Genomic DNA, 56855 nt, shown 5'->3' with positions numbered 1-56855 from the left:
TCAGCTCCGCGACCTATGGACGGCGCTCGACCTCGTCGAGAATGTGCCGGCCTGCTACCCACGGTTCGTCAAGTCGCTCCTCCTGACGACCACCCGGCGCACCGAAGCCGCGCTGATGCATTCCAGCGAGCTCGACGGCGACGACTGGACGATTCCGGCCGACCGCTACAAGACCGGCATTGACCACATCATCCCGCTCAGCGCGGCCGCGCGCGAGTTGATCGGGGAGAAGCCCGCGGGCGCAAACGGCAATTCCTGGTTCATCTTCACAACGACCCAGGGCGCCAAGGGCTTCAGCGGTTTCAGCAAGGCCAAGCGCGAGCTCGACAAGGCAATCGCGAAGGTCCGCGCTGAGGCCGGTCGCGAGCCTATGCCGCATTGGGTGCTGCATGACCTCCGTCGGACGGGGCGTTCGCTCATGTCGCGTGCCGGTGTCTCGGCCGATCATGCCGAGCGCTGCCTTGGGCACGTCATTGGCGGCGTTCGCGGCGTCTATGACCGCTATGCCTACCTCGACGAGAAGCGTGCGGCATTCGAGGCGCTGGCATCGCTTGTCGATAAAATTCTGAGCCCAACCGCCAACGTTGAAGAACTCGCAGCGCGACGGGTGCAGGCATGACCGAACGATGGTTGACGACTGGGCAGGCGGTTGCGCTTGTCCGCCAGCGCCTCGGCGGCAGTGAGGGCCATTCACAAAAGATCCTTCGGGATGCACGCGCCTCGGGGGAAGTGCGCGCACGGCCGGCGGATCCTGATGCGGTGCTGCTGATCGCTGATGATGGCTTAATAGGAACAGACTTCCGGCCACCCGCGCGCAGCATTCACGGGATAGACGCCGACGGCAAGTTGATCGTTCACAATCTGGCGCAGGAGCCTCGCAACGGCGAAACGATCAGCGAGCACGATCTAATCGATTGGCTTGACCGCAAACACGCGGACAACAAGGTGGTGCGCGGCGAAGGTAAGACCACGAAGCAGCGCGCGCAGGGCCGCGCGGCAGAGGAGGCCATCAAAGCCTGCTTCCCGATGGGGGTGCCCGACGTCCTCGAAATGCCAAACGGTGCCGTTGCGGCAAAGCTGTCGGCATGGCTGAAGGCGCATCGTCCCGCCGCCGCGAAGATGAGCGACAAGACAATCCTGAGAGCGGCCGGCCGGGCCAAATAGCGTCAAGACATTCGCGACATCGGCGACATGTCTTCGTTGTCTCGTGCACTGGCCGCGAAGCATCGCCATTCTCGCCATCGTCAACCAGACGAGGCGAGACGCACATGGCAACCACCGAAATTGCAACGAACTACATTCCTCGCAAGCAGCTTGCGAAAGAGTTGGGTACGCGCTTGCGCGGCCGGCCCTATAGCGAATTCACACTGATCGCTTGGGAGAAAGATGGCAAGGGGCCGCCGGCGACGCGGATTGGCCGTGACGTGGTCTACCGCGCGTCGAGCGTCGAGAAGTGGCTGCTCTCTCAAGAGAGCGCGGCTTGATCATGGCAAAATCCAGCACGATCATCGAGCCGATCCCTTTCCGCTTCTTCAAAAACCGTCGCAAGGACGTTGTCGCGGTGACGCTTCAGGCTTTCACGCCTGCCGGCAAGGACCCGATCAATGTGGTCGACGTGCGGTTGTTCGCCATGAACAAGGCAGGAGCGAACGTCGCCACAGTGAAGGGCGTCACAATGGCGGTGAACAGGCTTCCCGACCTCGCCAAGGCGATCAACAAGGCGCTGGCCAAGGCCCAGGAACTCGGCTTGCTCGACGGGGGCGAAACCGAATGAGCGCGGCCGAGGAATTTGGCGAATGCTGCGCCTCGCAACGCTGGTTTGTCGACGAGGGATGGGTCGACAAGCACATCGCGGTAGACAACCTGAAACAGATCGCCGAGCTTGCCGGCTACGTCGATGAACTCGGGCAGGACGAGGTGCAGCGCCTTATGAGCGAGGCTTTCGCGCCGGCTGAGGAGTTGCCATCCGACTACGCGCCGCAATTGGTGATGCAGTGGGAATTGGCCGATCTGCGAGACGCATGGCGCTGGACGGGCGAACTGCCGCCGGTGCAGCAGACCGCGCGGATCGAGAAGCCATCGTATCGCACAGCTCAGGCGACCGTCGACGCATTTCACTTTGTGCTGAGCCTCGGCGATCCCGAGCGGCTTGCAGCTTGGCTGCGCAATCACCCGGACGACGCGTCATCGCTCATCGGGACGCTGGAGGAGGCCGCTTGATGTTGAGCCCCGCCAATAGAGCTATGGCACTCCAAGTGTTCGAAGACCTCGGCTATACGCGCGGTATGGCTCCGTCGGAGGAGCCGACGCCGGTCGCATTGTTTGATGCATACGGTGCCGTGCCGCCGTACGACAGAATTCCGGACGGCGCGAACGAAGAGCGGATCGAGGAACCGTCGGCGACGCCCGCGAGTTTGGCGCTGGTAACACCGCCGGCCTGGCGCGGCGTGCCGCTCGAGCCGATGCGCTGGCTGGCAACGAACCGGATCCCCGCCGGCGATGTCACGATCCTGTCCGGCGATGGTGGCGGCGGCAAAACCACCGTGGCGCTGCAGCTTGCCCTCGCGGTAGAGCGTAGCCTCGGCGACTGGCTGGGGACGGTGGCGGAATCTGGCCCGGTGATCTTTTTCAGCGGTGAGGAGCCGCAGGCCGAGATGCGCCGGCGCCTGCATCGCGTCGCGCGCAAACGTGGCCTCGAGCCCGGGGACCTTGATCGGCTGCATTTTCACTTCGCCGATCCGGACGCGTGCCTGCTCGGCATTGCACAGCGCGACGGTACCATGGCGCCGACGCCGTTGTTTGCATCGCTGGCGGCCGCGGCGCGCGATATCCGGCCCGCGTTAATGGTTGTCGACAGCGTCGCGGCCACGTTCGGCGGCAACCAGAATGACCGCGTGCACGCCCGCACGTTCGTTGGCCTGTTCCGGACGCTAGCCCGGCAGGTCGACTGCGCCATCCTGCTGCTCGATCACCCCAGCCTGTCCGGGATCACCAGCGGAACAGGCCGTGGTGGCAGCATGGATTGGCAGAACGCCACCCGGGCGAGGCTGCACCTCGAAAGCGTCGACGGTGAGGACGGCAGCACCGGCCGCGTGCTCGAGGTGAAGAAGCTGAACTATGGCCCCGCCGGCGAGAAGGTCAGGCTGCAATGGGAAGATGGCTCTTTCGTGATCGAGGGCACCGCCAGCGCGCCGCACCAGGCCGCGGCCAACACCAGCGCCGAACAGCGCTACCTCGAATGTCTCGACGCCATAACGGGGCAGGGCCGTCACGTCTGTCACGCCCCAGGACGCGGCTACGCACCCAAGACTTTCGCCGCCATGCCGCAAGCCGGCGGCCTCACCTGGCGAGCATTCCAAGCCGCCCAAGAGCGCCTGTTCGCCGCCGGCACCATCGAAAACATTCCCTATGGTCCAAAGTCGAAGGGTACCAAATGCATCGCCCGGAAAGCCTGACCATGCCTTCTATCCGCCTGCGATCCGCTCAGAACACCCTGCGATCCGCCTGCGATCACCCTATCGATCACCCTTCTATCGGCCTTCTATCCGTTGCGATCACCCTGCACGTTTGCCCCCATACCCCCAGCGGATCGCAGGCTCCGCTTTCGGCCTTGGGCGGCCGAGCGTTGCCGCGACCCGGAAGAGAGGAAGGGAAGAGGACGGCAGATGGACCTCGTTCGCACCATGCATGTGGTAACGCCGTGGGCGGTGCAGATCGGCCCTGTATTATCCGCCGTCATGGTCGAACGCGTTACGCGTTACTTTCGCACCGATCGCAGCTTCTTTCGCAGACACCGTGCAGACACACCAGCGTAGAGAACACAAAAGCACAGCGAACACAGGCAAATAGGCCGTCCGACTCCGTGACTGAAAATCATGGAAAGGGGTTTTCGCGCGCGCTCTCTCATGAACTTCAACACTCTTGGAAGCTGACGCCTGCACGCGCGAGGCGGTCGACCGCTGGCGAAACGGCTGAACGTACCAAAATGGCCAAGATCGGCCTGGGTCCCCTTTGGGATCGAGGGGGGTGGGGGGAAAAACCAGCACCGTGCTGGATATCGACGTCCCATCCCGATTTCGCGGCGGCCTCCAAAAAAAATGGCGGCTTCGTCTCCGAAAACCTTGTCGAACATTGCTGAACATGAAGCCGCGTTTAATCGGATCACGTGAGCAGCTGCTCCAAGTCGTGCGGGAGCGGCGGGACGAACTCGACTTATCCCATGACCTGCTCGACTGCATCACAGGCCTCCAGAACGGCTATGTTTCTAAATTGCTTTCGGACCCACCGGTGAGGGGCTTTGGCGAAATGTCGCTCAAGGCCGTTCTGGACGCCCTGGGGCTGCGTATCGGGTTTGCCGTGATCATGGAGGACCAGGAGCAAGCCGAGCGCGTGCGCGCGCGCTGGCGGCCTCGCAAGCGACGTCCGACGAAGCAGAAGCCAGCGGCTCCGGCGGCACCAGCGGAAACATTGTGGTGCGTTGCTAGCGATCCGCAAATCATGCCGGATGGTGCCAGCACGAACCTGACAGAGGCCAACGATGGCAAACACGAAGATGATTGGCGCACGGATCGGACCTGATCTTGAGCAGCGCATGAAGGATCTGGCTGCGCGCGAACGGCGCACGGTCTCCGACTGGATCCGGTGCCGGCTAGAGGACGCTGTCGCTGCGGCCTCTCAGCCGGAGCAGCACCGCAGCAGCGAAGCAGCGTGAGGATTTTGACGATGTTCCGCGGGAAGCCCGGCCAGCAGGCTGAAGAAGTTCATGAATTGCCGCAACCCGAGCAGCCGGCGCAGCGCGCGCCCGCCGTCCGGGAAAAGCTGGAGTGCGCGCTCGGCGCGTTGGTCGAGCTCGAGGAGCAAGTCGCGGAATATGCGCTGGACGCGGCCGAGCGGAAGCCCGGCGCGGCCGACAAGCTGTCGGGCCATCGCGCCAAGATCGCTGCCGCGCAGACCGCTGCAGATGAGCTTCGTTCTGCTCTTCGCCTTGCCGAGAAGCTAGACCGGAAAAACCAGGTTGCCGCCGCGACGCGGATGCGCAGTGAGCAGCTAGAGGTCTTCACGAAGGAGATGACCGAGCGCGAGAAAGCGATGGACGTCGTGCTCAAGGCCGGGGCCGAGATGGCGGCAGCCTACGGCCGATATTCCGAGGCGACGTTGCGGGTGCTGGCCGCTGTCCCGGTAGGCACGGCCGTCCCGATGATGTCGATCGGCAGCGAAGGTTTTGGCGGACCTGCCTTCGGCACACTGGAACGGCTGATCCTCGCGGAATTCTATCGATTGGCGCCCGAACGCTCTGACGGGGTCGGTAGATTTGTGGTGCCTTTTGCCAAGCCCTCTTCGGAGCAGTTCCGCGGCAATGCTGGCGCCATCAGGCCGGGTATCGAGGAGTTGCGCGATGCAGACGCTGCGATCGTGGCCGATATCAGCAAGCAGATCGACAAGCTTAACGATGAGGCGATGCGCGCCGCCGGTATTTCCACCGATGACCGAAAGCATGCCGCATGACGAAATTCACAGGAATGACGCGGTCGTCCTGTCCGGCCGCATGTACCGCGCAACGCTGCATCATTTCTGACGTCGGTCACTGCAGCCATCCACTCTCCGGCGGCCTGCAGTTTGCGCTGAAGAACGAGGGCTCCCTCGCTCGTTATGCCGAGGCGTGCAAAGCGATTGGCGTCAGGGACGTAAACACCATGCCGGAAAGGCTCGCACCATGACCGACGCTTCACCGCCATCCACTGACCGCTCCCCGGTCCCCGCTACGCCTGCCGATGCGGCGGCCAAACTCACCGCGCTGAAGGCGGATCCCGCCTGGACGGCAGCGCTGTTGCAGGGCCAGCCGGCGCAGACCGCTGAATTTCATTCTCTCCACGCCCATGCCGCCACGGGTGACAGCACCGACATGGCAATCGCCGGTAAGCTGCAGCCGGGTGTCATCCAGAACGCCGAGCACCTGCAGAACATCGGCGCGGCGGAAATGCTGCGCGGTCTCGGCATGCCGGACGATGTGATCAAGGACACGCTCAACGGCACGGCGTCAACGCCGAAGGCCTTCTACGACAAGATCGTGTCATGGAAGCAGAACGCGATGACCGACGCCGAGTGGACAAAGAAGCTGATGTCCGGTGACCGAAAGGCGCGGTCTCAGCTCGCAATCGCCAACATCATCATCACCACAGGCCCAAAGGAGAATTCTTGATGCGTTTCAATTGCGAATTCAAACACCAGGACACCGGCGCGCGTAAAACGATTGTCGCGTCTCTCAGTCAAGCGGAATGCCAGTCAATCAAGAGCCTGCGCAAACACAAGGGTATCGAGACTGCTGAGGTCACCGCAGAAGCGTATGCGCTGCGGAAAGCCTATGCCGAAGTGCCAGATGGCTTTCGACATATCCAACCGCCAACTGTCATTCGCCTTTCCTAGGGAGGATCAGATATGACGTCACCGTCGCAGGAGAACGCTCACAAGGCCAACATTGTTGCCGCGGAAGGTTCGCGGCAGACGGCAGGTGGTGCGGCTAAGGCTGCCTACAACAACACGCCGGCTGCATGGCCGACGTATGATGCCGCGATCAAGGCAGCAGATGCAGCGTATCTGCGCGCGCTCATTGCGAGCGCCGCTGCCAACGGCCTGGAGGGTCCGCGGCAGACGCTCCACGATCTCGTCGGGGCCTGGACTTAGTTGTGCGGAAAGCAATGGACAGCAGAAAGCCGCAGGCATTTTCGCTCTGCGGCTGCCGGGCTCAAAATTGCTAGGTTCTGAAACCGCCGCCGCAGCCCCGGCCCTTGAACAGTGACCCTGGTTGCGATGCATGTGGAGTCTAAAATGCTGTTCCTTCAAGCGGAACACCTCGAGTGTTGCTGAACTGAGACAAAATGAGCGATCGAGAGACAGCAATCATCGGATTGAAGCGCGAGATCAAGATGGTCCGCGCAACGGCGCGCGACTTGAAGGATCAGAACGAGCGGTGGCGTAAGGTGTGCTCAATGCTGCGCGGCGTGGCCGGTCTTGATGACGCGCAGTTTCGCAACTTGCTTAGGGCCGAGTCACTTCCTGTCGAGTAGGTAGCGCGCACCGCAAGCGCGCTTCAGATCGGGCTTTCTGTACAAAGCCCCGCCATTGGACGACGGCGGAAAACGTCTTTCGGAGCTTCGCCGATTGGAGCGCCTTTCGAAAGACCGCTCCAATGCTCGCACGTTACGCGCTTCGAACCGCGGCTCTCGCCGTCGCCGGGTTGATTCCCACAATCGCTGTCGCCGAGACCTCAAACTATCAGATCCCGTGGAAAGACGTCGCCGCGCGCGATTGCGCAATCGTGCTTGAAAAAGCCGCCGATTTCACAACCGTCATCGCACAGTGCAAGGGGCATATTGGTGTTGTGCTGACCGTGGTGCGGCCATGAGACATGTCCGCGCCGCACTTCTCGTCCTGATCGCATGGACGGCCCCGGCCGTCGCGCAGCAATACAGCAATGTCCCGGGCCTGACGGTGATCGGGCGCCTCGGCTACCCCGGCGATACCGGCCCATCGCAGCCGATCCCGTTTGCCACCCTGCAGACCTATCTCGGGTCGGTTTTCGGGCCAGGCTCGGCGACCATCGGCAACCTCGTGCTCTGGAACAACGTCACGGGCACCCTGCTCAAGGACGGCGGATCGATCACCGCGTTCGGGATTACGCTGGTCGGCGCGGCTAATGCCGCCGCGGCCTATGGCGTGCTGGGCGTCATTCCCTGCGCGCAGACTGCAGCGCTGACCGGCGACATCACCAAGCCATCCGGCTCCTGCGTCACGACGTTGGCCTATAACTACACGACCAGCCTGACCGGCGGCTCGGCGCGCGCCATCCGCTCTAAACTCGGCGACGTGATCGAGGCGGCCGACTGGGGCGTCGTTTGCGACGGATCGACGGATACGCGAGTGGCGCTGCAGTCCGCAATCGACAATACCCCGGAGGGCGGCACCCTTCGCATCTCCAAGCAGAGCACCACCGGCGCCTGCGTGGTGTCAAAGTCGGCGGGTCCCTTCGCGCTCTCGGTGTCCAAGCCGATCCATCTGCTTTGCGATTCCAGCGTCGCCATCAAACCGAACTCGACTCTCGGCACAACGTCGTCCGTCAACGATGTGATCCACCTGTTCGGCCATATCGACGGGATCAACTGGCAGACCATCATTGAAGGTTGTCTCATCGGAGATCCTTCTGCTGCAAGTCGCTATGGTCGCCATGGCCTTGTGTTCGATACCACCACTGCCTCAACCTACTTCCGCGCGCCCGTCATCAAAAACGTTTACATCCAAGCTGGAACGAGCGGCAGCGGGTACGGCATCGCGCTTCTCAACAGTGTCGTCAACAACCCGAACGGCGGCATCTACCAGGCCGACATTGGTGCCGGCTCCATCATCCAGGGCGGCATCTTGCTGTCCGGCACAGGCGATAGCATCAACATCCATGATGCGATCATTCCCTATAACGCCACAGCCAGCGCGGACAACAATGGCATCTTCATCGACGTCGCGAACGGCGGTAGTGGTATGGCAGGAAACACCACGCTCCGGAATCTGAATTTTTCCCAGCCCAAGGGCGTCAACGTCTCCTGCGCGTACAATCTCCTGATTGATGGCGGCGAATACGAGGGCCAGGCCACCCTGACCGGGAACGCCTTGATCGATGTCTCCGGCGCAACATGCACGGTCGTTGGCACCAAGATCCGCAACGCGCAGATCCAATACACCGCTGGGTTCGGCACGCCGCTGCTGTGCCGCATCACCGCTAACGTCGGCCACATCGTTTTTGATGGCAACACCCTTGCCACTCCAACGAGCTATACGCCTTGCTCGAACGCTTCGACCGCGCTGCAGGTTGGTCCCAACTCTTGGAACACCGGAGCGACGCACTTCTCCGGAACCGCAGCGGCAAATACTTTTGGAGGTGGCTAATGTTGCGCTCAAAAATGCTGCGCTCAATCCTCGCACTGGCGTTTGCCGCGTTTGCAACGGTCGCAAGCGCCCAGCAGTACATGCCGCTCCCGCCAAATAGCGTGATAGGCAACGTCTTCGGTCAAAGCAATCCAGCCAACGCCATCACCTTCCCCCAGCTGGCCTCGCAGCTCATGCTGCATGGCGGGTTGGTTCAAGGGCCGACATCGTCAACGGCGGGACATCCGGCGGTTTTTGGTTCGACCCCTAATGTCCTCGTAGATGGGGGTGCCATCGCCGGGACTGGTACCGTGACCGCAGTAACTTGCGGGGCCGGGCTCAGCGGCGGCACGTTCAACGTGACCGGCACGTGCGCGCTCAATGCCACGATCACACCGCAAGGACGCTTGACGCTGGCCAGTGCAGCACCGGTGATGACGACGAGTGTTGCGGGGGCGACAAGCGTTGTCTATACGAACTACGTCGGGAATTTGGTTCCGATTTACGACGGCACCAACTTCGTTCCGACCGCATTTTCCGAAGTCTCGCAAGCCACGTCAGACGCGACGAAAAGCCCGACCGCGGTCGCACCAAATTCCGTCTATGATCTATTCGTCTGGAACGACGGCGGGACCATTCGATGCACGCGAGGCCCGGCATGGACAAACAGCACCACGCGAAGCGCTGGCACTGCCCTGACTTCCGTGAACGGCATGTTGGTGAACAATGCCTCGATCACGAACGGCCCGGCTGCTAATCGCGGCACCTATGTGGGGACGATCGCTTCGAACGGCTCGTCCACCATTGACTACGTATTTGGTTCAGGTGCGTCCGGAGGGTCGGCTGCATTTCTTGGCGTGTGGAATGCCTACAATCGCGTCTCAACGCAGACTGCAGTGAATGACACGGGCACGACGTACAACTATGGCAGCGCGACCATCCGCCTACAGCGAGCTTCTGCGGGCATGGAAATTTCGTTCGTGCGGGGACTCAACGAAGATGCGATTCAAGTGAACTACGGCACTCTCGCTGCCCCCGGCACGGCTGCACAAGTGTTCCTGGGAATTGGTCTAGATACGACGTCCTCGTTCACCAGCCAGACCGCGACGAGCAACCTTGTTGGTTCGGCCGTAAGCACATCGACCGGCTATTCGACGCTCCCGGGGATCGGCCTGCATTTCGTGGCAGCGCTTGAGCAGGCGTCGACGGGGACCGTGTCGTTCTTCCCGAACAGTTCTAATGTATTCAGCTTCGTCAGCCGCAACTAGGATTGCCGGCTAAATCCATCACCGCGAATGAATACAACGGCGCGTTTTGACCTCGGTTTTTTTTAGTGCCTTGATCAACGTCAACATCACCTATCCGGCGCCGCGGCAAAACTCCGCCTGAAAGGTCGCGTGATGACAGCGATCGATCTCGCGAAGACTTGCGCCCTATTTCTTTTGCGGCTTGACGTTCCGGGAAGTGATCAGCGATCCCCGTTCATTCGAAAGGCGCTTTACGTCACCTTTGAGCTGTGTTGCATCCACAAATTTACCTGTCACAATCTCGCGGAAAGCGCCTCGCAGCTGGCGGTCCAAATTGGCAGTGCGATCTGGTCTTAGATCGATTTGCTTTGCCATGATTGTCTCTTCTAAGCTTGCCTAGGGCTGAGGATTACACCGAGGGACTGAGCCAAATCTCGTAATGGCTGCACATTGTCTTGGCTATAGCGACCGACTTTGCTGCTGGTCGCGACCAATACTCCTATGGCGCGGCCGTCGTTAACATCAGGTATGCATATCGAGGCTATCCCACGATAGCGGACGCGGTCGTAATCTCGCAATAGGTCTCCTTTGCCTTGGAACACATCTTGCGACGCTGCATCGTCCGTAAGTAACTCGCCGTCGCGCTGACAGGTCAATCCTACGTGTCCAGATCCAACTGGCCAATTGCGCGGAATGTCGCCTGGTAGGCCATAGTTCCGCCGGTGGTGAAGGCAGAATAATTCGTCCACCGGGTTTCGGAGATAAATTGCGAAGTTCCATTGCTCATCATCACCGGTTCCGAAGAGCTGATTGCGCTGGTCCACCAAGTTTTCGAGGAGCTGTTTGGCCGTTGCCTGGAGGCCGTCCGGAGTAGAAGCCGACAAAAGCACTGCTTCAACAGCCCGGGCCGCGACGCTCAGACAGTTGATATGGGCTGAGAGCTGCGTCAACTCTGTGCGCTGCTTGTCTATGTCGCCCTGGAGAACAGCAGAGTGCATCGTCTCATGAGCGAATTTTTGAAATACAAGAGCAGCGCTTTCGTCGAACCAAAATAGACCGACACCTAAGAGTAAGCCGAAGCCTAGTGTGGTGATCTGCGCGGGCACCATGACCGCACGAACCTCAGGGCTTATCCCGCCCGCAGCGCCCAAAATGCCCAGAAGCGCAGGCACCAAGATTGAGGAAATCAACAGCGCATATCGGCGAAATCTTGCCAGCGCTCCAAACCATTTCCGGATCTCGCGGTAAAATTTCCGATCAAACACGGCAGGCCCCCACTAAATTATAACAGATTCGACAGCTGTGGCTGAGCGAAAAGGGAGGCGGCGCCAGCGGCCCGCGTGCTTCGAGCAATCTTAAGTAGCGCACACGCATACCGCGAGTCGGTATGAAAGGGGATGGATTTTTAACCAACGGTGGGAGTCGAGGGCCGCTCTAAACTGGAAACCTGGTCGAGATCGCCACGACCATCAACATCGCCAACAGCGCCGCCCCAAACCAAAGCCACTGCGAACGCCAGGAATCCGGCTCTAATTCGTTCATTTCCCCTTCGCCTTCAGCCCTAACTCGACCAGCCGGCGGATGGCTTCGGGGCGCGTCAACCCCGTTTCGTTCTGCTTGGCAATCCATCCATCGAGGACAGCGAGCGGCTCGTCCAGGAGCCGGACACCGATCAACATCCCCTTGCCGGTGGTAACCGGCCGGCCGCGCTTCTTTTTTGTGATAACACCAATTGACTTGCCCATGAATTAGAGTTATCACAAAATCAGGCCGAAGGGAAGCTGTCACTTCCGCCTCGGCCCTAACCTCGATCACAGAAGGGTATTCAAGATGACCAAGGCTGACGGCGTGCATAGCACGCCACGGATAAACTCGCCCATAGAGCGCCCGGTGGAGTCCATGGATTCGTTTTCCGCTCAACCCGCCACTGGACAGTCTGAAACGGGAGAACGCACCAGCGAGTCCCGCAAGCCCGCTAAGGGCCTGTCCCGCCGAATGGCGCTGGCTGGGCTTGCCGCTCTGCCGCTCGCCTTGCCGGCCGCCGCAGCGGTGCCCGATCCCGTTTTCGCGGCCATCCGGCGCTACAACGTGCTTTCCGCCGAATACACCGCCGCCGTCGACAGGTGGGCGCCGTTAGAGCACGAGCACCCGGACCGTCCGGATGCGGAGGACGAGACAAGCCGTCGGTCGTCCGCGCTGTTCGAGCAAATGGACGTCATCTTCACGTTCGAGCCATCCACCGTTGCCGGCGTGACGGCCCTGCTGAACTACATCTCGACGCTGGAAGAATGGCAGATGCCCCCAGGGCTGGAGGACGGTAATGGTAAGGAGGCCGTGCAGACGCTTTGCAGCCGCCTTGCCGCGGCGATCGAACAGAGCGGGGTGGCAGTATGAGCAACGTCATCGTACTGGCCACCCGTACAGCGTCGCGTGCCGCCGCCGCGCTGCCCCCTGACAACATCGCCGAACTCGAGCCGACCCCGCGGCGGCGTGCACAAGAGCCTCAAACCGAGACCGCCAAAAACAAGCAGCTTCGAGAGCAGCGCCGGACCGCATGGAATGCGGCCAACGCGCGAACAGAATACTGGAAAGCCCGGCTAAAGATGCAAGACGCAATCTACATCGTGCGAGACCGAGGTTTGCCCGAAGGTCAGTTGCACGCGGAGGTCAATTTCGAAGATTGGACTCCGCTATCGGCAAGTGTTTGGGAAGCGACGGCAAAGCAATTTTTGACGCCGGCTCCAACACTTGATGCAGTCGAATGGAAGCGAAAGAAATTTGCCGCCGGAGAGCACAAGCACTCCGGCCTCACATCCGAGCACATTGAGTTGGTGATCGCTCAGGATCTAGCGTTTCTTGCCTCGCATCCGATGCGCCGCGTGCGCGAGGAGCGCGAAGTATGAAGCGCCGTCGCAAGATCCACCGAAAGCGCGACCGGCAGCGGCTGATGACGCATCGCCGGCGGCTGTGCCGCTAGTCCCTAAAAGATACGCCGCCGGGCTCGAAATGCATTGTCCCGGCGGCGCCCTGTCTCAAACTGGGTCCTACAATCCCAGTCACCTAGATGTCAGCAACGCCCGTGCCATAGAGATGCGACAGGCCCGCCGGTTCACGCTGGCGGGCCCACGGGTTAGGCCTAAGGGCGCGGTGCCGATCGTGCGGAACGTCGCGGCCACCTAAGGTCCCGGTCAAGCGGCGCCCCTTTTTATTTGGGAGAATGGCGCAAGTTTATGGGGGACCAAAGCCATCGACCTGGCAGAGGCGATAGACGCCCAGCGCGAGAATTACTATAGGTTGGAAAAAACTGGTGGACAATCAACGCTGGCAAACCGAGCCAATTTTGGTTTCCTCCGCCATCAGGGGGGCAGGAACGGTGCACCAGAAAATATCCAGCGAATGGCGATCGCAGCCATCAGAGGAATGGTCGGGAAATAGCCGACCTTATAGGTCTGCCCTCCTGGGGGTCTTGGCGTGCTCCGGCACCATCATGATTTTGCTGCATGGTGTGGGGCTCGGCAACTCCTGGACGAGCGCGGGCCTGATCATCATTCCGATTGCGATCCTGATTGCGGCGGGCCGCTATGAATTAACTCTCTGGGACTATACCCTTTGGGACTCGGTCTTTATCCTGTTCGTGCTCTGGCTGGGCGTTTCCATCACCATCAACGGGCTCACGTCCCCGAAAGAAAACGCCCTTCTCGTCCTCACACTGGCCACATACCCGGCGGCCAGGTTCTCAGGAGTGGCGGGCAGGGCTTTTTTTATAGTGGTGGCCGTCGTTGGCTTGCTTGGGCTCGCTTGCGTTGGTGTAGAGCTCTGGCGCCAATGGGGAGATGCCCACGGGAAGCCTTTAGTTTTTGGGCTATATGACGCGGCGCCGGCTCAAGTATTTCTTTGCTTTGCGCTTCTGCTTATGGGAGCCGTTGCATCACACATGAGCCGAGGATGGCTCTTTGCCAGTTACGGGCTCGCTGCGATCGCCCTCACGATCTTGTCGGCTTCCCTTGTCCGCTTCTCGTTCTTGGCGCTCATGGGTGTAATGCTTTGTGAAGCGGTCCTATCCCCCAGAACAAGAACAAAAGCCCTCGCCGCTGCAATCTTGATCGCAGCCTCATGGGGCGCCGGATATTTTGCTCGGCTGGAGAGCGCCGAGAAAGTTGCCATTGCGATCAGCGCGGAGCCTGACCCGACCTACCTTCCTCCGCAATACCTCCCTTCGACGCCGTGCGACGGGGTGAACCCTTACAGCTCCATTTCGATTCGGAAGCGGCTTATTGCTGACATTGTAGCGGCGTTGCCACATGCAGGATTCTTTGGCCACGGTCTTTCGAGCTTTCGCACGATGACCTGCGTCGATCTTCCGAGCCACGTCACGGTAGCGCAGGCAATCATTGAATTTGGCTGGCCCGCCGGGCTCCTCCTGCTTTTGCTCCTGATCGGTCCCTTTTTGCGCGCGGCCCGCGAAAGAAGCGCCGAGGCCAGATTCGCGGTCATGGCGTTCCTGTTCGCCGCTTCGATTTCGCTTGTGCATGGCAACCTTGCGCGGGACGGCCTGCTCTTCCTCTTTGTGGGGTTTTTGGCCAAGTACTCGGCGAGGTTGGAATAAGGCCGCCGCCTAGCAGCCACTCAATACTCGGCGTCGACGTCGCGCGTGACGTGCCTGAACCAGAGTATGAGCAGGCCGAGCAGCGCCGCCACTGCCAACAGGATCCAGCCCATTTCACGCTCCCTCTGCCTGGAGCGTGAATCGTGCCGTCGCGGCGAGCGCCATGTCCCTGAGTCCAATTGACTCACTCCGCCCAGGGACGGCAATGCATTTGCAGACACGGTGCAGACACGAGGGATTTTGCGACTGACGCTGAATTGGCCTAAGTCTTTGATTTTGTTGGTGAGCGCGCTGGGGCTCGAACCCAGGACCCCGTGATTAAAAGTCACGTGCTCTACCGGCTGAGCTACGCGCTCCCATGGCCGCCGATGGCTTCAGAAATCAATCGCCATCGTCTTCGGACATTTGGAAAAGCATGTCTTGCCGCCGCGTTTGACTGAAGTGCTGCGGGGAAAACCGGCTGTTTCCGGATCATGCTTTCGGCCCGCGCTGTGTAGGGGGATGGGGCGCCGAGGTCAATAGCGCGCGCGGCTGCCGAAGATCGCGCCAGAGGCGGGGATATGCGCGACATTTCCATCGCTTAGCCCGGGATTTTCAACTCGATTGGCGGCCGGTCATCCACGCCGAAGTAAGTCAGTTCGCCTCCCGCCGCACCTCGCTCGGCACCGGCTGGGCGTTGCCGGGCGCCGGCAGGGCGACCGGGCGGAGGCCGATCAGCTCGGCTGTGCGGATCGAACTGTCGCGCCAGAACTGGAACGAGTTGATGCGGCTGAGCTCGAGGATCGCAATCGCGACCGCGGCCAGGAACGGCAGGCTCTGCAGCACCAGCACGCCGGCGAAGATGTAGATCTCGGTGATCTGCCTGAAACTGTTGGAGGCGATTAGCACGCCAGAGCCGATCAGGAGCAGGGCGCCGATCACGGCCTCCCAGAACGCCTGGAACTCGATCGACATCCTGGACAGGCCGCCCTTGGAGGTGCGCGCGAAGGCGATGTGCTCGGTGATCAGTCCTTGCGCGACCGCACGCGAGACCGTCCATTGCACGCTCATCGCGGCGATCATGGCGCCCAGCATCTGGCCGGGCTTGATCGCGACGCGCGCGCGGTACATCGACAGGAAGTGCGCGAGCGAGACGACGAAGGCGCCGATGATCGGCAGCGTCAGAATCTTGTCAGGGATCGCGATGTCGGCGAAGGCGACGATCGGCACCCAGATGAGGTTGAGCAGTGCCACGACCACGCCGAGACTTTCGGCCCCGAGCCAGTTCAGCCAGCCAAGACCATATTCGCGCTTCTGGTCGGGCGTGAGCCGGCTTCGGCCCGGCAGGAACTGCCGCCAGTGCTTCTTCACGATCTGGAGCCCGCCATAGGCCCAGCGGTGGCGCTGCTTCTTGAACGCCTCGTAGGTGTCGGGCAGCAGGCCCTGGCCGTAGCGGTGGTTGGTGTAATGCGTGGTCCAGCCAAGCTCCTGGATCGCAAGCCCGAGATCGCTGTCTTCGCAGATCGTGTCGGATGACCAGCCGCCGGCCATGTCCATCGCGGCGCGGCGGATCAGGCACATCGTGCCGTGCACGATGACGGCGTTGAGCTCGTTGCGCTGGACCATGCCGATGTCGAAGAAGCCGGCATATTCGCCGTTCATGATGTAGTGCATGATCGACAGATCGCCGTCGCGGTGCTCCTGCGGCGCCTGCACGAGGCCGACGCGCGGGTCGGCGAAGGCCGGCACGAGGTCCTTCAGCCAGTCGGGCTCGACGACATAGTCGGCATCGAGAATGCCGATGATTTCGGCATCGACGGCGGTGCGGTCCATGGCGATGCGCAACGCGCCGGCCTTGAAACCCTGCACCTTCTCGGCGTTGATGAACTTGAAGCGTTCACCGAGCGCGCGGCAGTGGTCCTGGATCGGCTGCCAGAAGGCGGGATCGGGCGTGTTGTTGATGATGACCACGCATTCGTAGTTCGGATAGTCGAGCCGCGACAGCGCATCGAGCGTCTGCTTGAGCATCTCGACCGGCTCGAAATAGGCGGGGATGTGGATCGAGACCTTCGGATAGTAACTCTCGGGCACGTTCTCGACCGGCTTGCCCTTGGCGAGCAGCCGCTGCGGCGGCCGGCCGAACGCGACGGCCGCGATCTCGTCGATCCGGGCCATCGCGATGAGGACAAGGGGAACAAGAAGTATCATGCCGAGCGTCAGCGCGAAGGCCGAGCCGAAGAGAAAATAATGCCCGTTCCAGAACGCGAATACGGTCGCGGCCCAGGCGCCGACGCCGTTGGCGGTGGCCGACAGCAGGAACGCCTGCCTGGCGGTCGGCTGCTCCAGCCGCAGGATCGGAAGCGACAAGAGGATGCCGACCAGCAGTGCGATCGTCATCAGCTTCCAATAGTCGGGATTCTCGACCGGGCCGGTCCAGGCGAATTTCGGCTCGCGGCTGGCGTTGAGGATGCCCCAGTACGGACCGACGCCGCCCTCAAAATACTTCCAGGGCTGATCGATCGCTTCGACGATGTTGTATTCCATGCCCAGCGCCTCGGCGCGGCTGACGAAATTGCGCAGCGTCAGCGCCTGCTGGAACGGACCTGGATCTGCATTGCGCAGATTATAGCCCGCGCTCGGCCAGCCGAATTCGGCGATGACGATGCGCTTGCCCGGGAACTGGTTGCGCAAGAGGTTGTAGCGGTCCACAGCCTGGTCGACGGCCTGGTCCGACCGGAAGTTTTCCCAATAGGGCAGGACGTGCGCGGCGATGAAATCGACGTTGGAGCCGAGGTCGGGGTTGTCGCGCCAGATGTTCCAGATCTCGCCGGTGGTGACGGGCACGCGCACCGCACTCTTCACCCGCTTGATCATCTCGATGAGGTCTTCGACCTTCTGCTCACCGCGGTAGATCACCTCGTTGCCGACGACGACGCCGTTCACGTTGCTGTTCTTGCGCGCGAGCGCGATAGCAGCCTTGATCTCCCGCTCGTTGCGCTCCGGATCCTTGCCGATCCAGGCTCCGACCGTGACTTTGAGCCCGAACTCGGCGGCGATCGGCGGCACCAATTCGTTGCCTTCTGTCGCCGAGTAAGACCGAATCGCACGCGTGAGGGTCGAGAGCTTTTTCAGATCGGCACGTATCTTGTCGGGGTCGAGGTTGTTGTCGACAATATGTCCCGGTTCGAACGGCGTATAAGACAGGCTGGGCAACAGGCCCTTGAAATCAGGCGCGGGTTCCTTGTCGCGCAGGACTCCCCAGAGGCCGGCGTGGAGCATGGACACGAGCAACAGAACGGCGGCGACAACGCGCATCGCGGCTAAACCAAAAGGGGCTGAGGGGGCAGGGAAGCGGATCCGACCCCGAGATCCGACCAAGTCCACGGCAAAGGGAGCATACCTCTGCCGCACGGTTTCTCAACTGTCATGGCCTCATGTCCTTATCAGGGCATGGCCTTGTTCGGTCCGGTCAACGCGCGGCAGTGCCGTCTGTTGCTATCGCCGATCGTTCCTGAACGGAGGCTGAAACGATCGCGGCTATTTCTGGGGTGCCGGCGACGGGCTTGCCGCAGGCGTGGGGCTCGCGGCCGGCTGGGGGGCTTGCGAATTGCCGGTGGTCGGCGCCGGCGGCTGCGATGCCGCGGCGGCCGCCTGCTGCGGCTGGGAAGCCGGGTTGATCCAGCAAGCGTGGACACGGCTGTCCAGGGTCTCGGCAATCTTGGGATCGATCTGGGCGCCGAAGCGGGTCAGGCAGCGGAACGCCGCCTGGATGTGGCCGCCGGGGCAGCCGAAGCGGTCATAGAGGTCGAGATGGCGGAATGCGGTATCGAGGTCATCCCGCCACATCAGCCGCACCACGCGCCGGCCGAGCCAGACGCATTCGGGGTTGCCGGCCGGGCCGTTGATGACTTGAGCAGCTTCCGCGAACTCGTCGGTGCGGCGCTGGTTCTGGGCCGCGTCCTTGGCGGCGTCGGCGGGTTGGGCGGCAGCCTTGCCCTGGTCAGGGGCGGGCGAGCCGCTCTGGGCCGAGGCGCCACCAAGATTGGCCAGGAGGACAAGGGAGGAGACGGCCAACGTGGCGGCGAACTGCCGCAGGACCGCATTTCGTAACTCGAACACCCGTCGCCGCATGAATTCCCCAATATCTCAGCCGCTCGTCCGCGCGGAAGGACCTCGCGGACGCCGAGACGTGATGGCGTCCAAATGGGTCTCCAATGCGGCGGAAAAGTCCCGCAAAATCCAATGACCTGTAATTGGATTTTTGTCCAGCAAAGTCACGATCCTAGGGCCCGGTCGAACGGCCGCAGCCCAATCCGTCGGGGAGAGCGCGCAGCCGACCCGGGTACCCCCTTGGCAGATGGCGCGCGAGCAGGTAATCGACGGACCCTCGCGGAGGACGGAACCGATTTCACTTCGTACGCCACTGGCGCTTCTGCTTGTCTCCTTCTGTGCGATTGCTTCCGTGTGGTGGTGGCTGGCCACGCCGATCACGCTCGCGCGCGCGCCCATCGATCCCAATGACAAGGTGCAATGCGTCTCCTACGCGCCGTTCCGCGGCGACCAGACGCCGCTGAACGAATGGACCCATATCGAGGCCGACCAGCTCGAGCAGGATTTGCGCCAGCTCAAGCAGATCACCGACTGCGTCCGCACCTACTCGATCGAGAACGGGCTCGACCAGGTGCCGGCGGTCGCGACCAGGATCGGCGGGCTGAAGATAATCCAGGGTATCTGGCTCGGCAGCAACCGCGCCAAGAATTTAGCGCAGGTTGCGACCGCTGTGCGCCTCACCAAGGAATTCCCCGACACCATCTCCTCGCTCGTCGTCGGCAACGAGGTGCTGCTGCGCGGAGAGATGACGACGTCGGATCTCACCGCGATTATCCGTTCGGTGAAGGCGCAGGTCAGCGTGCCCATTACCTATGCCGACGTCTGGGAGTACTGGCTGAAGAACCGCGACGTCTATGACGCCGTCGATTTCGTCACGATTCATATCCTGCCTTATTGGGAGGATATGCCGGTGAAGGCGAAGTTCGCGGCGAGCCATGTCGAGGCGATCCGCGAGCGCATGGCGGTGGCGTTCCCCGGCAAGGAGATCCTGATCGGCGAGACCGGCTGGCCGAGCGAAGGTCGCATGCGCGACGGCGCGCTGCCGTCACGCACCAACCAGGCGCGCGTCGTCTCGGAAATCCTGGGGCTCGCGAAGGCGCTGAAGTTTCGCGTCAACCTGATCGAGGCCTACGACCAGCCGTGGAAGCGGCAGCTCGAAGGCACCGTCGGCGGCTATTGGGGCCTGTTCGATTCCGTGCGGCGACAGCTGAAATATCCGCCGGGCGAGCCGATCAGCAATTTCCCGTTCTGGAAATGGTACATGGGCGCCGGCATGGTTCTCAGCGTGCTGGTGTTTGCGGTGGCCGGCATCACGCTGCGCCGCCGGCCCTGGACGCCGCGCTTCTCCGCCTGGCTCGGCGTCGGCATCTCCGCGACATCAGCGGGCATCCTGCTCGGGATTGCCACCGACAAGATGATTTACGAGAGCTACGGCTGGGGCGGCTGGCTGCAATGGGGCATGCTGCTGTTGGCCGGCATCCTGTCGCCGATCTTATGCGCGCAGGCGCTCGTCATCGGCCGCAATTTGCCGAGCTTCCTCGACCTGCTTGGCCCGCGCGAGGGACGGAAATGGTCGAAGCTCTCCGCCGTGCTCGGCCTGACCCTGGCGGTGACGGCGGTGATCGCGGCCGAGACCGCGCTCGGCTTCGTGTTCGACCCGCGCTACCGCGACTTCCCCTATGCCTCGCTGACGATGGCGGTGGTGCCGTTCGCGCTGTTGATGCTGAACCGCCCGCAGATCGGCGTTCGCCCGATCGCAGAAGCCGTGTTCGCAGGGCTGCTGGCGCTGTCGGCCGTCTACGTGATCCTGAACGAAGGCCGCGACAATTGGCAGGCGATGTGGACCTGCGCGATCTATCTCCTGTTCGCGCTCACGCTGTGGCGGGCGCGGGCCGAGCAAAGCCAAGGATGAGCAGGCCGATCGCCAGGCCCGACAGCACGATGTTGTAGAGCACGATGCCGAGGCCGGCTGCGACCACGCCGAGCGTGAGCAGCACGATCGAAGGCCGCATCAGGTTCAGCGTCGCGATCACCAGCGCGACGATGCCGAACACCGAATTCTTGAACAGCGACGTCGACACCGAGCGCGCCTTGCAGATCATGGTCTGCAAGCCGGCATCGCATGCGAGCGACACTTGCGAGAACTCGACGGCGAGATAGCGCACATAGAGCGCCCAGCCGACGGTGACGAAACCGACGACGATGAGAAACTGCACCTGATACGGCGTGAGGCGAAACGGCTTTTTTGTCATGGGGGCAATATGGTCGGGATGGCCGGAGGGAGCAACAGGGGCGGGGCATTTTTACACCAGGGGGCATCGCATTTGCAGCACCCCGAACGTATCGGAACCGTAGCCATACGGATTTGCGAGAGTTCAAACGTCGCCTAACGTCCGACCTGAAGCGTGGGCGTGATCGCAGATCCAGTCAGGAGCAGATCACATCCTTCAAGAACGCGACTGCGAGGATGCGAGCGAGGTTGGCAATGGTTGAAGCGTTGCAGGTCAATTTTGCGCTTTGGGGCATGATCATTTGCGCGGCTATCAAGATCAGCCAACTGGCGGCTGTTCTTTGAACGGCGCAGTCTCAGGGAGACGCGCCGCCGATTCAATCGGAAGTCCTGACAGTCCTACCGTCTGAAGAACGACGATATCGTCGAGCTCGCCGACGCCGTCTCCGGCTTGGCGGCGGCCGCTGCTGGCTGTGGCGCTGGCGCAGGTGCGGGCTCCTCACGCTTTGACGAGCGCTTGGATGAGTAGCTGCGGCGGTGCTTGTCAGGCTTGGCGGCGGGCGCGGGCGCCGGCGGGGCGGTCTCGGCTTGCGGCACTGAGTCCTGGCTCTTCTCTTGGCTCTTCTCCGAGCTCTTGTCCTGGTTCTTGTCTGAACCCTTGTCCTGGTTCTTGTCCTGGCCCTTCTCCGAGCTGCCGCGCATCGACAAGCGCTGGCCGTCGAACACGGTCGTCTCGCAGTGGCGGGCGTTCTCGGCAAGGCCTGCGCAGAGCTTTGCGGCGGCGGCGGCGTTGATCAGGGGGCCGGCACCCAGACGAAGCTGCATCCCGAGGCCGTTATTGCCTTCCTTGATCATGATGATCGGCCGAAGTGCTGCGACCTCCGGATTGGACTTGCTCAGGCCGCGCCAGAGTGCGCGCAGGCCGTCGACTGAGTTCGCACCGCCGAGATCGATGGCAAAGCGCGTCTGCTGGACTGCGATTGCGGGCGACTCGGCTTCGGTTGCCTCGGGCGGTTTGACTGGGGCCGCGGCGATTTCGGTGGGAGCGGGCGCCGCTTCGGGTTTCTTCTCTGAGGTGTCCGGCTGAATCAGTTTCGAGGCCGCCGGATCAGGCGGCGCCATGATCGACTTCGATGGCACCAGCGGGAGGATCGGAAGTGCCGACGTCGTCAGCGGCGACTGCGGAACGAGCGAAGCGGCGGCCGCGGTCTGCGGCGGCGGGCCCGGCAGATCCTTTGCAGCCTCTTTCGAACTGTCCTTTGAAGTTTCCTTCGATGTTTCCTTCGACGGCTCTTTGGGCTCCTTGCCGGCGCCTGCGCGCGGCTTGTCGACCAGCGAGGCCGCGGTCGAGGCGACTGGTGCGACATCCGGAGCCGGGGTCGAGGGCTGCGCGGCGGCGACGGGCGAGTCCTGCGGCTTCGATGCGGGGGGCTGCGGCGATGTCGCGCTCTGCTTGGCGATGGCGCCGGTGACGGAATCGAGCCCCTGCTCGAGCACCGTGACGCGCGAATAGAGCCGGTCGCGATCGGTGTTCAGCGTCTCGATGGCGGAGGCGAGGCGACGCGCTTCGAGCTGGCTTTCCTTGGTCAGCACCTGGAGACGGTCGGACTGGTGGGCGAGATCGGCGGAGGCGACCTGGTCGCGGCGCCAGCCGAGCTGGGCCTGGTTGGCCAAAACGGCGATCACGACGGCGCCGACAGCGGTCGCGCCCCATGAGCCCAGCCGCCACATCATACGGCGATCGAACGTGCTTTCTTCAGCCAAGAGTCCGGAGAACAGCCCGCCGGTCTCCTTGTCGCCGAAGGCATCCGCCAGTGGGTCGGAATCCTTTGCCATGAACGTTTAGTGCCCAGCCCCGCCTGGCTTCCCCGAATCAATCAGGGAACATTAACAGGAAAACCCCCTCGCACTTGAATTCCGGGTGTTTGCGGGGGTAGCAAGGCGGCAAGCTCTCGTCGCCCATCGTGTGATGATTGATTCGGCCGTATTTGACAGGATTGCGATGACCGTCCGCTCAAGCCTCACGATCGTGCTCGCCGCCGGCGAAGGCACGCGCATGCGATCCAGCCTGCCGAAGGTGCTGCATCCCGTAGCTTCCCAGACGCTGCTTGCCCATGTGCTCGGTGCCGCACCGCGCGGAACCGGCACTGCGCTTGCGGTCGTGATCGGCCCCGATCACCACGCGGTCGCGGACGAGGCGAAGCGGATCCGGTCCGATGCGCTCATCTTCGTGCAGGCCGAGCGGCTCGGCACCGCGCACGCGGTCCTGGCGGCGCGGGAGGCGATTGCGCGCGGCGTGGATGATGTTCTGATCGCGTTCGGCGATACGCCGCTGATCTCGGCCGAGACTTTTGCGCGGCTCCGCGCGCCGCTCGCGAAAGGTGCCGCGATTGCCGCGCTCGGCTTTCGCGCAGCGGACCCGACCGGGTATGGCCGCTTCATCGTCGAGGGCGACCGCCTGGTCGCGATCCGTGAGCACGCCGACGCCAGCGCGGACGAGCGCAAGATCGATCTGTGCAATGCCGGCGTGATGGCGATCGACGGCCGCCGCGCGCTCGCGATCCTCGACAAAATAGGCAATGCGAATTCCAAGGGCGAGTATTACCTGACCGATGCGGTCGGCGTCGCCTGCGACAATGGATGGGAGTCCGTGGTGATCGAAACCAGCGAGGACGAAGTGCGCGGCATCAACACCAAGGCCCAGCTTGCAGAAGCGGAAAGCGTGATGCAAGCGCGGTTGCGCAAGGCTGCGATGGAGGCCGGCGTCACGCTGATCGGCCCCGAAACCGTCTATCTCTCAGTCGATACCGTGTTCGGCAAGGACGTCACCATCGAGCCCTTCGTGGTGATCGGGCCGGGCGTTTCGATCGCCGACGGCACCGTGATCCATTCCTTCTCGCATATCGTGCAGACTACGCTCGGCAAGAACGTCTCGATCGGGCCTTATGCGCGGCTGCGCCCCGGCACCTCGCTCGGCGATGGCGCGCGGATCGGCAATTTCGTGGAGACCAAGGCCGCGACGCTGGAGGCCGGCGTCAAGGTCAACCATCTCTCCTACATTGGCGACGCCACCATCGGCGCCAACTCCAACATCGGCGCCGGCACCATCACCTGCAACTACGACGGCTTCAAGAAGCACAAGACGGTGATCGGGCAGGGCGCCTTCGTCGGTACCAACTCCTCGCTGGTCGCGCCGGTGAAGATCGGCAATGGCGCCTATATCGGCTCAGGCTCGGTGATCACGCGCGATGTGCCCGATGACGCCATGGCGCTGGAGCGCAGCCCGCAGACCATCCGCGAAGGTGGTGCTGCGCGTTACCGCGAGCTGAAGACAGAGGGCAAGAAAGTGGACAAGAAGCCCGAGAAGTGAGCGGCGTTACTCGTCGGCGAATTCTGAGAAGACCGCGCGCGTCAGGCGCCAGCCGCGCGGGTTTGCACGCTTCGCCGGCTTGCCCTCGGCATGCTTCGTGAAGACCAAGACGGGCTTGCCTTCCTTGCTGCGGTGGGGCGGCGGCCAATGCGCGAGGTGCGTGCCCGTGGTCTCGCTGGCGAGCAGATACGTGGGTGACTGACCTTTGCGGTCGGACGTGGCTTTCATGGCCGTGATCTCCCGTAGGGGAATCGTTGGCCAAACTTGTTGACAACAAGTTAATTCGCGCGGTTAAAGCCGGCCACATCGACGCAGGCGAAGGCATGCCGTCATCTGACGCTGTCGCAATCCGTCATAATTATTGAGTAACTGGTTCCTTAGGAACTTCGCTAGAAACCGAGCGCGTCGTTTAGGCGATTTTTCGACGATTTGGGGGATATTGATCCGCATGTGCGGGATTGTCGGCATTCTCGGGCGCGAGCCGGTTGCAGAGCAATTGGTGGATTCGCTCAAACGTCTCGAATATCGCGGCTACGATTCCGCGGGCGTCGCCACGCTTGAAGGCAAGCATCTGGAGCGCCGCCGCGCCGAGGGCAAGCTGAAGAATCTGGAGAAGCGGCTGGAAGCCGAGCCGCTGAAGGGCACCACCGGCATCGGTCACACCCGCTGGGCCACCCACGGCAAGCCGACCGTCAACAATGCCCATCCGCATGCGACCGAGCGCGTCGCGGTCGTCCACAACGGCATCATCGAGAATTTCCGCGAGCTGCGCGAGGAGCTCGAGAAGAAGGGCACGGTGTTCCACACCGAGACCGACACCGAGATCGTGCTGCATCTCGTCGACGATCTGTTGACGCGCGGCAACAAGCCGGTGGAAGCCGTGAAGCTGACCCTGGCGCGCTTGCGCGGCGCCTTCGCACTCGGCTTCATCTTCGCTGGCGACGACGATCTGTTGATCGGCGCCCGCAACGGTCCGCCGCTTGCGATCGGCTATGGCGACGGCGAGATGTATCTCGGCTCGGATGCCATCGCGCTGGGGCCGTTCACCGACACGATCAGCTATCTCGAAGACGGCGACTGGGTCGTGCTGACACACAAGAGTGCTGCGATCTTCGACAAGGACGGCCACGCCGTCCAGCGCGACAAGATCAAGCACGCCGCCTCGACCTCGCTGGTCGACAAGGCGAACTACCGCCACTTCATGGCGAAGGAGATCCACGAGCAGCCGGAAGTGGTCGGCCACACGCTGGCGCGCTATGTCGACATGGCGACCGAGCGCGTCTCGCTGCCGGTCAAGTTGCCGTTCGACTTCAAGGACATCCAGCGCATCAGCATCACGGCCTGCGGCACCGCAAGCTACGCCGGCATCGTTGCAAAATACTGGTTCGAGCGGTTTGCGCGCGTGCCGGTCGAGGTCGATGTCGCCTCCGAATTCCGCTACCGCGAAGCGCCGTTGCGCAAGGGCGATCTCGCCATCTTCATCTCGCAATCGGGCGAGACCGCCGACACACTGGCTGCGCTGCGCTACGCGAAGGCCGAGGGCGCGCACACGATTGCCGTCGTCAACGTCCCGACCTCGACCATCGCGCGCGAGAGCGAGACCGTGCTGCAGACGCTGGCCGGCCCCGAGATCGGCGTCGCCTCGACCAAGGCCTTCACCTGCCAGCTCATGGTGCTGGCGAACCTCGCCATTGCGGCCGGCAAGGCCCGCGGCGAATTGTCCGCCGAGGACGAGACCAAGCTCGTCCATGGCCTCGTCGAGATCCCGCGCCTGATGTCGGATGCGCTCACGGCCGAGATCCAGATCGAGAAGCTCGCGCATAGAATCGCAAAATCCCGCGACGTGCTCTATCTCGGCCGTGGCACCAGCTACCCGCTGGCGCTCGAAGGCGCGCTGAAGCTGAAGGAAATCTCCTACATCCACGCCGAGGGCTATGCCGCCGGCGAGCTCAAGCACGGCCCGATCGCGCTGATCGACGAGACCATGCCGGTCGTCGTGATCGCGCCCTACGACCGCGTGTTCGAGAAGACCGTCTCCAACATGCAGGAGGTCGCCGCCCGCGGCGGCAACATCATCCTGATGACCGACGCCAAGGGCGCGGCGGAGGCGACGGTGGATTCGCTCGTCACCATCGTCATGCCTGACATGGCCGCGGCCTTTACGCCGATGGTCTATGCGGTCCCCGTGCAGCTGCTCGCCTACCATACGGCAGTGGTGATGGGCACCGACGTGGACCAGCCGCGCAATCTCGCGAAATCCGTGACGGTGGAATAGGCAGAACGGACCAGGCCGCGCTCTTCCAAAACCTGCTAGAAGCCCCTAGCTTGAACGAAGCGACCGACCTGGAACCAGAATGACCACCCGCGACGACGTGCCTGCGCCTCTCGATCCCGCCCCGGAGCCGCATACCGGCCTGATGGGCCGTTTCCGCAATTATTTCCTGACCGGGCTGGTCGTCACCGGTCCGATTGCGATCACGCTGTATCTGGTCTGGTGGTTCGTCACCTGGGTCGACGGCGTGGTGCGCCCGTTTGTTCCGCTCGCATATCGACCCGAAACCTATCTGCCGTACGTCGTCCCGGGCTGGGGACTGGTTGTCGCATTCTTCACGCTGACGCTGGTCGGCTTCCTCGCAGCGAACCTGATTGGCCGCACGCTGGTCGATGTCGGCGAGACCTTCCTCGGCCGGATTCCGGCGGTGCGGGCGATCTATCGCGGCCTCAAGCAGGTGTTCGAGACGTTGTTCTCGGGCAAGGGCTCGAGCTTCCGCAAGGTCGGCCTCGTCGAGTTTCCGTCGCCCGGCATGTGGTCAATCGTGCTGATCTCGCAATCCCCGAACGAGGACGTCTCGCGCAGCCTGCCGGGGCAGGAAGAACATGTCTCGGTGTTTCTGCCGTGCTCGCCGAACCCGACCACCGGATTCTTCTTCTACGTGCCCAAGAGCAAGATCATCGAGGTCGACATGAGCACCGAGGATGCGGCGACGCTGATCATGTCGGCCGGCGTGGTGCAGCCGGGCTCGGCGCCGGATCCGAAGAAGGCGGCCGCGCTCGCCGGCATGGCGAACGCCGCGCGCATTGCCAGCGCCTCCACGCTCCAGCCCGAGCCTGCAAAGGCAGAGTAGGGCTATCCCGCAGCGGGATGGCCTGGGATCACGCAAGTGTTCGCATCCTCTGCTAATGTTCCGGTCGAACTGAGCGCCAATGCTCGGAGTTCGAACTGGAGTGCCCCGATGTCCAACTCGATGTCGAAAACCATTGCGATCCTCGCGCCCGGCGCCATGGGCAGCGCGGTGGCCCGCCGCCTCAGCGAAAACGGCGCACGCGTGCTGACGTCCTTGAAAGGGCGCAGCGAGGCGACGCTGAAACGGGCGGCGGATGCCGGCATGGTCGGCGCCGAGGACGAGGCGATCGCGGACGCCGACATCATCCTCTCGATAGTGCCGCCGGGCGAGGCGGTGGCGCTGGCCGAGCGGCTCGCCGCATTGATCGTGAAACGTAACAAGAAGCCGGTCGTGGTCGACTGCAACGCCGTCAATGTCGACACGGTGAAGCGGATCGAGGAGATCATAGGCTCGGCGCAGGCGCCTTTCGTCGATGGCGGCATCATCGGCTTTCCTCCGCAGCCGGGCGGCAAGAGCCCGGCGTTCTACATGTCAGGCGAACATGCCGGGGATGTCGCGGTGCTCAGGGAATTCGGGCTCGACCTGCGCATTGTCGAAGGCCCGGTGGGTGCGGCCTCCGCGCTCAAGATGTCCTACGCCGGCATCGTCAGGGGCTCGCCGGGATCGGCTCCGCCATGGTGGTCGCCGCGACGAAGGCGGGGGCCGCGGACGCGCTGCGCGACGAGCTCGCGCTCAGCCAGCCCGCGATCCTAGCGCGGCTCGAGGTCGCGCTGCCCGACATGATCCCGAAGGCCTATCGCTGGGTCGCTGAGATGCAGGAGATTGCCGGCTTCCTCGGGCCGGATCATCCGGCAAGCCAGATCTACCAGGGTTTTGCCAGATGGTTCGAGCATCTGGCCGGGGACGCAAAGGGCGAGGCGGTCGATGCGGAGCTGATGAAGGCGTTTGCCGCCAATATCGGGAAGAAGAAAGCCTAAATTGGCATTTCGCTACGCTCGCAATGACAAGGAGGCGGCGTTATCCCGCCCCGATCAGCGGGATCGCCTCGTCCCGCTCGTAGAGATACAGCAGGCAGCGCAGCGCTTCGCCGCGCTCGCCTTTCAGCTTCGGATCGTCCTTCATGATGCGCAGCGCCTCGTCTCTAGCCTGCGTGATGAGCTGGCCGTGGACCTCCGGGCGCGCGATGCGGTAGCCGGGCAGGCCGCTCTGGCGGACGCCGAGCACATCGCCTTCGCCGCGCAATTTCAGATCCTCTTCAGCGATACGAAACCCGTCGGTGGTCTCGCGGATCACTTTCAGCCGCGCCTTCGACATTTCGCCGAGCGGTTCGCTGTAGAGCAAAATGCAGGTCGAAGCCTCCGAGCCGCGCCCGATGCGGCCGCGCAGCTGGTGCAGCTGGGCGAGGCCGAAGCGTTCGGCATTCTCGATCACCATGATGGTGGCGGCCGGCACGTCGACGCCGACCTCGACCACGGTGGTTGCGACCAGAAGCCCGATCTCGTGCGCGGCGAACTGGCCCATCGCGCGGTCTTTTTCCGTGCCCTTCATCTGTCCATGGACGAGGCCGACGCGATCTCCAAAACGCTTCTGCAGGCTCTCGAAGCGCTTGGTCGCGTTGGTGAGATGCTCGGTCCCCTCCGCCTCGGATTCCTCGACCAATGGGCAGATCCAGTACACCAGCTTGCCGGACTCGAGCGCGCGGCCGACGCCGTCCATGACCTCGCCGAGCCGGCTCATGGCGACGGCGCGGGTGTCGATCGGCTGGCGGCCGGCGGGCTTTTCACGCAACTCGCTGATGTCCATGTCGCCAAAATAAGTCAGCACCAGGGTGCGCGGGATCGGGGTTGCGCTCAGCACGAGAACATCGACCGCTTCGCCCTTCGAGGTCAGCGCCAGGCGCTCGCGCACGCCGAAGCGGTGCTGCTCGTCGACGATGGCGAGCGCCAGATCGTGGAAGATCACGTCGTCCTGGATCAGCGCATGGGTGCCGACGAGGAGATCGATCTCGCCCTCGGCGAGCTCAGTGATGATCTCGCGCCGCTCCTTGCCCTTCTCGCGGCCGGTGAGGATCGCGACCCGCATGCCGGCGCGCTCGGCGAGCGGGGCGATCGTCTTGATGTGCTGGCGTGCCAGAATTTCGGTCGGGGCCATCAGGGCGGCCTGCTTGCCGACCTCGGCGACAGCGGCGGCCGCCAGCAGCGCGACCACGGTCTTGCCGGAGCCGACGTCGCCCTGGAGCAGGCGCAGCATGCGCACCGGCTGCTGCAGATCGTTCGCGATCGCCGCGGCTGCGTCGCGTTGGGAGGACGTGAGCGCATAGGGCAAGGCGTCGATGATCTTGTTGCGCAAATGTCCGTCACCGGCATTGCGCACCCCGGCCGGGCGGCGCAGCTGCGCGCGGATCAAGGCGAGCGCCAGCTGGCCGGCAAGCAGCTCGTCGAAGGCGAGGCGGGACCAGAACGGCTGGTCCGGCAGAATGTCCGTCAGCTCGACCGGCTGGTGCACGCGATTGAGCGCTTCCGCGATCGGCGGGAAATTGCAGCGGCGCAGCACCTCCGGGCTGATCCATTCGGGCAGGGCCGGCAGCTTCTGCAGCGCCTGCGCGATCGCGCGGCGGAGCGAGCCGAGCGCGAGGCCCTCGGTGAGCGGATAGACGGGGTCGATGCCCGAGAGCTTTGAGAACGCCTCCTCGTCGAGCACGCGGTCGGGATGAACGATCTGCGGCATGCCGTCGTACATCTGCAGCGTGCCGGAGACGAAGCGCTTCTCGCCGACAGGCAGCAGCTTCTCGACATGGCCGGGCTTGGCGCGGAAGAAGGTCAGCACGACGTCGCCGGTGTCGTCGCTGGCATAGACCAGATACGGCGCGCGGGGGTTGCGCGGTGGGGGCGGGCGGTGGCGGTCGACGGTGACCTCCAGCGTCACCATGGTTCCCTGGACCGCGTCGCGGATCTTTGGCCGCGCCCGGCGGTCGATAACCTGGCTCGGCAGATGCAGCAGCAAATCGACCAGCCGCGGCGGCTCGTTGCGGCTGAGCAGATATTGCAGCAGCTTGTCCTGCTTCGGACCGACGCCGGGCAGGCTGGTCACGGGAGCAAACAGCGGATTGAGCAGGCTGGGGCGCATGAGAGCGAATCTAGGATCGTTTCGGCTCGTCGTGCCCGGCTTTATGCCGGGCATCCACGGCTTTTTTCGCAGCCCTTCGCGGGCGTCAAGCCATGCCAAATCGAGGGCTGACACGGCAGGTTCGAGTGGCTATATCACCCCGGCCCGGCACGTCCGGGCTTTCTGCGTTTGACTGGATTGAGACATGACGGGAACGACACGATCGAGCAACGGGCTGGACCACCGCCGCAAGCGGTTGCTGTTCCGCTGCTGGCACCGCGGCACGCGCGAGATGGACCTGATCCTCGGCCGCTTTGCGGATGCCGAGATCGCCAATCTCTCCGACGCCGAGCTGATCGAGCTGGAGACCCTGCTCGAGGAGTCCGATCCCGACCTCTACGCCGCCATCACCGGTGACAAGGTGCTGCCAGCCGATGTCACCGGCGCGTTGTTTGCCCGGATCAAGGCCTATCCGATCGCGGACCGCGATTTATGAAACCGGGAATGAAATCTCCGGCCGAGCTGCTGACGCCCGGCCGCGCGCTGACGCTTGCCAATGTCGCCGAGGGCGCCGAGGGCCTCGTCGTCTCCGATCTCGCGCGCGCTATCGCGGCGCGGCCGAAGAAACCGGCCGTCAGCCTTGCCGTGGTCTGCCGCGACGGTGCCCGGATGCAGCAGCTCGAACGCGCGCTGCAATTCTTCGCGCCCGATCTGCCGGTGCTTCAGTTTCCGGCCTGGGACTGCCAGCCCTATGACCGTGTCTCGCCGCATGGCGGAGTCCTGGCGCAGCGCCTGACCACGCTGGCGCGGCTGGCCCCGCTCACCGGCAGCGACAAGCCGCTGATCGTGCTGACCACGGTGAACGCAATCGTGCAGCGCGTGCCCGCGCGCGAGCTCGTCGCGGCGCAGGCGCTGTCGGTTGCGCCGGGCAATGTCGTGCCGATGGACACCATCGTCGCCTGGCTCGAGCACAACGGCTACAATCGTTCCTCGACAGTGCGCGAGCCCGGCGAATATGCCGTGCGCGGCGGTATTCTCGACCTGTTTCCGGCCGGTCTCGAGCAGCCCGTCCGGTTCGACTTCTTCGGCGACAGCCTGGAATCGATCCGCACCTTCGACGCCGAGACCCAGCGCACGCTGCTCGACATGCGCGCACTCGACCTCGTCCCGATCTCGGAATTCCAGCTCGTCACCGACACCATCCGCCGCTTCCGCATGGGCTATGTCGCCGAGTTCGGCGCGCCCGAGCGTGACGACGCGCTGTACGAGGCCGTCAGCGAAGGCCGCCGCCATCCCGGCATGGAACACTGGCTGCCGCTGTTCCAGGACCGGATGGATACACTGTTCGACTATCTGCAGGGCGCGGCCGTCGCGATCGAGCCGCAGGCCGAAGACGCCGTCCGCGAGCGCTTCAAGCAGATCCAAGACTATTACGAGGCCCGCCGCGATGCGATGGAGCATCCGGGCGGCGGCGCGATCTACAAGCCGCTGCCGCCTGATCGGCTCTATCTGACCGAGGACGAATGGGGCAAGCGTCTCGGCGACATCCCGTTGGCGCGATTGACGCAGTTCTCCGTGCCGGCCGACGGCACTGGCGTCGTCGATGCCGGTGCCCGCAAGGGCCGCGACTTCGCGCCCGAGCGTAACGATGCTACCGTCAACGTGTTCGAGTCCGTCGTCGCGCATGTCATGGGCCTGCAGGCGAACCGCAAGAAGGTCGTGATCGCGCTCTGGAGCGAAGGCTCGCGCGACCGCATGACCTCGATGCTGCGCGACCACAAGCTGAGCCACACCACCAGCGTCAACGCCTGGCGGACGGTACAGGCGACGCCGCGCAACGAGACCATGCTCGCCGTGCTCGGCTTAGAGGCCGGTTTCGAGACCGACGAGATCGCGCTGATCAGCGAGCAGGACATCCTCGGTGACCGCCTGGTGCGCCCGCGCAAGGCAAGCCGCAAGCTCGACAATTTCATATCGGAGATCACGAGCCTCACCGCGGGCGACATCGTCGTCCACGCCGATCACGGCATCGGCCGTTTCGTCGGCCTGCAGACACTCGACGTCGCCGGCGCGCCGCATGATTGTCTCGAGCTGCATTATGCCGCCGAGGCGAAACTGTTCCTGCCGGTCGAGAACATCGAGTTGTTGTCGCGCTACGGCTCCGACCAGACCACGGTCGAGCTCGATCGTCTCGGCGGTTCCGGCTGGCAGACCCGCAAGGCCAAGCTCAAGAACCGCATCCGCGAGATCGCGGGCGAGCTGATCAAGATCGCCGCTGCGCGCCATTTGCACGAGGCACCCAAGCTGCCAGTACAGCAAGGCATCTATGACGAGTTCTGCGCACGCTTCCCCTACGATGAGACCGAGGACCAGTTAGGGGCGATCGAATCCACCCTGAAGGACCTCGAGCTCGGCCGTCCGATGGACCGCCTGATCTGCGGCGACGTCGGCTTCGGCAAGACCGAGGTGGCGCTTCGCGCGGCGTTTGCCGTTGCGCTCGAAGGCAAGCAGGTTGCGGTCGTGGTGCCGACCACGCTGCTCGCCCGCCAGCATCACAGGACCTTCACCGAGCGCTTCAAGGGCTTTCCGGTGAACGTGGCGCAGGCCTCGCGCCTGGTCCCGACCAAAGAGCTCAACCTGGTCAAGAAGGGTATTGCCGACGGTTCGGTCGATATCGTCGTCGGCACCCACGCGCTGCTCGGCAAGGCCATCAAGTTCCGCGATTTGGGCCTCGTGATCGTCGACGAGGAGCAGCACTTTGGCGTCACCCACAAGGAGCGGCTGAAGGCATTGCGCTCTGAGGTGCATGTGCTGACGCTGTCGGCAACGCCGATCCCGCGCACGCTGCAACTGGCGCTGACCGGCGTCCGCGAGCTGTCGATCATTGCTTCCCCTCCGGTCGACCGTCTCGCGGTCCGCACTTTCGTGGCCCCGCATGATCCGCTGATGATCCGCGAGGCGCTGCTGCGCGAGCGTTATCGCGGCGGTCAGGCGTTCTACGTGGTGCCGCGCATCGACGACCTCGCCGAGGTCAAGGACTTCCTCGTCAAGAACGTGCCGGAGATGAAGGTTGCGGTCGCGCACGGGCAGATGCCGCCTGCGGTGATTGAGGACATCATGACCGCGTTCTACGACGGCAAGTTCGACGTCCTGCTGTCGACCACCATCGTGGAATCCGGCCTCGACATTCCCAATGCTAACACGCTGATCGTGCACCGCGCCGACATGTTCGGTCTCGCCCAGCTCTATCAGCTCCGCGGCCGCGTCGGCCGTTCCAAGCTGCGGGCCTATGCGCTGTTCACACTGCCGGCGCAGCAGAAGATCACGGCGCAAGCCGAGCGCCGGCTCACCGTGCTGCAATCGCTGGAGACGCTGGGCGCCGGCTTCCAGCTCGCCTCGCACGACCTCGACATCCGCGGTGCCGGTAACCTCTTGGGCGAGGAGCAGTCCGGCCACATCAAGGAGGTCGGATTCGAGCTCTACCAGTCGATGCTGGAGGAGGCGATCGTCAACCTCAAGGCCGGTGTCTCCGAGCCGGCCGCCGACCGCTGGTCGCCGACCATCACCATCGGCATGCCCGTGCTCATTCCGGAAGATTACGTCGGCGACCTCTCGGTGCGGCTGTCGCTCTACCGGCGCCTGGCCGATCTCGACAGCGAGGAGGAGATCGAGAATTTTGGCGCCGAGATGCGCGACCGCTTCGGCGTGCTGCCGGACGAGGTGCGTTATCTCTTCAAGGTCGCCGCGATCAAGGCATTCTGCCGCCAGGCCAATGTCGGGAAGATCGATGCCGGTCCGAAGGGCGCCGTCATCGCCTTCCGCGACAATTCGTTCGCACATCCCGACCGCCTGGTCACGTTCATCCGCAGCCACGGCCAAGCCGCCAAGGTGCGGCCCGACATGAAGGTGGTGTTCCTGCAGGATTGGGAGACGCCGGAGGAGCGTCTCGCCGGCACCACCGAGATCATGCGGCAGCTTGCGCAGCTCGCGCAGAAAAAGAAGGCGGCGTAGGCGAGGTTGTGATTACGACGCTGCCCTTGACGCGTCCGCCGACAGCCGCCCGAGCAGCGACCTTGCCGTATCCGACGGCGACAGCGAATCCACGCTGACCACGGGATCGCTGCGCATCTCGTGCTTGCCGTTCGAGGTGTGCTTCATCACCGCCGAGAGGCGGCGGGCGATCATATGTGCCGTGCGGAAGTCGGTCTCGGCGAACACCACGATCACCGAGCCGTCCTTCTGTGCTGTGCCGAAATCCATCTGGCGCATCAGGCGGCTGAGGATACGTGCGGCATCCAGCTGCGCGCGGGGATTGCCGGGATCGAAGGCGAAGCGCGCCACCGACAGGCCGCCGCCGCGCGCGAGCGTCTGCTCGACCGCTTTGGAAAAATCGCGGGCAAAGGCTTCGACCGTCAACAGGCCGCTGCGCGGATCGAGCCAGCCGCCGGCGTCAATCGAGCGCAGCGTTCGGCTCAGTTGCGCTTCCATCGCGTGCTGGCGGATCAGCGGCAGCGCGTTGGCCGCGACCTTGGCGGGCTCGCCTGCGATCAGCTCGAGATTGGGCAGGTCGTAGCTCTGGGTGAGCTGGTGCGCGGTGACGACCACGGGCAGGTTGCGGAAGCGCGTATCCTCCGCGAGCACCGTGAGGAAGGCATCGGTGACGCGCGGCGTGAAGCCGTCCGTGAGCACGACGCCATCGATGTCTCGGGTGTTGAGATGTTTTGCCGCGGCCTCGATCGAAAGTGCGCCGACCACACCCGTCCGTTCGCCGAATGCGACGGAGAGCGCGGGATAAGCCGCGCCGCGGCCGATCAAGAGCACGATGGCGTCGCGCACCGGATCGGTCTCCGGCACCGCGACCTTCGCCTCCGGCAGCCGGCGCAGCACGGTGGCGTGTAGCGTGCGGATGCGGATCGCGGCGCGCAAGCGCGCGATCAGGCGTTCGGCAGCGTTGCCGCGCGTGGCGAAGGGCAGGGCGTTGTGGGGCAGCGAAGTCTGCGCATCCAGCGCGACCAGCGGGAGATAAAGCGCCTGATCGGCGATCTTCTTCGCGAGCAATGCCATATGCGGCTCGTGCCCACCAGGCATGGCGGCGAGGACCGCGGCCGGCTGAACCTGCTCGACGGCGCGCGCGGCGCTCGCCCAATCGCTGTCGACGACCGGAAAGAGACGGGCCTCGTCCAGCGCCGCAATGAAGGCGGGGCGCTCGGCATTGGACACAAACAGGATCGGGCCCGCCTGGGACATGGGATACTCTGATCACGCAATCGATGCTGCGCAATCTAGTCCGGCGGCCTTAATGCAGCGTCAATGTTTCGGGCAAAACTGCGCCTAGATCGGCCCGGAGCGGTCGCGAAAAGCCTCGACCATCAGGGGGTTAAGGCCAAGCTCGCTAAGCGCCTCCCGGGCGCGGGCATTGTCCTGGGCCCGGCCGGCCAGCCGATGGCCCGAGAGGCGGTCGGGCAGGGCCGTCAGCAGCGCGCCCTGGCCGAGCCGGCGCGCCCATTCCTGGAGGTCGTTGGAGAGGAAGCGATAGCCACCGACCGCCATGATGCCAGAGGGCGGTGCGGTGATGCAGATCGCGCCGCTGGCGCGGTCGATCCGCGCGGCAAAGCCGGTGTCGACGTAGTCGCGCGGCGGCTGCGCCGTCAGCGTCTCGCCGACCGGCTGCGGGGGCGCGTAGGCCGCGATCGGCACCATCGGGCCGCGCAGGCCGAGCGTGCCCTTTGGGGTCAGCAGAATATCGCCCGCGATCGAGGAGCCGGATTGCTCGCGCGGGGCGCCGTGCGGTCCCGGCATCACCGCCACCGGCATGCCGTTGTCGCCGCGCCGGGCGCCGAACAGTCCGGCTTCGCCGAACAGATAGACGTCCGTGAGCGACGCATGTGGCGCGATCCAGGCTTCGCTTGCGGCTACCTGCTCCGGCGCGCGCCAGAGCCCGATGACGTTGCGCAAGGTCGGCATCCGTGCCGCGAGGTTGGAATCGCCAAGCCGCAGCGCGAGCTGGGCCGGCGCGATCAGCACGTCGCATGCGTGCTCGTTGATCTGCTGCTCCAGCACCTCGCTCTCGAACGGATGATGCAACGCCAGCGTGCCGCCGCAAAGCAGCCACACCGCGAGCGAGGAGGCGAGGCCCGCGAACGACATCGGCGTGAACGCCGCCATCACGGTCGCGCCCTGCTGGATGTCGGCTTCCAGCGACATCGCAAGCCCGCCCGCGATCAGGCTGAAATGCGGCCGCGGCACCGGGCGGAAGCCCTCGGCCGTGACATCGAAGGAGATCATCGCCGCCTTGCGGCCGTCCTGGATCACCGTGCGCGTGGTGCCGGGCGGGCGCGCGAGCACCTCGTCGAGCGAGGCCATGCCCTCGGGCAGATCAGCCCCGAAGCCGAAGACGTGGCGGATCGAGAAGGCTTCGGCGGCGGCGTGCATCGCGAGGTCGGAATAGCTGACGCCGTCGACCTTGCTCATGGTGACGATGGCGCGCGCCGCGGTGCGGTTGAGCGCGGCTGCCAGTTCCGCCTGCCGCCACAGCAGCGGCAGCACGGCGACCACGAGGCCGGCGCGATGGGCGGCGAGCACCGTCAGCACGAACTCGACCGTGGAAGGCAGCTGGATCGCGATCACCGAATTGGCCGGCAGGCCCGATTCGACGAAATGCGCCGACAGCGCATCGATGGCGGTGTCGGCTTCGGCGTAGGTCAGCCGCCGCGGCTGATGTCCGGTGATGCGGGATTTGTTGAGGGGATCGAGCAAAGCCGGCGCGTGCGGCTGCCGCATCAGCGTCCGCTGGAACAGCGTGTCGAGCGTCGGCGATACGGCTGGCTGGTTCACGGCGTCACTTCGCTGGACTGGCTTGAGACTCACCCTTCGACCACCAGGTCTCCGGCAGATAGCCTGATAACGCAGTGGTCGATGGTCGTTCTATCCGATTCCAGCGTGCGATCCATTGCTCGGATACGTTAAACAGGGGGATTGTGTAGCAGCCCGCGATCAAAGCGCGGTCGAGCGCCCGCACTGCCGCGACAAAATCCGTATGATCACGGGCCTCCAGCAGGGCCTTGATCATGGCATCGACCGCGGGATCCCTGGCGCCCATGTAGTTGCGGGTGCCCGGATTGTCCGCTGCAGCACTTCCCCAATAGAAATACTGCTCGTTGCCGGGCGACAGCGACTGGTCCCAGCGGTTCTGAATCATGTCGAACTCGTAAGACAGCCGGCGCTGGTCAAACTGCACTGGATCGACCGAACGCACGCTCGGCGCGATGCCGGCGCGCTTGAGGTCGCGCTGGAAGGCGAGTGCGATGCGCTCCTGGTCGCGGGTCGTCACCAGCATCTCGAAGGTGAAGGGTGCCTTGGTCGCGCGGTTGCGCAGCACGGTGCCGTCGAGATCGTAACCGGCGTCGGACAGGAGTTTTAGCGCGGCGCGCAGCGTCGTCCGGTCGCGCCCCGAGCCGTCGGTGACGGGAAGCCGATAGCTGCCATCCATGATGTCAGGCGGAATCTGTGCGGCAAAGGGCTTTAACAGCTCGCGCTCGCGCGCATCCGCGGGCCGGGCATAGGCCGACAGGTCGGAGCCTGCGAAGTAGCCGGCGACGCGCGAATAGAGCGAGAAGAAATAGTTGCGATTGACCAGCTCGAAATCGAACAGCAGCGTCAGCGCCTGGCGCACGCGGATGTCGGCGAAGATCGGACGGCGGGTGTTGAACACCAGGAATTCCGAAGGCTGCGGCACGCCGGGCTTGACGGTGTCACGGATCACGTCGCCGTTCCTGGCGGCCGGAAAATCGTAGCCCTCGTGCCAGCGCAACGGCTCGTTCTCGACGCGGAAATCATAGAGGCCGCGCTTGAAGGCTTCGAACTGGCCGTTGGCCTCGCGAAAATAGTCGAGCCGGATCTCGTCGAAATTGAAGAGCCCGCGATTGATCGGGAGATCGCGGCCCCAATAATCGGGATTGCGCGAGAGCGTCACGCTGGCGCCGGGCCTGACCGCCGTGACGCGATACGGGCCCGAGGCAATCGGCCCGGTCAGCGTCGTCTCCTCGAAGGTCGCGACATCGATGGCGTGCTTCGGCAGGATCGGCATCAGGCCGAGGATCAGCGGCAGCTCGCGGTCGTTGGCGCCGGTGAGGTCGAAGCGGATTGTGAGGGGATCGGGTGCCGAGGCCTTGGCAATCTTGGTGTAATATTGCCGGAGATTGGGACGGCCATGGTCGCGCAGGAGCTCCCAGGAGAACAGCACGTCCTCGGCAAGCACCGGCTTGCCGTCGGAGAAGCGCGCGCGGGGATCGAGACGGAATGTGACGTAGCTTCGCCCGTCGTCGGTCTCGACGGTTTTGGCGAGCAGGCCGTAGAGCGTGAACGGCTCGTCCTGGCCGCGCGCCAGCAGGCTTTCGACGACGTAGTTCCGGATCGGCTGCACGGCCAGTCCCTTGACGATGAAGGGGTTGAGGCTGTCGAAGGTGCCGAGGATTCCCCAGGTCAGCCGGCCGCCCTTGGGGGCATCAGGGTTGGCGTAGGGCATGTGGGTGAAATCGGCCGGCAGCGCCGGCTTGCCGTGCATGGCGATTGCGTGGGCCTCCTCGGCCCCGGCGCCGCCGAACGCCGATAGCCCAATGGTGAGGACCAAAGCGAGGCTACAGAGTCGGACACCGGGGCCCTCGAGCAGGCGCTGGAACATGAACATTCGGACACGTTGATTCGAGGGCCGGCAGGGGCTGAATCCTATCACAGGGATTTCACTGAGCGCCCGTCGGGAAACAGCCAAAGATGCTTGTCGGCATTGATCTTTCCGTCGACCGCGTTAAGAAGGCACGCAATCGCGCACGAGCGCCGAGCCCGTCACGTATCCGCCTCAATTGACGGGGAGAGAGCCGCGCCCAAGGCGGCTTGTTTCGGCGCTTCGGAGCGGTTCGGGCACTTCCCGTTCAGAAAGGGTTTTCTGCAATGAATTTTCGTTATTTGGCCGCGTCCGTCCGGCCGCGCGGGCGAGTTCTCGCCTTGTTGACGGCGACGGCGTTGGTCGTCCCGTTTGCCGCCGAGGCTCAGACTCCGGCGCCGGCCCCGGGCGCACCCGCGCCGAAGGCAGCCCCGAAAGCCGCTCCTAAGGCTGCCCCTAAGGCGCCCGCTGCGACTCCCGCGCCGGCTCCCCAGGCGCAGCAGCCCCCGGCCCAGCCGGGCGCTCCGGCGGCGCAGGGCGGCCAGCCCGCGGATCAGCAGATCCAGCTGATCTACGCCCCCTGGACCAAGTTCTGCCTCAAGGGCCAGGACGCCAACGCCAAGCAGGTCTGCTTTACCGGCAAGGACGGTCGGATCGAATCGGGCCAGCCTGTCATCGCGGCCGTGATCATCGAGCCGGAAGGCGAGCCCAAGAAGATCCTGCGCGTGACGCTGCCGCTCGGCATGCAGCTCGTGCACGGCACCCGCGTCATCGTCGACAACAATCCGCCGCTGCAGAGCCCCTATGTGATCTGCTTCCAGAACGGCTGCATGTCGGACTACGAGGCGACGCCCGAACTCATCGCCAATATGAAGAAGGGCCAGAACCTCGTGGTGCAGGCGATCAACGCCAACGGTGCGCCACTGACCCTGCCGCTACCGCTCACGGGCGAATTCCAGAAGGCCTATGACGGTCCGCCGACCGATCCGAAGGTGTTCGAGGAAACCCAGAAGAAGCTCCAGGAAGAGCTTCAGAAGAAGGCTGACGAGCAGCGCAAGAAGCTCGAGCAGCAGGGTGGCGCACCCGGCGCGCCTCCGACGGCTCAGAAGTAATCGGGCTCTGATCCCGGACATGAAAAAGGCGCTCGGTTCGAGCGCCTTTTTTGCGGGCCGCTCGATGCGGGCGAAGCTCAGTTCAAAGAGGGATTGCGCGGGCGGTAGCCGCCATCCTTGTTCTTGATGAAGATCTCGGCGACCTGGGAATGCCGGATCGGCTCGCCGGATTCGTCGGGCAGCAGGTTCTGCTCGGACACGTAGGCGACGTACTCGGACTCCGCATTCTCCGCGAGCAGATGATAGAACGGCTGATCCTTGTGAGGCCGCACCTCCTCGGGGATCGACAGCCACCACTCCTCGGTGTTGTTGAACTCCGGATCGATGTCGAAAATCACCCCCCGGAACGAGAAGATCCGGTGGCGAACGACCTGACCGATCTGGAATTTGGCGGTCCGCGCTTTAATCATTCCCCGTCGATAGACCAGGATTGTGGCCGATGCTAGTGCCCTCATTTGGAATTAACGTCTACTTAAGGGGCAGATAAACCCCAAGTCTTTAGAAAACACTTTATCGATGGTCGATATCCTCAATCTGGCACTACCTTATTTCGGCCTGATCTTCGTCGGATTCGCGTGTGGCAAGGCCAAGTCACTACCGGAATCGGGCCTCGCCTGGATGAACTTCTTCCTGCTCTACGTGTCGCTGCCGGCAATGCTGTTTGCGATCATGTCGAAGACGCCGTTCGCGGAATTGAACAACCCGCCGTTCCCTTCGCCGTCGTGCTGAAGCAGATCGTGCTCAACCCGCTGATCTTTTCGGCTTGTTTTGGCGCAGCCATCGCCGCGCTTCATATCGGGCTGCCTGGATCGAATCCGCCTCCGTCGCCGTGCTGCTCGGGACGTTCGCATCCGTGGTCACGCTGACCAGCGTGATGTGGCTGCTCCAGACCGGCCGGCTGGCGTTTCCGTAAGCGGGCTATTATCGCCAGGTCGGCGTCAGCCCCTCGCGCATCGCAAAACGCCGGAGCGGACCGATGGCGCCAAGCAGGTGCATGCCGATGGCACGGACCGGCTGCAGTGGCAGGAAATCGTTGAGCAGCGAGCGATTGGCGATGTCGATCGCAAAGGTCCGGCTCAAAATGTCCGGACGCCGCGCCCGGTCGTAGTGCTTGAGCACGTCGGCCGCGCCGGGATCCCGGCCCGATGCGATCGCCTCGCCAGCCAGCCTCGCAATATCGGCGGCATCCCGCAGGCCGAGATTGAGGCCCTGGGCACCGATCGGCGGCAGCACATGGGCGGCTTCTCCGACCAGCGCGATGCGGTCGCGCGCGAAGGAATTTGGCCGTTCGATCGCCAGCGGAAAAAGGTTGCGGCCGGGCTCGACCGTCATGCGGCCGAGAATGGAATGCGACTGCTTCTCGATCGCTGCGGAAAGGTCTTCGTCGCTCAGGCCACGAATCCGTTCGGCCTCCGCGGGCGCCGAGACCCAGACGATGCTGGAGCGGTTGCCGGGTAGCGGCACGAACACGCAAGGGCCGTGTGGCGTGTGGAACTCGGTCGAGACGTTGCGGTGCGGGCGGGCATGGCTGACATTGAAGGTCAGCGCCGTCTGCATCAGCTCGCGCCGCGTCACGGCAATGCCGGCGGCCTCCCGGCACAGCGAGTGCCGGCCGTCGGCGCCGACCACGAGCCGCGCGGTCAGGAATTGTCCGGACGCCGTGCGGATTGCGACGTCATCGGCTTCGATGACGACGTTCTCGGCCTCGTCGTCGAAGCGGACAAGGTCGGGAAGCTCGGCCGCGCGCGCCTCGAGCGCCAGCATCAGCGAACGGTTGTCGATGTTGTAGCCGAACGCGTCGAGCGCGATCTCATGACAGGAGAACCGGACCTCGGGGCTACGGAACAACCGCCCGGTGTCGTCGACGAGGCGCATGACCTCGAGCGCCGCCGCCTTGTCCCTGCAGCGCGGCCAGACGTCGAGGTTTTCCAGCAGATCGACGGAGGCCCCCAACAGCGCGGTGGTGCGATTGTCGGCGTAGGGCAGGCGCCGTGCCAGCAGCGCGGTCCGCGCGCCGGCCCGTGCCAGTGCAATGCCTGCCGCAAGGCCTGCCGGTCCGCCGCCGATAACACTGACGTCGAAGAGTGTGGATGCGTCTGTCATGGAACGACATGTGACACGGCCTGCGGCAAATACAAGCCCACCTATTTTGCCTGATTTTATGACGAGTTGCGCGGCGCAATGCCGCGACAGCGGATGTGCAAACCGGTCCCATTCTGGTAGCAGGAGCCATGGAAACTCAGATCGACAGCCAAGAGGATTCCCTCAAGCCGAAACCCGCGATCCGGGTCGCGGCGTTTTCGGTGCACATCTTCACCGCCTTCGGCGCGGCGATCGCGCTCCTGGCGATGCTGGAGGCGGTGCGCGAGCACTGGGCGGCGATGTTCGGCTGGCTGGGCGTCGCCCTGATCATCGATGCCGTCGACGGACCGATCGCGCGCCGGCTCGACGTCAAGAAGGTACAGCCGAACTGGTCGGGCGACGTGCTCGATCTCATCGTCGACTTCGTCACCTACGTCTTCGTGCCGGCCTACGCGATCGTGGCGAGCGGCCTGTTGCTGCCGGTGGCGGCGCCGTTGCTCGGCATCGCCATCATCGTCACCAGCGCATTATATTTCGCCGATCTGCGCATGAAGGCGGATGACAATCATTTCCGCGGCTTCCCGGCGCTGTGGAATGCGGCGGCGTTCTATTTGTTCCTGCTGCACTGGCCACCGCTGTCATCGACGCTGCTGGTCGCGGCGCTGGTGGTGCTGACCTTCGTGCCATTCCACGTCCTGCATCCGGTTCGCGTCGTGCGGCTGCGCTGGCTGACGATGTCGCTGATTGCGATCTGGTCGCTGCTCGGGCTTTACGTGCTGGAGATGGATTTTCGCGTCGGCACCGGCGTGACGGTTGCGCTCTGCGCGATCGCGCTCTGGATCGTGTTCAGCGACGCGCTGATCCGCCTCGCAAGGTCGTTGGCATGATGCATTTGCTGACCAGCCCCGAGGCCTGGGCCGCGCTGCTCACTTTGACCTCGCTCGAGATCGTACTCGGCATCGACAACGTCATCTTCCTGTCGGTGATCGTTTCGCGCATCCCCGAGCCACAGGCCCGGCGCGCGCGCCAGATCGGGCTGGCGCTGGCGCTGGTCTTCCGCATCGTCCTGCTCAGCGTGCTGGTCTGGCTGATCGGCCTGACCGCGCCGGTGTTCTCGTTTGCGGGCTACGACTTCTCATGGCGCGACCTGATTCTGATCGGCGGCGGCCTGTTCCTGATCGCGAAGGCGACGCACGAGATCCACGCCGAGGTCGAGGCCGATGACGGCGAGGGGAAGAAGGACTCCGGCGGCAGTGCCTTCTTCTGGGTGATCGTCCAGATCATCGTCATCGACATCGTGTTCTCGCTGGACTCGATCATCACCGCAATCGGCATGGCGCAGGACCTCGAGATCATGATCGCCGCCGTCGTGATCGCCTGCCTGATCATGTACATTTCGTCGGGACCGGTGGCGCGATTCGTCGCGGAGCATCCGACCACCAAGATGCTGGCGCTGGCGTTCCTGGTGCTGATCGGCGTCGCCCTGGTTGCGGACGGATTCAAATTCCACATCCCGCGCGGCTACATCTATTTCGCAATTGCGTTCTCGGCGGCCGTCGAGTTCTTCAACGTGCTGGCGAAGCGTAACCGCAAGAAGGCCAGCAAGCCGTCCGTCTAGTCGCTCCAATTTGGGTCGAGTTGACAAGGCGGGCGCTATGTCTTTCGCTGGCGCTGGAGAAGAGGAGGTCAGGTGATGACCAAAGCGGTCCGTGTGCACAAGGTCGGAGGCCCCGAAGCGCTGGTCTATGAGAGCGTCGACGTCCCGGCGCCTGCGGCCGGCGAGGTGCGCATCCGCCAACATGCGGTCGGCCTGAACTTCATCGACGTCTATTACCGCACCGGCCTCTACAAGGCGCCGGGGCTGCCCTTCATCGCCGGCAACGAGGCCTCCGGCGAGGTCTTGGCGGTCGGGCCGGGGGTCACGAATTTCCATCCCGGCGACCGCGTCGCCTACTACCACAATCTCGGTGCCTATACGAGCGAGCGCAACATCCCCTGGGAGAAGCTGGTCAAGCTGCCCGACCACATCACCCACGAGCAGGGCGCCGTGCTGATGCTCAAGGGGCTGACCGTCTGGTATCTGCTGCACAAGACCTTCAAGGTCGAGCCGCATCATCGCGTGCTGATCCATGCGGCGGCCGGCGGCATCGGCCTCTTGGCCTGCCAATGGGCGAGCGCGCTGGGAGCCCATGTCATCGGCACCGTCGGTTCGCGCGAGAAGGCCGAACTCGCCGAGGCTAATGGCTGCGACCACGTCATCCTCTACAACGAGGAAGACTTCGTCGCGCGCGTCAAGCAGATCAGCCGCAACGAGGGCTGCGATGTCGTCTATGACGGCGTCGGCAAGACGACCTTCCCGGGCTCGCTGTCGTGCCTGAAACCGCGCGGCATGTTCGTCTCGTTCGGCAATGCCTCGGGCCCCGTGCCGCCGTTCTCGATCGCCGAATTGAACAATCACGGCTCGCTGTTTGCGACGCGGCCGAAGCTCAACGACTACGTCGGCACGCGCAAGGAACTGCTGGAAGGCGCCGACACGCTGTTTTCCGCCGTCATCAACGGCAAGCTGCACGTGCCGATCAACCACGCCTATGCGCTCAAGGACGCCGCCAAGGCCCATATCGATCTCGAAAGCCGCAACACGACCGGCGCGTCGATATTGAAGCCGTAGGTCTTCCGTCGATATCCGCTCTCGTGTCCCGGACAAGCTGCAACGCGCAAGCGCGTTGAAGACGCGCGTGAACGCGCTTATGGCGTTGCGGCGCAGAGCCGGGACCCAGGAGGCCGAGAGCTGAAATCGCTGAGAGATGGGCCCCGGCTCTGCAGCGCACCGCCGAAGGGGCGTTGCGCTGCGTCCGGGGCACGAGACCGTTTCTACGCGACCCTCCGTGCCGCGCCGGCCCTGGTCAGGATCCCGTCGAGACAATCGATCATCTCGGCGATCTCTCCCTTTGTGACGTTGAGCGCCGGCATGAAGCGCAGCGCGTCGAGCTGCGGTGCGTTGAGGAGCACGCCGGCCTCGAACGCCTGCGCGACGATGCCGGGCGCGATCGGCAGCTTGAGGTCGAGCGCGAGCAGCAGCCCGCGTCCCCGCACGCCGCCGAGGCCGTGCCGCGCCGAGACTTTTTGCAGCTCGCTTTCGAGCAGCAGGCCGGTCTCGGTGACCGACTTCAGGAAATCCGGCTTACCGACCTCACCGAGCACCGCAAGGCCGGCAGCGCACATGACCGGGTTGCCGTTGAAGGTGCCGCCCTGGTCGCCGTGCTCGAAGCAGGAGGCACGTTCGGTCGCAAGCAAAGCTGCGAGCGGCACGCCGCCGCCGATGCCCTTGCCGAGCGTCATGATGTCGGGCGCTATCCCGGTATGCTCGTAGTGGAAGAGCTTTCCGGTCCGGCCCATGCCGGTCTGGATCTCGTCGAAAATCAGCAGCAGGCCATGGGCCTGGGTCAGCGCGCGCAGCTCCCGCAAGAACTGATCGGTTGCCGGCCACACTCCGGACTCGCCCTGGATCGGCTCGAGCATCACCGCAACGGTGTTGCTGCCGATCAGCTTCTCGACCGAGGCAATGTCGTTGAGCTTTGCCTTCTTGAAGCCGGCAACCTTCGGCTCGAACAGCGGCTCGAACGCCTTCTTGCCCGAGGCCGACATCGTCGCCAGCGTCCTCCCGTGGAAGCCGCCTTCGAACGCGATGATCTCGAACGCCCCGCCTTTGTGCCGGCTACCATATTTGCGCGCGAGCTTGATCGCGCCCTCATTGGCCTCCGCGCCGGAATTGGTGAAGAACACCTGGTCGAACGCGCTGTTGCCGACAAGCGCCTGCGCGAGCTTGAGGCTGGGCTCGTTGTAGAAGGCCGGGCTCGGCGTGAGCAACCGCCTGGCCTGCGAAGCCAACGCATCCGCAACAGCCGGCGGGGAGTGGCCGAGGCAGTTCACGGCCCAGCCCTGCACGAAATCGAGATAGCGCTTGCGGCTGTCGTCCCAGAGGTATGAGCCGGCGCCACGGACGAACACGGCCTTGGGCCGTGCGGTGATGTCCATCAGCGCGTCATACGGATGGGTGGCGGTGGTCATGTCGAGCTCCTCTTGAGGTAGCGAAGATCTGGGGGCGGGTGAAAAGGGACGCGAAAAGCAAGAAGGCCGCACTTTGCGGGTGCGGCCTTCTCGAAAACTATGCTGAAGCTACTGGTTCAGCGGCGTCGTCGGACATGGCGCAACCCATCATCGTCGCGGGAGCGACGACGCATGGCCTGGCGCAGATGGGTCCGGGAATTGATCATGGGGCGGGTCCCTACAGCCGAAAGGCAGGGCTTGTCAAGCGGGACCTACTGAACGCCGTAAGCGCGAACGTAGCGGCGCAAATTTCGGCTGCGTAGAAACCAACAAGCCTCTAGCGCGTTTGTGACCTCGGAATGCGAATTGGCTCGAACCGGCGGCAGGCCGGGGCAGACCAAGAGGGACGGGACCAACCAGACAGTTTTCAGCCTTGTCCGAAACGCCTTATCCGATCGACCTCGACAGCATTCGCGGCGCGTTTCCGCCGGGCATCGAGGCGCCGCCTTTGCTGCTGGATTTTGCCGGGTGGCTGAACGGGCGGGCCTGGGGCAGCGTCGGCTGTTTCTCGCTGCAAGGCCAGTTCTCCGACCAGGCCCCGATCTTCGACGGCAGTCCGCTGCGCGACCGGTTCGCGCTGTTCATGCGCCTGCCGGACGGCTCGGCCGTCGGCGGCTGGTACGGCGCGGGTCTCGATCGCGACGATCCTCCGATCGTGGGGCTCGGCTCGGAGGGTGATTACGAGCTGCTCGCGCCGTCCCTCGACGCGCTGCTTGCAAAACTGACGTCGCAGCAATTCGACAAGGCCTGGCACGATCTGTGTCCGCACGACGAGGTCGAGCCCCAGACGGTCGAGCTTGCGCAATGGCTGGCCCGGCGGCCGACCGGCGAGCCTGTTACGTGCGAGGATGGCGCATGCGAGCTGCCCGACTTCCGCGGCTTCGTTGAGAAGTGGAGCCGGGACCGCGAAGAATACTGGGCCAATCACCGCCTGATGGCCGAGCTCGGCTGGCGGCTCGCTGCGCATCTGCCGAAGGGCAAGAACGCGTGGGACAAGACGCATTTCGAGGTCGCGATCGTCGGCAAGCAATACGAGGCGCGCGTTCTGTCGCGCGGGCCGCAGCCGTTCGAGGAGGCCGCCTCGATCGAATCTCTGCTGCGCGACCTGCGCGAGGAGATGCGCCGCGCGCAGCCCGAGCTCGGACTGTGGTACGCGATGAAATTCGGTCTCTACGCCGACGGCCGCGTCATGCCGAACTTCGAGTACGATGTGCGCCCGACCATCGGCGGCGAGCCGGCTCTGCTCGCTGAGGCAAAGGCCGATCTCGCCCGTGGACCGCGCCCGGAGCGCTGGGTGCCGAAATGGCTAGCGTGAAAGCATCCGCGATGACGGAGCGTCAGAATCCCGCGACGCTGCCGTGCAGGTCGTACTGGTCGGCGCGCTCGATCTTCGCGGTGACGATCTCGCCGACGCGCAAGGGGCGGCGGCTCGTCAGATACACCGCGCCGTCGATCTCCGGCGCATCGGCCTTGGAGCGACCCTTGGCCACCGTCGGACCAACCTCGTCGATGATGATCTGCTGGCGCGTGCCGACCTTGCGCTTCAGCCTGCGCGCCGAGATCTTCTGCTGGCGCGCCATCAGCGCGTTGTAGCGCTCCTGCTTGATCTCGGCGGGCACAGCACCTTCGAGCGCGTTCGACGTCGCGCCCGCAACCGGCTCGTATTTGAAGCAGCCGAGGCGATCGATCTCGGCTTCATCGAGCCAGTCGAGCAGATAGGCAAAATCGGCGTCGGTCTCGCCGGGGAAGCCGACGATGAAGGTCGAGCGCAGCGCCAGATCGGGGCATTCCTCGCGCCAGCGCTTGATGCGCGCCAGGGTCTTGTCCTGTGCAGCGGGGCGCTTCATCGCCTTCAGCACCTCGGGACTCGCATGCTGGAACGGGATGTCGAGATAGGGCAGCACTTTGCCCTCGTTCATCAGTGCGATGACCTCGTCGACATGCGGGTAGGGGTAGACATATTGCAGCCGGACCCAGGCGCCGAGCTCGCCGAGCTCGCGGGCGAGGTCGAGGAATTTTGCGCGGACCGGTCGATCCTTCCACGGACTCTCGGCATACTTGAGATCGACGCCGTAGGCCGAGGTGTCCTGCGAGATCACCAGCAGCTCCTTGACGCCGGCGCCGACCAGGCGCTCAGCCTCGCGCAGCACGTCATTGGCCGGACGCGAGACCAGATCGCCGCGCAGTTTCGGGATGATGCAGAACGTGCAGCGGTTGTTGCAGCCTTCGGAGATCTTCAAATACGCATAGTGCCGCGGCGTCAGCTTGATGCCCTGCGGCGGCACCAGGTCGAGATGCGGATTATGCGCCGGCGGCAGCGCGCGATGGACGGCGTCGAGCACGCTCTCATATTGCTGCGGGCCGGTGATGGAGAGCACGCCGGGATAGGCCTCCTCGATCTGCTCGGGCTCGGCGCCCATGCAGCCTGTCACGATCACCTTGCCGTTCTCGGCCATGGCCTCGCCGATCGCCGAGAGCGATTCCTGCTTGGCGCTGTCGAGGAAGCCACAGGTGTTGACGATGACGATGTCGGCGCCGTCATGCTTGCGGGCGAGCTCATAGCCCTCGGCGCGCAGGCGCGTGATGATGCGCTCGGAATCCACCAATGCCTTGGGACACCCGAGCGACACGAAGCTGACCTTGGGCGCAGCCGTCTGATCCATATCCAAATCTGCCTGATTGACGGGCTTGAGCTAATCCCAATTGCTCATAATTACAACCCTTTGCATCGCCGTTCGGCATGCTATGGATGAATCGCCGGGTTGCGAGTGAGCTATGAGCGCCGAACAGTCGCCTAAAATCGTGATTGTCGACGAGAGCCCGATCCGGGCCGCGATCCTCGAGGAAGGATTGCGGGAGGCCGGATTCACGCAAATCGTCCATATCCGCGAGATGCAGAGCCTTCTTGCGCGTATCTACGCCGTTGACCCCGACATCATCCTGATCGATCTGGAAAACCCCAGCCGCGACGTGCTGGAGGCGATGTTCCAGGTCAGCCGCGCCGTGCGGCGGCCGATCGCGATGTTCGTCGACCAGAGCGATTCATCCTCGATCCAGGCCTCCGTGGAGGCAGGGGTGTCCGCCTACATCGTCGACGGGTTGAAGAAGGAGCGCATCAAGCCGATCCTCGACCTCTGCGTGTCGCGCTTCAACGCTTTCGCAAAACTCCAGGAGGAGCTGGAGCGGACCAAGTCGCAGCTCGAGGACCGCAAGATCATCGAGAAGGCCAAGGGAATCCTGATGAAGGTCAAGGGCCTCAACGAGGACGAGGCCTACGTGCTGCTGCGTTCCACCGCCATGCGCGAGAAGAAGAAGATCGGCGAGATCGCGCAGTCGATCATCACCGCGTCGGAGATGCTGAAATGACCGCGACCCTCCGCATCGGGTTCATCCCGCTGGTCGATGCCGCCGCCCTGATCATCGCCGTGGACAAGGGCTTTGCCGCCGCCGAGGGTCTCGAGGTCGAGCTGGTGCGCGAGGTGTCCTGGTCCAACGTCCGCGACAAGCTCAACATCGGCCTGTTCGACGCCGCGCATCTGCTCGCGCCCGTGGCGATCGCGTCCTCGCTCGGGCTCGGCCACGTCAAGGTGCCGATCGTGGCGCCCTTCAGTCTCGGCATCAACGGCAATGCGATCACGGTGTCGCCGGCACTCCTTGCCGCGCTGATGGAGGAGATCGACGGCGATCGTTTCGATCCGCTCGCGACCGCGAAAGCACTGGCGAAGGTGGTGGCCAAGCGGCGCAAGGCGGGTGCCGACCCGCTGACCTTCGGCATGACCTTTCCGTTCTCGACCCACAATTACCAACTGCGGTTCTGGATGGCGGCGGCCGGCGTCGATCCCGATGAGGACGTGCGTCTGGTGGTGCTCCCGCCGCCCTACATGGTCGACAGCCTCGCCAACGGTCATGTCGATGCCTTCTGCGTCGGCGCGCCCTGGAATTCGGTCGCCGTCGATCTCGGCATCGGCCACATCCTGCATTTCGTGTCCGATATCCTGGTGCGCGCAGCGGAGAAGGTGCTGGCGGTGCGCCAGATCTGGGCCGACAAGCATCCGGACGTGGTCGCGGCGCTGGTGCGCGCGGCGGTGAAGGGGACCGAATTCATCGAGGAGACCGCAAACCTCGCCGAGACATCGCATATCCTGGCGCAGCCTGAACGGATCGGCGTCGATGCCGAAGTCATCCAGCGCACGCTCACGGGGCGGCTGAAGATTTCGCCCGACGGTACGTTCCGTGAAAGTGCTCGCTACCTGCTGGTCGGACGCGAAGGGGCAGGGCGCCCAGAGCCGGTCCAGGCTGCCTGGCTCTATGCGCAGATGGTGCGCTGGGGGCAGACGGCGCTGAGCGCTGAGGCGCTCAAGACCGCCATGGCCGTGTTCCGGCCGGATCTCTACGATGCTGCCTTGGGCCACAGCGGAGACGGTCAGGCTAGCACGCCGTTCAGGGCCTTCGCCGGACCGGCCTTCGATCCCGCCGATCTCGGCGGCTATCTGTCCTCGTTCGAGGTCGGGAGACGGGCTCCATAAGGCCTGCTCATTTCTTAATCACATCGATTCGAAGCTTAATCTTTGGGCTATTGCTGCCCGAAGTGGCATGAATTGCGGTCCACTTCATGCACTGCACACAATCCTAAACTACTGATCTTATACGGCTTTGCCGTTTATGTTGCGTTGGCACACTCCTTGAATAGGGAGAACCCAAGCCGTCCGGCGTGGGCGCCGGCGGCTCCAGTCCATGGTGGATTTCCGCAGCAACGAAGCTGATCGGATCGTTCCGGGTTCCGGCTGGGCGCTTATGCGCCTCCAACCGCCTCCCAGCGATCGACGTCCGTTCAACCCGTTGACGCCGCCTTTCGCGCGGCAAGCTGGAGCTTCGATATGGATTACGCGAAACCCTCCGACGTTGTGGCCTCGATGGTCGATGCCAGCCTGAAGAAGCTGGCGCTGGCCCCGCGCGACATCATGATCCGCGGCGCGATTTCCGGTGCGCTGCTCGGCGCCGCCACCACGCTCGCCTTCAGCGGCGCTCTCACCACCGGCCAGCCTCTCGTCGGCGCGCTGATCTTTCCCGTCAGCCTCGTGATGATCGTTCTGCTCGGCCTCGAGCTCGTCACCGGCAGCTTCGCCATCATTCCGCTGGCGCGCCTCGAGGGCAAGGCGAGCTGGAATGCGGTGATCTCCAACTGGTCCTGGGTCTTCATCGCCAATCTGCTCGGCAGCCTCGCTTTCGGCGTGTTGATCGCGATCTCGCTCACTAACATGGGCAAGGTCGAGGTCGCTGGCGTCGCCGCCCGGATCGTTGCGGTGGCCGAAGCCAAGACCATCGGCAATGCCGCGATCGGCACCGCGGGCATGGTCTCCGTCTTCGTCAAGGCGATCCTCTGCAACTGGCTGGTTTGCCTCGGCGTCGTCATGGCGATGACCTCGACCTCCACGGTCGGCAAGATCGCGGCGACCTGGCTGCCGATCTTCCTGTTCTTCGCGCTCGGCTTCGAGCACGCCGTCGTCAACATGTTCGTCATCCCGACCGGCATGCTGCTGGGCGCCAAGGTCAGCCTCTCCGACTGGTGGCTGTGGAATCAGATCCCGGTGACGCTCGGCAATCTCGTCGGCGGCTTCGTCTTCACCGGCCTTGCGCTCTACGCCACGTACAAGCCCGCCAAGCCCACGGCCGACGTCGCGCAGGTCGCGGTCCAGGCAGCAGAGTAGGTCTATTCAGCCCATGAAATTCGATACAGCACCCACGGCCGATTTCTCCGACGAGCAGAAGCGCTACCTCGAAGGTTTCATGTCCGGCATGCAGGTCGGACGTGTCGGGCGCGCCTTTGCAGCCGGCGGCGCGCCTGCGGCCAACGCTCCCTCGGAGCCGATGGGGCCGGACGCTGCGGCGATCAAGGCCCAGGACAAGCTCACGGCGGCGGGCAAGAAGCTCGCCGACCAGGAGAAGTTCAAGCGCGAGCTGCATCCGTTCGATGCCTATGATCGCTTGAAGGACCAGGCGCGCAACAACGCCAACCCGACGCCGGCGGACAATTTCCGCTGGCGCTATTACGGCATCTTCTGGGTCGCGCCGACGCAGACCTCCTACATGGCCCGCCTGCGCATTCCCAACGGCATTTTGAAGCACTGGCAGATGTCGGGCCTCGCCGACATCGCGGAAAGCTGTGGCGGCGGCTACACCCACGTCACCACTCGCGCCAACTTCCAGATCCGCGAGATCGAGCCGAAGAACGCGGTGGCGCTGATCGAGGGCGTCCAGGACATCGGCCTGTGCTCGCGCGGCGCCGGCGCCGACAACATCCGCAACGTCACGGGCACGCCGACGGCCGGCATCGATCCGCAGGAGCTGCTCGACACGCGCCCCTATGCACGCGAATGGCACTACCACATCCTCAACGACCGCTCGCTGTTTGGCCTGCCGCGTAAGTTCAACGTTGCCTTCGACGGTGCCGGCAAGATCGCCGCGCTGGAGGAGACCAACGACATCGCTTTCACTGCGGTCGAGGTGAAGGACGGCTTTGGCGTCGAACCCGGAATCTGGTTCAAGCTCGGCCTTGGCGGCATCACCGGTCACAAGGATTTTGCGAAATATTCGGGCATCGTCGTTCGTCCTGAGGACGCGACCGCTGTTGCCGACGCCATCGTGCGCGTCTTCATCGAGCACGGAGACCGCACCAACCGCAACAAGGCGCGGCTGAAATACGTGCTGGACAATATGGGGCACGACGGCTTCCTCAAGCTGGTCGAGGAGCGGCTGAAGAAGCCTTTCGCACGCGTGCCGGCCGAGGCGCTTCTGTCGCGCCCCTTGTCCGACCGCATGGCCCATATCGGCGTGCACAAGCAGAAGCAGGCCGGGCTCAACTGGGTCGGCGTGGCGCTGCCGGTCGGCAAGCTCACCTGCGGGCAGATGCGCGGCCTCGCGAAGATTTCGCAGGATCTCGGCGACGGCGATATCCGCCTCACGGTCTGGCAGAACTTGCTGATCTCGGGCGTGCGCGACGAGAATGTCGCGCTCGTCACCGCCGCGGTCGAGAAGCTCGGCCTCGCCACTGAAGTCTCGAACGTCCGCGCCGGCCTGATCGCCTGCACCGGCAACGCCGGGTGCAAGTTCGCGGCCTCCGACACCAAGCGTCATGCCGCCGCGATCGGCGACTGGTGCGACGAGCGCGTCAATCTCGATACGCCGCTCAACATCCATCTGACCGGCTGCCATCACTCCTGCGCGCAGCACTACATCTCCGACATCGGCCTGATCGCGGCCAAGGTGCCAGGCGCGAGCGAAGAGGACACGGTCGAGGGTTATCACCTCTTCACCGGCGGCGGGTTCGGTCCCGATGCCGATATCGGGCAGGAGGTGTTTCAAAACGTGAAGGCCGAGGATGCTCCGAAGATCGTCGAGAGCCTGCTCAAGGCCTATCTCGCCAACCGCGCCTCGCCGGAAGAGACGTTCCTGACCTTCTCCCGTCGTCACGACGGTGAAGCCCTGCGCAAACTCGCCGAAGCGGAAGTAGCAGCATGACCCAGATGACCCTGCCTCCCACGATCGAGATCATTCCGGCCAATGCCCCGTTCAGCGAGGGCCAGCGGCTGTGGCTGAACGGGTTTCTCGTCGGCATGCTCGGCCTCGACGGCTCGACGGCGCTGTCGCCGATCGAGAACGGAGTCATGCTCGGCCCGCAAGGCGACGGCGATGACGGGGAGGCCCCCTGGCACGATCCGGCGATGGCGATCGCCGACCGCATGAAGCTCGCGGAAGGACGTCCGCTCCGCCGCCGCATGATGGCCGCGATGGCGCAGCAGGATTGCGGTCAGTGCGGCTACAATTGCGCCGACTATTCGGACTCGATCGCCAACAAGAGCGAAGCGCGCCTCAACCTCTGCGCCCCCGGCGGCAAGGAGACGGCGCGGATGCTCAAGCAGCTTTTCGAGGAGGTCGACAAGGTGCCGGCCGCAAAGCCTGCGGCAGGGGCGGCCGCGGTCGCGAGTGCACCGGCTGCACCGGAGGTGAAGGCCGCGCCCGGCCGCGCCCGCGAAAATCCGGCTGAAGCGACCTTCCTGTCGCGGCACCTGCTCAACAAGGGCGCTTCGGAGAAGGAGACTTATCACGTCGAGTTCGATCTCTCCGAGAGCAAGCTCGACTACGTCGTGGGCGACAGCTTTGGCGTGTTCGCGCGCAACGACCTCGGTCTCGTCGACCAGATCATCGCGCTGCTCGGGGCGTCCCACACCACCAAGGTCAACAACAAGACGCTGCGCGAGGCGCTGGTCGAGGACGTCTCGCTGTCGCCGGCGCCGGACAAGCTGTTCGAGCTGCTCTCCTTCATCACCGGCGGTGCGCAGCGCGAGAAGGCGCGAGCGCTGGCGCAGGGCGAGGATCCCGATGGCGATGCGGCAACGCTCGACGTGATGGCTGCGCTGCAGAAATTCTCGGGCACGCGGCCGCATCCGGAAGCCTTCGTCGAGGCGCTGGAGCCGCTGCAGCCGCGGCTCTACTCGATCTCGTCGTCGCACAATGCGACGCCCGGAAAGCTGTCGCTGACGGTCGATTCCGTGCGTTACGTCATCGGCAAGCGCAAGCGCGTCGGCGTCGCCTCGACCTTCCTCGGCGAGCGCATCAACGAGGGCGACAAGCTCAAGGTCTATGTGCAGAAGGCGCACGGTTTCGGCCTGCCGGAGGATCCGAAGATTCCGGTCATCATGATCGGCCCCGGCACCGGCATTGCGCCGTTCCGCGCCTTCCTGCTCGACCGCAAGGCGACCGGCGCGCAGGGCAAGAACTGGCTGTTCTTCGGCCATCAGCGCAGCGATTGCGATTTCTTCTATCGCGACGAGCTCAACGCGATGAAGACCTCAGGCCTTCTGACGCGCCTGTCGCTCGCCTGGTCGCGCGACGGCGAGAAGAAGTTTTACGTGCAGGACCGTATGCGCGAGCTCGGCCGCGAGGTCTGGACGTGGCTTGCCGAGGGCGCCCATCTCTACATCTGCGGCGATGCCAAGCGCATGGCCAAGGATGTCGAGCGCGCGCTGGTCGACATCGTCGCCCAGTTCGGCGCACGCTCGACCGATGAGGCCGTCAGTTTTGTCGCCGATCTCAAGAAGAAGGGCCGCTTCCAGGCTGACGTCTACTAAGCCCTTTTCCCCCGCTGTCATTCCCGTGTCATCCGAGCCGGTTCCAGCTGGCTCGGAGTTTAACGAATAAGATTCTCGGAACCCGCGGGTGCAGAGAATTTGTAACTGCGATGTGCGGTCTTCAGAGCACCGATATCGCTATTTGCGCGGCCGTCTTGCCCGCTACCCGGGTCGATCCTTCATAATCCCGCAAATGCGGCGTTGGAGATCGACCATGCGCGAACTGTCGGCGGAAGCCAGGCTGCACTTCTACGCGCGCTCGCTCTCGCGCCGGACCGCGGCGAACGCCCATCACATCGGGCTCTACAGCGCCTTCGCCGTCATCGCCGCGATCGTGTTCGGCACGTTGTCGGTGCATCCGTTCTAACGAGGCGTCACCGCTCTCGTAGGGTGGGCAAAGGCGCGCCCTTCGCGCGCCGTGCCCACCATCTCTCGACATGCGACATCGACGTGGTGGGCACGCTTCGCTTTGCCCACCCTACAGCACCGAGTTTGTCTCACCCGCGCTTGAACGGCGCGACCTCGATGCCCGCATCCTTCAAGGACTGACGCAAGGTCTGTGCGATCTCGACCGCACCGTGCGTATCGCCATGGATGCACACCGTGTCCGTGCGCATCTTGATGACCTTGCCCGTCACCGAGACCACCGCACCATCCTGCACCATGCGCACCACGCGATCGGCGATCGCCTTGGCATCGTGCAGCACCGCACCGGGCTTCTTGCGCGAGACCAGGTTGCCGTCGTCCTCATAGGCGCGGTCGGCGAACACCTCGTGCACCATCGGCAGGTTGGCCTCTTCGCCGGCCTTCACCAGCTTCGAGTTGGCAAGCACCACGAAGATCAGGCTGGGGTCGACCGCCCTGATGCCGGCGGCAATCGCCTTCGCTGTCATGTCGTCCTCGCAGGCGACGTTGGACAGCGCGCCATGCGCCTTCACATGGGTGACCTTGTGGCCGGCCGCGGTCGCGATCGCCTGCAGAGCGCCGATCTGGTAGGCGACGAGGTTCTCGATCTCGGATGACTTCAGGCCGGCGATCGGATGCCGGCCAAAACCGTGCAGGTCGCGGTAGCCGGGGTGAGC

53 protein-coding genes, 1 tRNA gene and 2 pseudogenes (2 of these 56 only partly in view) are annotated in these 56855 nt (G+C 64.0%); 38 read left to right on the top strand and 18 right to left on the bottom strand.

Annotation, left to right across the window (positions count from 1 at the left end):
- From FXB38_RS03215 to FXB38_RS03145, 15 genes are all read left to right on the top strand, one after another.
- Positions 1-619, top strand: partial view of a tyrosine-type recombinase/integrase gene (locus tag FXB38_RS03215; protein ID WP_148749323.1) — the end only. 764 nt of this gene lie to the left of the window's left edge; only the last 619 of its 1383 coding nucleotides appear in the window; its start codon lies beyond the left edge, outside the window; it ends in the stop codon at positions 617-619.
- Positions 616-1164, top strand: a complete 549-nt coding sequence (locus tag FXB38_RS03210) for a hypothetical protein (RefSeq protein WP_148749322.1) — start codon at positions 616-618, stop codon at positions 1162-1164. Before FXB38_RS03215 ends, FXB38_RS03210 begins: the two co-directional genes overlap by 4 nt.
- A gap of 104 nt (positions 1165-1268) precedes the next feature.
- On the top strand, positions 1269-1484 hold the full coding sequence (locus tag FXB38_RS03205) for a helix-turn-helix transcriptional regulator (protein WP_148749321.1): 216 nt from the start codon (positions 1269-1271) through the stop codon (positions 1482-1484).
- A gap of 2 nt (positions 1485-1486) precedes the next feature.
- Complete coding sequence (locus tag FXB38_RS03200) at positions 1487-1774, top strand: hypothetical protein (RefSeq protein ID WP_148749320.1); 288 nt, start codon at positions 1487-1489, stop codon at positions 1772-1774.
- Positions 1771-2220 carry a hypothetical protein gene (locus FXB38_RS03195; protein WP_246229625.1) on the top strand — a complete coding sequence of 150 codons (450 nt, stop codon included), beginning with the start codon at positions 1771-1773 and terminating at the stop codon, positions 2218-2220. The genes FXB38_RS03200 and FXB38_RS03195 overlap by 4 nt, the downstream gene beginning before the upstream one ends.
- Positions 2220-3455: an AAA family ATPase gene (locus FXB38_RS03190; RefSeq protein WP_148749319.1), complete on the top strand. Its 1236-nt coding sequence runs from the start codon at positions 2220-2222 to the stop codon at positions 3453-3455. The genes FXB38_RS03195 and FXB38_RS03190 overlap by 1 nt, the downstream gene beginning before the upstream one ends.
- A 592-nt stretch (positions 3456-4047) precedes the next feature.
- Complete coding sequence (locus tag FXB38_RS03185; RefSeq protein ID WP_148749318.1) at positions 4048-4578, top strand: helix-turn-helix domain-containing protein; 531 nt, start codon at positions 4048-4050, stop codon at positions 4576-4578.
- Between the two features lie 138 nt (positions 4579-4716).
- Entirely contained in the window at positions 4717-5505 is a 789-nt protein-coding gene (locus FXB38_RS03180) for a hypothetical protein (RefSeq protein WP_148749317.1), read from the top strand.
- Between the two features lie 208 nt (positions 5506-5713).
- A complete protein-coding gene (locus FXB38_RS03175; RefSeq protein ID WP_148749316.1) occupies positions 5714-6199 on the top strand; it encodes a hypothetical protein in 486 nt (161 codons plus the stop codon).
- Positions 6196-6423, top strand: a complete 228-nt coding sequence (locus FXB38_RS03170) for a hypothetical protein (RefSeq protein ID WP_148749315.1) — start codon at positions 6196-6198, stop codon at positions 6421-6423. Before FXB38_RS03175 ends, FXB38_RS03170 begins: the two co-directional genes overlap by 4 nt.
- Before the next feature lie 12 nt (positions 6424-6435).
- Complete coding sequence (locus FXB38_RS03165) at positions 6436-6681, top strand: hypothetical protein (protein WP_148749314.1); 246 nt, start codon at positions 6436-6438, stop codon at positions 6679-6681.
- A gap of 194 nt (positions 6682-6875) precedes the next feature.
- On the top strand, positions 6876-7064 hold the full coding sequence (locus FXB38_RS03160) for a hypothetical protein (RefSeq protein WP_148749313.1): 189 nt from the start codon (positions 6876-6878) through the stop codon (positions 7062-7064).
- 122 nt (positions 7065-7186) lie between these two features.
- Positions 7187-7402 carry a hypothetical protein gene (locus FXB38_RS03155; protein ID WP_148749312.1) on the top strand — a complete coding sequence of 72 codons (216 nt, stop codon included), beginning with the start codon at positions 7187-7189 and terminating at the stop codon, positions 7400-7402.
- Positions 7399-8934, top strand: coding sequence for a hypothetical protein (locus FXB38_RS03150; protein ID WP_148749311.1), 1536 nt, complete (start codon positions 7399-7401; stop codon positions 8932-8934). The genes FXB38_RS03155 and FXB38_RS03150 overlap by 4 nt, the downstream gene beginning before the upstream one ends.
- Entirely contained in the window at positions 8934-10181 is a 1248-nt protein-coding gene (locus FXB38_RS03145) for a hypothetical protein (protein WP_148749310.1), read from the top strand. Before FXB38_RS03150 ends, FXB38_RS03145 begins: the two co-directional genes overlap by 1 nt.
- 165 nt (positions 10182-10346) lie before the next feature.
- Here the strand turns inward: FXB38_RS03145 and FXB38_RS03140 are convergent, their stop codons facing one another.
- The 3 genes from FXB38_RS03140 to FXB38_RS03130 all read right to left on the bottom strand — a co-directional run bounded on the left by FXB38_RS03140 (position 10347) and on the right by FXB38_RS03130 (position 11905).
- Complete coding sequence (locus tag FXB38_RS03140) at positions 10347-10535, bottom strand: hypothetical protein (RefSeq protein WP_148749309.1); 189 nt, start codon at positions 10533-10535, stop codon at positions 10347-10349.
- An 11-nt stretch (positions 10536-10546) separates the two neighbouring features.
- Positions 10547-11425, bottom strand: a complete 879-nt coding sequence (locus FXB38_RS03135; protein ID WP_148749308.1) for a GAF domain-containing protein — start codon at positions 11423-11425, stop codon at positions 10547-10549.
- Between the two features lie 273 nt (positions 11426-11698).
- A complete protein-coding gene (locus FXB38_RS03130) occupies positions 11699-11905 on the bottom strand; it encodes a hypothetical protein (RefSeq protein WP_148749307.1) in 207 nt (68 codons plus the stop codon).
- An 85-nt stretch (positions 11906-11990) separates the two neighbouring features.
- Between FXB38_RS03130 and FXB38_RS03125 the strand changes: the two genes are divergently transcribed.
- From FXB38_RS03125 to FXB38_RS03115, 3 genes are all read left to right on the top strand, one after another.
- Positions 11991-12554: a hypothetical protein gene (locus FXB38_RS03125; RefSeq protein ID WP_148749306.1), complete on the top strand. Its 564-nt coding sequence runs from the start codon at positions 11991-11993 to the stop codon at positions 12552-12554.
- A complete protein-coding gene (locus FXB38_RS03120) occupies positions 12551-13063 on the top strand; it encodes a hypothetical protein (RefSeq protein WP_148749305.1) in 513 nt (170 codons plus the stop codon). Before FXB38_RS03125 ends, FXB38_RS03120 begins: the two co-directional genes overlap by 4 nt.
- 404 nt (positions 13064-13467) lie before the next feature.
- The gene (locus FXB38_RS03115) at positions 13468-14766 is read left to right on the top strand and encodes a hypothetical protein (RefSeq protein WP_148749304.1); all 1299 of its coding nucleotides are present in this window, start codon (positions 13468-13470) and stop codon (positions 14764-14766) included.
- Between the two features lie 280 nt (positions 14767-15046).
- Here FXB38_RS03115 and FXB38_RS03110 read toward each other — a convergent pair.
- From FXB38_RS03110 to FXB38_RS03100, 3 genes are all read right to left on the bottom strand, one after another.
- A tRNA-Lys gene (locus FXB38_RS03110) sits at positions 15047-15122 on the bottom strand.
- 277 nt (positions 15123-15399) lie between these two features.
- Positions 15400-18060, bottom strand: coding sequence for a glycosyltransferase (locus FXB38_RS03105; protein ID WP_148749303.1), 2661 nt, complete (start codon positions 18058-18060; stop codon positions 15400-15402).
- Between the two features lie 222 nt (positions 18061-18282).
- Positions 18283-18876, bottom strand: coding sequence for a beta-1-3, beta-1-6-glucan biosynthesis protein (locus FXB38_RS03100; protein WP_148749302.1), 594 nt, complete (start codon positions 18874-18876; stop codon positions 18283-18285).
- A gap of 226 nt (positions 18877-19102) precedes the next feature.
- Between FXB38_RS03100 and FXB38_RS03095 the strand changes: the two genes are divergently transcribed.
- Positions 19103-20767: a glycoside hydrolase family 17 protein gene (locus tag FXB38_RS03095; protein WP_148749301.1), complete on the top strand. Its 1665-nt coding sequence runs from the start codon at positions 19103-19105 to the stop codon at positions 20765-20767.
- Here FXB38_RS03095 and FXB38_RS03090 read toward each other — a convergent pair.
- Both FXB38_RS03090 and FXB38_RS03085 read right to left on the bottom strand, forming a co-directional pair.
- Positions 20727-21107, bottom strand: coding sequence for a hypothetical protein (locus FXB38_RS03090; protein WP_148749300.1), 381 nt, complete (start codon positions 21105-21107; stop codon positions 20727-20729). The two genes, FXB38_RS03095 and FXB38_RS03090, sit on opposite strands and share 41 nt — an antisense overlap.
- 377 nt (positions 21108-21484) lie before the next feature.
- Positions 21485-22921 (bottom strand): hypothetical protein, encoded by a 1437-nt coding sequence (locus FXB38_RS03085; RefSeq protein ID WP_148749299.1) that lies wholly within the window; start codon positions 22919-22921, stop codon positions 21485-21487.
- A 166-nt stretch (positions 22922-23087) separates the two neighbouring features.
- On the opposite strand from FXB38_RS03085, the gene glmU reads away from it, so the two are divergent.
- On the top strand, positions 23088-24455 hold the full coding sequence (glmU, locus tag FXB38_RS03080) for a bifunctional UDP-N-acetylglucosamine diphosphorylase/glucosamine-1-phosphate N-acetyltransferase GlmU (RefSeq protein WP_148749298.1): 1368 nt from the start codon (positions 23088-23090) through the stop codon (positions 24453-24455).
- Positions 24456-24461: 6 nt separating this feature from the next.
- Here the strand turns inward: glmU and FXB38_RS03075 are convergent, their stop codons facing one another.
- On the bottom strand, positions 24462-24683 hold the full coding sequence (locus tag FXB38_RS03075) for a hypothetical protein (protein WP_148749297.1): 222 nt from the start codon (positions 24681-24683) through the stop codon (positions 24462-24464).
- A gap of 220 nt (positions 24684-24903) precedes the next feature.
- Here FXB38_RS03075 and glmS point away from each other — a divergent pair, with 220 nt between their 5' ends.
- The 3 genes and pseudogenes from glmS (at position 24904) to FXB38_RS03060 (ending at position 28557) form a co-directional block, all read left to right on the top strand.
- Positions 24904-26730 (top strand): glutamine--fructose-6-phosphate transaminase (isomerizing), encoded by a 1827-nt coding sequence (gene glmS / locus FXB38_RS03070; RefSeq protein ID WP_148749296.1) that lies wholly within the window; start codon positions 24904-24906, stop codon positions 26728-26730.
- A gap of 79 nt (positions 26731-26809) precedes the next feature.
- A complete protein-coding gene (locus tag FXB38_RS03065) occupies positions 26810-27580 on the top strand; it encodes a DUF502 domain-containing protein (protein ID WP_148749295.1) in 771 nt (256 codons plus the stop codon).
- A 120-nt stretch (positions 27581-27700) separates the two neighbouring features.
- Positions 27701-28557: pseudogene (locus FXB38_RS03060) on the top strand (NAD(P)-dependent oxidoreductase).
- A 40-nt stretch (positions 28558-28597) separates the two neighbouring features.
- On the opposite strand, the gene recG reads toward FXB38_RS03060, so the two are convergent.
- Entirely contained in the window at positions 28598-30706 is a 2109-nt protein-coding gene (gene recG, locus FXB38_RS03055) for an ATP-dependent DNA helicase RecG (RefSeq protein ID WP_148749294.1), read from the bottom strand.
- A 184-nt stretch (positions 30707-30890) separates the two neighbouring features.
- Here recG and FXB38_RS03050 point away from each other — a divergent pair, with 184 nt between their 5' ends.
- Positions 30891-31181, top strand: coding sequence for an FAD assembly factor SdhE (locus FXB38_RS03050; RefSeq protein ID WP_148749293.1), 291 nt, complete (start codon positions 30891-30893; stop codon positions 31179-31181).
- Positions 31178-34696, top strand: a complete 3519-nt coding sequence (gene mfd, locus FXB38_RS03045) for a transcription-repair coupling factor (protein WP_148749292.1) — start codon at positions 31178-31180, stop codon at positions 34694-34696. The genes FXB38_RS03050 and mfd overlap by 4 nt, the downstream gene beginning before the upstream one ends.
- Before the next feature lie 12 nt (positions 34697-34708).
- Here the strand turns inward: mfd and FXB38_RS03040 are convergent, their stop codons facing one another.
- The 3 genes from FXB38_RS03040 to FXB38_RS03030 all read right to left on the bottom strand — a co-directional run bounded on the left by FXB38_RS03040 (position 34709) and on the right by FXB38_RS03030 (position 39371).
- Positions 34709-35932: a GGDEF domain-containing protein gene (locus FXB38_RS03040; RefSeq protein WP_148749291.1), complete on the bottom strand. Its 1224-nt coding sequence runs from the start codon at positions 35930-35932 to the stop codon at positions 34709-34711.
- A gap of 84 nt (positions 35933-36016) precedes the next feature.
- Positions 36017-37519, bottom strand: a complete 1503-nt coding sequence (locus FXB38_RS03035) for a class I adenylate-forming enzyme family protein (protein WP_148749290.1) — start codon at positions 37517-37519, stop codon at positions 36017-36019.
- A 4-nt stretch (positions 37520-37523) separates the two neighbouring features.
- Positions 37524-39371: an extracellular solute-binding protein gene (locus FXB38_RS03030; RefSeq protein ID WP_148749289.1), complete on the bottom strand. Its 1848-nt coding sequence runs from the start codon at positions 39369-39371 to the stop codon at positions 37524-37526.
- Positions 39372-39631: 260 nt separating this feature from the next.
- On the opposite strand from FXB38_RS03030, the gene FXB38_RS03025 reads away from it, so the two are divergent.
- Entirely contained in the window at positions 39632-40456 is an 825-nt protein-coding gene (locus FXB38_RS03025; protein ID WP_148749288.1) for an invasion associated locus B family protein, read from the top strand.
- Between the two features lie 77 nt (positions 40457-40533).
- Here the strand turns inward: FXB38_RS03025 and hspQ are convergent, their stop codons facing one another.
- Complete coding sequence (gene hspQ, locus FXB38_RS03020; RefSeq protein ID WP_018317973.1) at positions 40534-40866, bottom strand: heat shock protein HspQ; 333 nt, start codon at positions 40864-40866, stop codon at positions 40534-40536.
- 106 nt (positions 40867-40972) lie between these two features.
- On the opposite strand from hspQ, the pseudogene FXB38_RS45015 reads away from it, so the two are divergent.
- Together FXB38_RS45015 and FXB38_RS45010 are read left to right on the top strand one after the other, a co-directional pair.
- Positions 40973-41167, top strand: a pseudogene (locus FXB38_RS45015) (AEC family transporter); the annotation flags it as partial.
- Positions 41168-41219: 52 nt separating this feature from the next.
- Positions 41220-41369, top strand: a complete 150-nt coding sequence (locus FXB38_RS45010) for a hypothetical protein (RefSeq protein ID WP_246229622.1) — start codon at positions 41220-41222, stop codon at positions 41367-41369.
- 8 nt (positions 41370-41377) lie between these two features.
- On the opposite strand, the gene FXB38_RS03010 is transcribed toward FXB38_RS45010, so the two are convergent.
- Positions 41378-42559 carry a UbiH/UbiF family hydroxylase gene (locus FXB38_RS03010; protein WP_148749287.1) on the bottom strand — a complete coding sequence of 394 codons (1182 nt, stop codon included), beginning with the start codon at positions 42557-42559 and terminating at the stop codon, positions 41378-41380.
- Positions 42560-42687: 128 nt separating this feature from the next.
- Here FXB38_RS03010 and pcsA point away from each other — a divergent pair, with 128 nt between their 5' ends.
- The 3 genes from pcsA (at position 42688) to FXB38_RS02995 (ending at position 45206) form a co-directional block, all read left to right on the top strand.
- Complete coding sequence (gene pcsA, locus FXB38_RS03005; protein ID WP_148749286.1) at positions 42688-43425, top strand: phosphatidylcholine synthase; 738 nt, start codon at positions 42688-42690, stop codon at positions 43423-43425.
- A complete protein-coding gene (locus FXB38_RS03000; RefSeq protein WP_148749285.1) occupies positions 43422-44156 on the top strand; it encodes a TerC family protein in 735 nt (244 codons plus the stop codon). Before pcsA ends, FXB38_RS03000 begins: the two co-directional genes overlap by 4 nt.
- Before the next feature lie 75 nt (positions 44157-44231).
- Positions 44232-45206 carry a quinone oxidoreductase family protein gene (locus FXB38_RS02995; protein ID WP_148749284.1) on the top strand — a complete coding sequence of 325 codons (975 nt, stop codon included), beginning with the start codon at positions 44232-44234 and terminating at the stop codon, positions 45204-45206.
- A gap of 203 nt (positions 45207-45409) precedes the next feature.
- Here FXB38_RS02995 and FXB38_RS02990 read toward each other — a convergent pair whose 3' ends face one another.
- The gene (locus tag FXB38_RS02990) at positions 45410-46606 is read right to left on the bottom strand and encodes an acetylornithine transaminase (RefSeq protein ID WP_148749283.1); all 1197 of its coding nucleotides are present in this window, start codon (positions 46604-46606) and stop codon (positions 45410-45412) included.
- A gap of 412 nt (positions 46607-47018) precedes the next feature.
- Here FXB38_RS02990 and FXB38_RS02985 point away from each other — a divergent pair, with 412 nt between their 5' ends.
- Positions 47019-47960: a hypothetical protein gene (locus tag FXB38_RS02985; RefSeq protein ID WP_148749282.1), complete on the top strand. Its 942-nt coding sequence runs from the start codon at positions 47019-47021 to the stop codon at positions 47958-47960.
- Positions 47961-47982: 22 nt separating this feature from the next.
- On the opposite strand, the gene rimO is transcribed toward FXB38_RS02985, so the two are convergent.
- Positions 47983-49308: a 30S ribosomal protein S12 methylthiotransferase RimO gene (gene rimO, locus FXB38_RS02980; RefSeq protein ID WP_148749281.1), complete on the bottom strand. Its 1326-nt coding sequence runs from the start codon at positions 49306-49308 to the stop codon at positions 47983-47985.
- A 112-nt stretch (positions 49309-49420) separates the two neighbouring features.
- Here rimO and FXB38_RS02975 point away from each other — a divergent pair, with 112 nt between their 5' ends.
- From FXB38_RS02975 to FXB38_RS02950, 6 genes are all read left to right on the top strand, one after another.
- The gene (locus FXB38_RS02975; protein WP_148749280.1) at positions 49421-50011 is read left to right on the top strand and encodes an ANTAR domain-containing response regulator; all 591 of its coding nucleotides are present in this window, start codon (positions 49421-49423) and stop codon (positions 50009-50011) included.
- Positions 50008-51171 carry a CmpA/NrtA family ABC transporter substrate-binding protein gene (locus tag FXB38_RS02970; protein ID WP_148749279.1) on the top strand — a complete coding sequence of 388 codons (1164 nt, stop codon included), beginning with the start codon at positions 50008-50010 and terminating at the stop codon, positions 51169-51171. The genes FXB38_RS02975 and FXB38_RS02970 overlap by 4 nt, the downstream gene beginning before the upstream one ends.
- A 351-nt stretch (positions 51172-51522) precedes the next feature.
- Positions 51523-52353, top strand: a complete 831-nt coding sequence (locus FXB38_RS02965; RefSeq protein WP_148749278.1) for a formate/nitrite transporter family protein — start codon at positions 51523-51525, stop codon at positions 52351-52353.
- Between the two features lie 13 nt (positions 52354-52366).
- Complete coding sequence (locus tag FXB38_RS02960) at positions 52367-54163, top strand: NirA family protein (RefSeq protein ID WP_148749277.1); 1797 nt, start codon at positions 52367-52369, stop codon at positions 54161-54163.
- Positions 54160-55773: a sulfite reductase subunit alpha gene (locus FXB38_RS02955; RefSeq protein WP_148749276.1), complete on the top strand. Its 1614-nt coding sequence runs from the start codon at positions 54160-54162 to the stop codon at positions 55771-55773. The genes FXB38_RS02960 and FXB38_RS02955 overlap by 4 nt, the downstream gene beginning before the upstream one ends.
- 214 nt (positions 55774-55987) lie before the next feature.
- Positions 55988-56140, top strand: coding sequence for a hypothetical protein (locus FXB38_RS02950; RefSeq protein ID WP_187434626.1), 153 nt, complete (start codon positions 55988-55990; stop codon positions 56138-56140).
- 130 nt (positions 56141-56270) lie between these two features.
- Here FXB38_RS02950 and FXB38_RS02945 read toward each other — a convergent pair whose 3' ends face one another.
- Positions 56271-56855 carry the 3' portion of a LamB/YcsF family protein gene (locus FXB38_RS02945; RefSeq protein ID WP_148749274.1) on the bottom strand. Its footprint extends 183 nt past the window's final position, so 585 of the gene's 768 nt are visible here — the last part of the coding sequence; its start codon lies beyond the right edge, outside the window — the gene reads right to left on this strand; the stop codon is at positions 56271-56273.

Origin of the sequence: Bradyrhizobium cytisi, from assembly GCF_008123515.1 — a bacterium.
Classification (GTDB): Bacteria; Pseudomonadota; Alphaproteobacteria; order Rhizobiales; family Xanthobacteraceae; genus Bradyrhizobium; species Bradyrhizobium cytisi.
Note: the sequence above shows the minus strand (reverse complement) of the source record. Positions and strands in the feature narration are given on the sequence as shown.

Coding starts and splice junctions, on each gene's coding strand:
- FXB38_RS03210 (WP_148749322.1), top strand. CDS start 616: ATGACCGAACGATGGTTGACGACTGGGCAGGCGGTTGCGCTTGTCCGC.
- FXB38_RS03205 (WP_148749321.1), top strand. CDS start 1,269: ATGGCAACCACCGAAATTGCAACGAACTACATTCCTCGCAAGCAGCTT.
- FXB38_RS03200 (WP_148749320.1), top strand. CDS start 1,487: ATGGCAAAATCCAGCACGATCATCGAGCCGATCCCTTTCCGCTTCTTC.
- FXB38_RS03195 (WP_246229625.1), top strand. CDS start 1,771: ATGAGCGCGGCCGAGGAATTTGGCGAATGCTGCGCCTCGCAACGCTGG.
- FXB38_RS03190 (WP_148749319.1), top strand. CDS start 2,220: ATGTTGAGCCCCGCCAATAGAGCTATGGCACTCCAAGTGTTCGAAGAC.
- FXB38_RS03175 (WP_148749316.1), top strand. CDS start 5,714: ATGACCGACGCTTCACCGCCATCCACTGACCGCTCCCCGGTCCCCGCT.
- FXB38_RS03165 (WP_148749314.1), top strand. CDS start 6,436: ATGACGTCACCGTCGCAGGAGAACGCTCACAAGGCCAACATTGTTGCC.
- FXB38_RS03160 (WP_148749313.1), top strand. CDS start 6,876: ATGAGCGATCGAGAGACAGCAATCATCGGATTGAAGCGCGAGATCAAG.
- FXB38_RS03155 (WP_148749312.1), top strand. CDS start 7,187: ATGCTCGCACGTTACGCGCTTCGAACCGCGGCTCTCGCCGTCGCCGGG.
- FXB38_RS03150 (WP_148749311.1), top strand. CDS start 7,399: ATGAGACATGTCCGCGCCGCACTTCTCGTCCTGATCGCATGGACGGCC.
- FXB38_RS03145 (WP_148749310.1), top strand. CDS start 8,934: ATGTTGCGCTCAAAAATGCTGCGCTCAATCCTCGCACTGGCGTTTGCC.
- FXB38_RS03140 (WP_148749309.1), bottom strand. CDS start 10,535: ATGGCAAAGCAAATCGATCTAAGACCAGATCGCACTGCCAATTTGGAC.
- FXB38_RS03130 (WP_148749307.1), bottom strand. CDS start 11,905: ATGGGCAAGTCAATTGGTGTTATCACAAAAAAGAAGCGCGGCCGGCCG.
- FXB38_RS03125 (WP_148749306.1), top strand. CDS start 11,991: ATGACCAAGGCTGACGGCGTGCATAGCACGCCACGGATAAACTCGCCC.
- FXB38_RS03120 (WP_148749305.1), top strand. CDS start 12,551: ATGAGCAACGTCATCGTACTGGCCACCCGTACAGCGTCGCGTGCCGCC.
- FXB38_RS03105 (WP_148749303.1), bottom strand. CDS start 18,060: ATGCGCGTTGTCGCCGCCGTTCTGTTGCTCGTGTCCATGCTCCACGCC.
- FXB38_RS03100 (WP_148749302.1), bottom strand. CDS start 18,876: ATGCGGCGACGGGTGTTCGAGTTACGAAATGCGGTCCTGCGGCAGTTC.
- FXB38_RS03095 (WP_148749301.1), top strand. CDS start 19,103: ATGGCGCGCGAGCAGGTAATCGACGGACCCTCGCGGAGGACGGAACCG.
- FXB38_RS03090 (WP_148749300.1), bottom strand. CDS start 21,107: ATGACAAAAAAGCCGTTTCGCCTCACGCCGTATCAGGTGCAGTTTCTC.
- FXB38_RS03085 (WP_148749299.1), bottom strand. CDS start 22,921: ATGGCAAAGGATTCCGACCCACTGGCGGATGCCTTCGGCGACAAGGAG.
- glmU (WP_148749298.1), top strand. CDS start 23,088: ATGACCGTCCGCTCAAGCCTCACGATCGTGCTCGCCGCCGGCGAAGGC.
- FXB38_RS03075 (WP_148749297.1), bottom strand. CDS start 24,683: ATGAAAGCCACGTCCGACCGCAAAGGTCAGTCACCCACGTATCTGCTC.
- glmS (WP_148749296.1), top strand. CDS start 24,904: ATGTGCGGGATTGTCGGCATTCTCGGGCGCGAGCCGGTTGCAGAGCAA.
- FXB38_RS03065 (WP_148749295.1), top strand. CDS start 26,810: ATGACCACCCGCGACGACGTGCCTGCGCCTCTCGATCCCGCCCCGGAG.
- recG (WP_148749294.1), bottom strand. CDS start 30,706: ATGCGCCCCAGCCTGCTCAATCCGCTGTTTGCTCCCGTGACCAGCCTG.
- FXB38_RS03050 (WP_148749293.1), top strand. CDS start 30,891: ATGACGGGAACGACACGATCGAGCAACGGGCTGGACCACCGCCGCAAG.
- mfd (WP_148749292.1), top strand. CDS start 31,178: ATGAAACCGGGAATGAAATCTCCGGCCGAGCTGCTGACGCCCGGCCGC.
- FXB38_RS03040 (WP_148749291.1), bottom strand. CDS start 35,932: ATGTCCCAGGCGGGCCCGATCCTGTTTGTGTCCAATGCCGAGCGCCCC.
- FXB38_RS03030 (WP_148749289.1), bottom strand. CDS start 39,371: ATGTTCATGTTCCAGCGCCTGCTCGAGGGCCCCGGTGTCCGACTCTGT.
- FXB38_RS03025 (WP_148749288.1), top strand. CDS start 39,632: ATGAATTTTCGTTATTTGGCCGCGTCCGTCCGGCCGCGCGGGCGAGTT.
- hspQ (WP_018317973.1), bottom strand. CDS start 40,866: ATGATTAAAGCGCGGACCGCCAAATTCCAGATCGGTCAGGTCGTTCGC.
- FXB38_RS03010 (WP_148749287.1), bottom strand. CDS start 42,559: ATGACAGACGCATCCACACTCTTCGACGTCAGTGTTATCGGCGGCGGA.
- pcsA (WP_148749286.1), top strand. CDS start 42,688: ATGGAAACTCAGATCGACAGCCAAGAGGATTCCCTCAAGCCGAAACCC.
- FXB38_RS03000 (WP_148749285.1), top strand. CDS start 43,422: ATGATGCATTTGCTGACCAGCCCCGAGGCCTGGGCCGCGCTGCTCACT.
- FXB38_RS02995 (WP_148749284.1), top strand. CDS start 44,232: ATGACCAAAGCGGTCCGTGTGCACAAGGTCGGAGGCCCCGAAGCGCTG.
- FXB38_RS02990 (WP_148749283.1), bottom strand. CDS start 46,606: ATGACCACCGCCACCCATCCGTATGACGCGCTGATGGACATCACCGCA.
- rimO (WP_148749281.1), bottom strand. CDS start 49,308: ATGGATCAGACGGCTGCGCCCAAGGTCAGCTTCGTGTCGCTCGGGTGT.
- FXB38_RS02975 (WP_148749280.1), top strand. CDS start 49,421: ATGAGCGCCGAACAGTCGCCTAAAATCGTGATTGTCGACGAGAGCCCG.
- FXB38_RS02970 (WP_148749279.1), top strand. CDS start 50,008: ATGACCGCGACCCTCCGCATCGGGTTCATCCCGCTGGTCGATGCCGCC.
- FXB38_RS02965 (WP_148749278.1), top strand. CDS start 51,523: ATGGATTACGCGAAACCCTCCGACGTTGTGGCCTCGATGGTCGATGCC.
- FXB38_RS02960 (WP_148749277.1), top strand. CDS start 52,367: ATGAAATTCGATACAGCACCCACGGCCGATTTCTCCGACGAGCAGAAG.
- FXB38_RS02955 (WP_148749276.1), top strand. CDS start 54,160: ATGACCCAGATGACCCTGCCTCCCACGATCGAGATCATTCCGGCCAAT.
- FXB38_RS02950 (WP_187434626.1), top strand. CDS start 55,988: ATGCGCGAACTGTCGGCGGAAGCCAGGCTGCACTTCTACGCGCGCTCG.